The organism is Lentzea sp. NPDC037011, from assembly GCF_055607425.1.
The window spans coordinates 450,973-508,174 of the sequence record NZ_JBVJRT010000006.1 but is presented as its reverse complement, the minus strand read 5'-3'; the positions used below and the strand labels follow the sequence as shown (position 1 = coordinate 508,174).

General features: G+C 70.8%; 54 protein-coding genes and 2 pseudogenes (2 of these 56 running past the window's edge). 41 read left to right on the top strand and 15 right to left on the bottom strand.

The window, feature by feature from the left end; genetic code table 11:
* A protein-coding gene (locus ACZ7CH_RS21560; RefSeq protein WP_458430974.1) for a diguanylate cyclase domain-containing protein crosses the window boundary here: on the bottom strand, positions 1-380 show its beginning. The gene continues 1,108 nt to the left of window position 1, outside the view; 380 of the gene's 1,488 nt are visible here — the first part of the coding sequence; its start codon is at positions 378-380; the stop codon falls past the left edge of the window.
* Positions 381-538: 158 nt separating this feature from the next.
* On the opposite strand from ACZ7CH_RS21560, the gene ruvC reads away from it, so the two are divergent.
* The 7 genes from ruvC to ACZ7CH_RS21525 all read left to right on the top strand — a co-directional run bounded on the left by ruvC (position 539) and on the right by ACZ7CH_RS21525 (position 7,441).
* Complete coding sequence (gene ruvC / locus ACZ7CH_RS21555) at positions 539-1,108, top strand: crossover junction endodeoxyribonuclease RuvC (protein WP_470374679.1); 570 nt, start codon at positions 539-541, stop codon at positions 1,106-1,108.
* 493 nt (positions 1,109-1,601) lie between these two features.
* Positions 1,602-2,186 (top strand): Holliday junction branch migration protein RuvA, encoded by a 585-nt coding sequence (gene ruvA / locus ACZ7CH_RS21550; RefSeq protein WP_470374678.1) that lies wholly within the window; start codon positions 1,602-1,604, stop codon positions 2,184-2,186.
* Positions 2,183-3,196, top strand: coding sequence for a Holliday junction branch migration DNA helicase RuvB (gene ruvB / locus ACZ7CH_RS21545; RefSeq protein ID WP_360392329.1), 1,014 nt, complete (start codon positions 2,183-2,185; stop codon positions 3,194-3,196). The genes ruvA and ruvB overlap by 4 nt, the downstream gene beginning before the upstream one ends.
* Before the next feature lie 93 nt (positions 3,197-3,289).
* A complete protein-coding gene (gene yajC / locus ACZ7CH_RS21540; RefSeq protein WP_458430976.1) occupies positions 3,290-3,673 on the top strand; it encodes a preprotein translocase subunit YajC in 384 nt (127 codons plus the stop codon).
* A gap of 297 nt (positions 3,674-3,970) precedes the next feature.
* A complete protein-coding gene (gene secD, locus ACZ7CH_RS21535; RefSeq protein ID WP_360392326.1) occupies positions 3,971-5,758 on the top strand; it encodes a protein translocase subunit SecD in 1,788 nt (595 codons plus the stop codon).
* Position 5,759: 1 nt separating this feature from the next.
* Positions 5,760-6,926, top strand: coding sequence for a protein translocase subunit SecF (gene secF, locus ACZ7CH_RS21530; RefSeq protein ID WP_458430977.1), 1,167 nt, complete (start codon positions 5,760-5,762; stop codon positions 6,924-6,926).
* Positions 6,923-7,441 carry an adenine phosphoribosyltransferase gene (locus ACZ7CH_RS21525; protein ID WP_360392321.1) on the top strand — a complete coding sequence of 173 codons (519 nt, stop codon included), beginning with the start codon at positions 6,923-6,925 and terminating at the stop codon, positions 7,439-7,441. Before secF ends, ACZ7CH_RS21525 begins: the two co-directional genes overlap by 4 nt.
* 58 nt (positions 7,442-7,499) lie before the next feature.
* On the opposite strand, the gene ACZ7CH_RS21520 is transcribed toward ACZ7CH_RS21525, so the two are convergent.
* Entirely contained in the window at positions 7,500-7,763 is a 264-nt protein-coding gene (locus tag ACZ7CH_RS21520; RefSeq protein WP_470374677.1) for a hypothetical protein, read from the bottom strand.
* A gap of 161 nt (positions 7,764-7,924) precedes the next feature.
* Here ACZ7CH_RS21520 and ACZ7CH_RS21515 point away from each other — a divergent pair, with 161 nt between their 5' ends.
* Both ACZ7CH_RS21515 and ACZ7CH_RS21510 read left to right on the top strand, forming a co-directional pair.
* Positions 7,925-8,389 (top strand): DUF397 domain-containing protein, encoded by a 465-nt coding sequence (locus tag ACZ7CH_RS21515; RefSeq protein ID WP_470374676.1) that lies wholly within the window; start codon positions 7,925-7,927, stop codon positions 8,387-8,389.
* Between the two features lie 122 nt (positions 8,390-8,511).
* The gene (locus tag ACZ7CH_RS21510; RefSeq protein ID WP_458430980.1) at positions 8,512-10,797 is read left to right on the top strand and encodes a RelA/SpoT family protein; all 2,286 of its coding nucleotides are present in this window, start codon (positions 8,512-8,514) and stop codon (positions 10,795-10,797) included.
* A 154-nt stretch (positions 10,798-10,951) separates the two neighbouring features.
* Here the strand turns inward: ACZ7CH_RS21510 and ACZ7CH_RS21505 are convergent, their stop codons facing one another.
* The gene (locus ACZ7CH_RS21505; RefSeq protein ID WP_470370899.1) at positions 10,952-11,806 is read right to left on the bottom strand and encodes a peptidylprolyl isomerase; all 855 of its coding nucleotides are present in this window, start codon (positions 11,804-11,806) and stop codon (positions 10,952-10,954) included.
* Between the two features lie 114 nt (positions 11,807-11,920).
* On the opposite strand from ACZ7CH_RS21505, the gene ACZ7CH_RS21500 reads away from it, so the two are divergent.
* From ACZ7CH_RS21500 to ACZ7CH_RS21490, 3 genes are read left to right on the top strand one after another with little or no spacing between them, the layout of a single operon-like run.
* Positions 11,921-12,616, top strand: coding sequence for an MBL fold metallo-hydrolase (locus ACZ7CH_RS21500; protein ID WP_458430981.1), 696 nt, complete (start codon positions 11,921-11,923; stop codon positions 12,614-12,616).
* A 5-nt stretch (positions 12,617-12,621) separates the two neighbouring features.
* Positions 12,622-13,869 (top strand): histidine--tRNA ligase, encoded by a 1,248-nt coding sequence (hisS, locus tag ACZ7CH_RS21495; RefSeq protein ID WP_470370900.1) that lies wholly within the window; start codon positions 12,622-12,624, stop codon positions 13,867-13,869.
* Positions 13,866-14,495: a hypothetical protein gene (locus tag ACZ7CH_RS21490; RefSeq protein ID WP_458430983.1), complete on the top strand. Its 630-nt coding sequence runs from the start codon at positions 13,866-13,868 to the stop codon at positions 14,493-14,495. The genes hisS and ACZ7CH_RS21490 overlap by 4 nt, the downstream gene beginning before the upstream one ends.
* A gap of 145 nt (positions 14,496-14,640) precedes the next feature.
* On the opposite strand, the gene ACZ7CH_RS21485 is transcribed toward ACZ7CH_RS21490, so the two are convergent.
* Positions 14,641-15,477, bottom strand: coding sequence for a spermidine synthase (locus tag ACZ7CH_RS21485; protein WP_360392303.1), 837 nt, complete (start codon positions 15,475-15,477; stop codon positions 14,641-14,643).
* Positions 15,478-15,522: 45 nt separating this feature from the next.
* Between ACZ7CH_RS21485 and ACZ7CH_RS21480 the strand changes: the two genes are divergently transcribed.
* Positions 15,523-15,876 carry a DUF1304 domain-containing protein gene (locus tag ACZ7CH_RS21480; protein ID WP_360392301.1) on the top strand — a complete coding sequence of 118 codons (354 nt, stop codon included), beginning with the start codon at positions 15,523-15,525 and terminating at the stop codon, positions 15,874-15,876.
* On the opposite strand, the gene ACZ7CH_RS21475 is transcribed toward ACZ7CH_RS21480, so the two are convergent.
* The 3 genes from ACZ7CH_RS21475 to pnuC are packed head-to-tail and all read right to left on the bottom strand — an operon-like array spanning position 15,797 to position 18,805.
* On the bottom strand, positions 15,797-17,149 hold the full coding sequence (locus tag ACZ7CH_RS21475; RefSeq protein ID WP_470374675.1) for a YibE/F family protein: 1,353 nt from the start codon (positions 17,147-17,149) through the stop codon (positions 15,797-15,799). The genes ACZ7CH_RS21480 and ACZ7CH_RS21475 overlap by 80 nt on opposite strands.
* Before the next feature lie 28 nt (positions 17,150-17,177).
* Positions 17,178-18,239 carry an AAA family ATPase gene (locus ACZ7CH_RS21470; protein ID WP_470374674.1) on the bottom strand — a complete coding sequence of 354 codons (1,062 nt, stop codon included), beginning with the start codon at positions 18,237-18,239 and terminating at the stop codon, positions 17,178-17,180.
* Positions 18,236-18,805 (bottom strand): nicotinamide riboside transporter PnuC, encoded by a 570-nt coding sequence (gene pnuC / locus ACZ7CH_RS21465; protein WP_360392293.1) that lies wholly within the window; start codon positions 18,803-18,805, stop codon positions 18,236-18,238. The genes ACZ7CH_RS21470 and pnuC overlap by 4 nt, the downstream gene beginning before the upstream one ends.
* A gap of 26 nt (positions 18,806-18,831) precedes the next feature.
* Between pnuC and ACZ7CH_RS21460 the strand changes: the two genes are divergently transcribed.
* Positions 18,832-20,826 (top strand): intein-containing Rv2578c family radical SAM protein, encoded by a 1,995-nt coding sequence (locus tag ACZ7CH_RS21460; protein ID WP_470374673.1) that lies wholly within the window; start codon positions 18,832-18,834, stop codon positions 20,824-20,826.
* A gap of 183 nt (positions 20,827-21,009) precedes the next feature.
* Here ACZ7CH_RS21460 and ACZ7CH_RS21455 read toward each other — a convergent pair whose 3' ends face one another.
* Positions 21,010-21,357, bottom strand: coding sequence for a nuclear transport factor 2 family protein (locus ACZ7CH_RS21455; RefSeq protein WP_360392288.1), 348 nt, complete (start codon positions 21,355-21,357; stop codon positions 21,010-21,012).
* A 315-nt stretch (positions 21,358-21,672) separates the two neighbouring features.
* Here ACZ7CH_RS21455 and ACZ7CH_RS21450 point away from each other — a divergent pair, with 315 nt between their 5' ends.
* From ACZ7CH_RS21450 to ACZ7CH_RS21415, 8 genes and pseudogenes are all read left to right on the top strand, one after another.
* On the top strand, positions 21,673-22,200 hold the full coding sequence (locus ACZ7CH_RS21450) for a TetR/AcrR family transcriptional regulator (protein ID WP_458434350.1): 528 nt from the start codon (positions 21,673-21,675) through the stop codon (positions 22,198-22,200).
* Positions 22,197-22,931: a TIGR03084 family metal-binding protein gene (locus ACZ7CH_RS21445; RefSeq protein WP_470374672.1), complete on the top strand. Its 735-nt coding sequence runs from the start codon at positions 22,197-22,199 to the stop codon at positions 22,929-22,931. Before ACZ7CH_RS21450 ends, ACZ7CH_RS21445 begins: the two co-directional genes overlap by 4 nt.
* A 235-nt stretch (positions 22,932-23,166) precedes the next feature.
* A pseudogene (locus tag ACZ7CH_RS21440) lies at positions 23,167-24,704 on the top strand (acyclic terpene utilization AtuA family protein).
* On the top strand, positions 24,701-25,813 hold the full coding sequence (locus ACZ7CH_RS21435; RefSeq protein WP_470374671.1) for an acyl-CoA dehydrogenase family protein: 1,113 nt from the start codon (positions 24,701-24,703) through the stop codon (positions 25,811-25,813). Before ACZ7CH_RS21440 ends, ACZ7CH_RS21435 begins: the two are co-directional and overlap by 4 nt.
* On the top strand, positions 25,813-27,363 hold the full coding sequence (locus ACZ7CH_RS21430) for an acyl-CoA carboxylase subunit beta (protein ID WP_360392276.1): 1,551 nt from the start codon (positions 25,813-25,815) through the stop codon (positions 27,361-27,363). Before ACZ7CH_RS21435 ends, ACZ7CH_RS21430 begins: the two co-directional genes overlap by 1 nt.
* Positions 27,364-27,371: 8 nt before the next feature.
* Positions 27,372-29,204, top strand: a complete 1,833-nt coding sequence (locus ACZ7CH_RS21425) for an acetyl/propionyl/methylcrotonyl-CoA carboxylase subunit alpha (RefSeq protein WP_470374670.1) — start codon at positions 27,372-27,374, stop codon at positions 29,202-29,204.
* Positions 29,201-30,340, top strand: a complete 1,140-nt coding sequence (locus ACZ7CH_RS21420; RefSeq protein ID WP_470374669.1) for an acyl-CoA dehydrogenase family protein — start codon at positions 29,201-29,203, stop codon at positions 30,338-30,340. Before ACZ7CH_RS21425 ends, ACZ7CH_RS21420 begins: the two co-directional genes overlap by 4 nt.
* A gap of 14 nt (positions 30,341-30,354) precedes the next feature.
* Positions 30,355-31,182, top strand: coding sequence for an alpha/beta fold hydrolase (locus tag ACZ7CH_RS21415; protein ID WP_470370910.1), 828 nt, complete (start codon positions 30,355-30,357; stop codon positions 31,180-31,182).
* Here ACZ7CH_RS21415 and ACZ7CH_RS21410 read toward each other — a convergent pair.
* The gene (locus ACZ7CH_RS21410) at positions 31,110-32,027 is read right to left on the bottom strand and encodes a hypothetical protein (protein WP_360392265.1); all 918 of its coding nucleotides are present in this window, start codon (positions 32,025-32,027) and stop codon (positions 31,110-31,112) included. The genes ACZ7CH_RS21415 and ACZ7CH_RS21410 overlap by 73 nt on opposite strands.
* Before the next feature lie 289 nt (positions 32,028-32,316).
* Between ACZ7CH_RS21410 and ACZ7CH_RS21405 the strand changes: the two genes are divergently transcribed.
* The 5 genes and pseudogenes from ACZ7CH_RS21405 to ACZ7CH_RS21385 all read left to right on the top strand — a co-directional run.
* A complete protein-coding gene (locus tag ACZ7CH_RS21405) occupies positions 32,317-33,390 on the top strand; it encodes a S8 family peptidase (protein WP_458430993.1) in 1,074 nt (357 codons plus the stop codon).
* Positions 33,391-33,509: 119 nt separating this feature from the next.
* Positions 33,510-34,679, top strand: a complete 1,170-nt coding sequence (locus tag ACZ7CH_RS21400) for a S8 family peptidase (RefSeq protein ID WP_470374668.1) — start codon at positions 33,510-33,512, stop codon at positions 34,677-34,679.
* Between the two features lie 315 nt (positions 34,680-34,994).
* On the top strand, positions 34,995-36,770 hold the full coding sequence (gene aspS, locus ACZ7CH_RS21395) for an aspartate--tRNA ligase (RefSeq protein WP_470374667.1): 1,776 nt from the start codon (positions 34,995-34,997) through the stop codon (positions 36,768-36,770).
* A gap of 301 nt (positions 36,771-37,071) precedes the next feature.
* On the top strand, positions 37,072-38,244 hold the full coding sequence (locus ACZ7CH_RS21390; RefSeq protein ID WP_360392256.1) for a hypothetical protein: 1,173 nt from the start codon (positions 37,072-37,074) through the stop codon (positions 38,242-38,244).
* A gap of 53 nt (positions 38,245-38,297) precedes the next feature.
* Positions 38,298-38,828, top strand: a pseudogene (locus ACZ7CH_RS21385) (SGNH/GDSL hydrolase family protein); the annotation flags it as partial.
* A gap of 180 nt (positions 38,829-39,008) precedes the next feature.
* Here the strand turns inward: ACZ7CH_RS21385 and ACZ7CH_RS21380 are convergent.
* Entirely contained in the window at positions 39,009-40,379 is a 1,371-nt protein-coding gene (locus ACZ7CH_RS21380) for a sensor histidine kinase (RefSeq protein ID WP_470370914.1), read from the bottom strand.
* The gene (locus tag ACZ7CH_RS21375) at positions 40,357-41,082 is read right to left on the bottom strand and encodes a response regulator transcription factor (protein WP_470370915.1); all 726 of its coding nucleotides are present in this window, start codon (positions 41,080-41,082) and stop codon (positions 40,357-40,359) included. Before ACZ7CH_RS21375 ends, ACZ7CH_RS21380 begins: the two co-directional genes overlap by 23 nt.
* Positions 41,083-41,238: 156 nt before the next feature.
* Between ACZ7CH_RS21375 and ACZ7CH_RS21370 the strand changes: the two genes are divergently transcribed.
* The 3 genes from ACZ7CH_RS21370 (at position 41,239) to ACZ7CH_RS21360 (ending at position 43,744) form a co-directional block, all read left to right on the top strand.
* Complete coding sequence (locus ACZ7CH_RS21370) at positions 41,239-42,888, top strand: bifunctional metallophosphatase/5'-nucleotidase (RefSeq protein ID WP_470374666.1); 1,650 nt, start codon at positions 41,239-41,241, stop codon at positions 42,886-42,888.
* 74 nt (positions 42,889-42,962) lie between these two features.
* Positions 42,963-43,424 carry a hypothetical protein gene (locus tag ACZ7CH_RS21365; RefSeq protein ID WP_360392244.1) on the top strand — a complete coding sequence of 154 codons (462 nt, stop codon included), beginning with the start codon at positions 42,963-42,965 and terminating at the stop codon, positions 43,422-43,424.
* Between the two features lie 11 nt (positions 43,425-43,435).
* Positions 43,436-43,744: a sunset domain-containing protein gene (locus ACZ7CH_RS21360; protein ID WP_360392241.1), complete on the top strand. Its 309-nt coding sequence runs from the start codon at positions 43,436-43,438 to the stop codon at positions 43,742-43,744.
* A gap of 26 nt (positions 43,745-43,770) precedes the next feature.
* Here the strand turns inward: ACZ7CH_RS21360 and ACZ7CH_RS21355 are convergent, their stop codons facing one another.
* Positions 43,771-44,250 carry an HAD domain-containing protein gene (locus ACZ7CH_RS21355; RefSeq protein WP_470374665.1) on the bottom strand — a complete coding sequence of 160 codons (480 nt, stop codon included), beginning with the start codon at positions 44,248-44,250 and terminating at the stop codon, positions 43,771-43,773.
* A gap of 33 nt (positions 44,251-44,283) precedes the next feature.
* On the opposite strand from ACZ7CH_RS21355, the gene mug reads away from it, so the two are divergent.
* From mug to ACZ7CH_RS21305, 10 genes are all read left to right on the top strand, one after another.
* Positions 44,284-44,778: a G/U mismatch-specific DNA glycosylase gene (gene mug, locus ACZ7CH_RS21350; RefSeq protein ID WP_458431001.1), complete on the top strand. Its 495-nt coding sequence runs from the start codon at positions 44,284-44,286 to the stop codon at positions 44,776-44,778.
* 193 nt (positions 44,779-44,971) lie between these two features.
* Positions 44,972-47,824 carry an AfsR/SARP family transcriptional regulator gene (locus tag ACZ7CH_RS21345; protein ID WP_470374664.1) on the top strand — a complete coding sequence of 951 codons (2,853 nt, stop codon included), beginning with the start codon at positions 44,972-44,974 and terminating at the stop codon, positions 47,822-47,824.
* Between the two features lie 207 nt (positions 47,825-48,031).
* Positions 48,032-48,505 (top strand): hypothetical protein, encoded by a 474-nt coding sequence (locus tag ACZ7CH_RS21340; RefSeq protein ID WP_360392229.1) that lies wholly within the window; start codon positions 48,032-48,034, stop codon positions 48,503-48,505.
* 49 nt (positions 48,506-48,554) lie between these two features.
* Positions 48,555-49,319, top strand: a complete 765-nt coding sequence (locus tag ACZ7CH_RS21335) for an LLM class flavin-dependent oxidoreductase (RefSeq protein WP_458431003.1) — start codon at positions 48,555-48,557, stop codon at positions 49,317-49,319.
* Between the two features lie 78 nt (positions 49,320-49,397).
* Complete coding sequence (locus ACZ7CH_RS21330) at positions 49,398-49,835, top strand: SRPBCC family protein (RefSeq protein ID WP_458431004.1); 438 nt, start codon at positions 49,398-49,400, stop codon at positions 49,833-49,835.
* A gap of 54 nt (positions 49,836-49,889) precedes the next feature.
* Complete coding sequence (locus ACZ7CH_RS21325; protein WP_470374663.1) at positions 49,890-50,633, top strand: ABC transporter ATP-binding protein; 744 nt, start codon at positions 49,890-49,892, stop codon at positions 50,631-50,633.
* Positions 50,630-51,598, top strand: coding sequence for an ABC transporter permease (locus ACZ7CH_RS21320; protein WP_360392217.1), 969 nt, complete (start codon positions 50,630-50,632; stop codon positions 51,596-51,598). The genes ACZ7CH_RS21325 and ACZ7CH_RS21320 overlap by 4 nt, the downstream gene beginning before the upstream one ends.
* Positions 51,599-51,642: 44 nt before the next feature.
* A complete protein-coding gene (locus tag ACZ7CH_RS21315; protein WP_360392215.1) occupies positions 51,643-52,020 on the top strand; it encodes a GntR family transcriptional regulator in 378 nt (125 codons plus the stop codon).
* 34 nt (positions 52,021-52,054) lie between these two features.
* On the top strand, positions 52,055-52,915 hold the full coding sequence (locus ACZ7CH_RS21310; protein ID WP_470374662.1) for an ABC transporter ATP-binding protein: 861 nt from the start codon (positions 52,055-52,057) through the stop codon (positions 52,913-52,915).
* Between the two features lie 105 nt (positions 52,916-53,020).
* Positions 53,021-53,218, top strand: a complete 198-nt coding sequence (locus ACZ7CH_RS21305; RefSeq protein ID WP_470374661.1) for a GIY-YIG nuclease family protein — start codon at positions 53,021-53,023, stop codon at positions 53,216-53,218.
* Positions 53,219-53,275: 57 nt separating this feature from the next.
* Here the strand turns inward: ACZ7CH_RS21305 and ACZ7CH_RS21300 are convergent, their stop codons facing one another.
* The 3 genes from ACZ7CH_RS21300 to ACZ7CH_RS21290 are packed head-to-tail and all read right to left on the bottom strand — an operon-like array spanning position 53,276 to position 55,916.
* Positions 53,276-54,814 (bottom strand): phytoene desaturase family protein, encoded by a 1,539-nt coding sequence (locus ACZ7CH_RS21300; protein ID WP_470374660.1) that lies wholly within the window; start codon positions 54,812-54,814, stop codon positions 53,276-53,278.
* Positions 54,811-55,674, bottom strand: a complete 864-nt coding sequence (locus ACZ7CH_RS21295; protein WP_360392203.1) for an NAD-dependent epimerase/dehydratase family protein — start codon at positions 55,672-55,674, stop codon at positions 54,811-54,813. Before ACZ7CH_RS21295 ends, ACZ7CH_RS21300 begins: the two co-directional genes overlap by 4 nt.
* Positions 55,671-55,916, bottom strand: coding sequence for a hypothetical protein (locus tag ACZ7CH_RS21290; RefSeq protein WP_360392200.1), 246 nt, complete (start codon positions 55,914-55,916; stop codon positions 55,671-55,673). Before ACZ7CH_RS21290 ends, ACZ7CH_RS21295 begins: the two co-directional genes overlap by 4 nt.
* 203 nt (positions 55,917-56,119) lie before the next feature.
* On the opposite strand from ACZ7CH_RS21290, the gene ACZ7CH_RS21285 reads away from it, so the two are divergent.
* Positions 56,120-57,202 carry the 5' portion of an ABC transporter substrate-binding protein gene (locus ACZ7CH_RS21285; protein WP_470374659.1) on the top strand. 153 nt of this gene lie beyond the right edge of the window, so the window shows 1,083 of its 1,236 coding nt (coding positions 1-1,083); its start codon is at positions 56,120-56,122; the stop codon falls past the right edge of the window.

Sequence of the window (57,202 nt, the reverse complement as noted above, 5' to 3'; positions counted from 1 at the left end):
ACCACGACCGTGCGGCTGCGGTAGTTCGGCAGCAGGTCATCGGCCCGTCGCGCGGCATGTGCCCGTGTGATCACCGCGGCCAGGCACAACACCGGCACCATCGTGAACCCCAACGGCGCGATAGTGGACGTCGGCAGCTGCACACCCAGGATCTGCTGCCCCCAGATCCACGCCGACAACCCCACCGTGAGACTGGTCATCGCCGCCGTCATCCAACGGTTTCCCGCACGCGCGTAGGCCAGCAACGCCGCCACGGCGAACATGAGCTGCACGACCTTGTCGATCGCGACACCGATGTCGCGCGGCGCGGTCAGCGCGGCGAGGACGGTGACCGCCATGAAGGTGCCGACGCACCCCGCGACGAGCCAGAACCGCTTCACCGGCAACCCCCGTGATCAGAAACCTGACCACCGTAGTAACGCGGCGTGCGCTTGTCGAACCGTGTCGGTGCACGTCCCCCCGCGGCGCACCGGATATGGTTCGAACGAGTGTTCGTCAAAGTGTTTCGTCCGGGTCGGTCGGCGGGAGTGGGGCTGTCGTGCGGGTGTTCGGGGTCGACCCCGGTCTGACCAGGTGCGGCCTCGGCGTCGTGGACGGCGGACCCGGCCGGGCCGTGCGTGCCGTGGCCGTCGACGTCCTGCGCACTCCCGTGGACGCCCCTCTGGCCGTGCGCCTCCACGAGCTGTACACCGGCGTGTGCGAATGGATGGACCGCCACGACCCCAACGTCGTCGCCATCGAACGCGTCTTCGCCCAGCACAACGTCAGCACCGCCATGGGCGTCGCGCAGGCGTCGGGCGTCATCGCCCTGGCCGCGGCCCAGCGGAACCTGCCCGTCGAGTTCCACACGCCGTCAGAGGTGAAGGCGGCCGTGACCGGCTCCGGCCGCGCCGACAAGGCCCAGGTCACGCTCATGATCACCAAACTGCTCGGCCTGAAGGTCGCCCCCAAACCCGCCGACGCCGCCGACGCGCTCGCCATCGCCATCTGCCACCACTGGCGCGCGCCGATGCGCTCGCGCATGGAGGAGGCACAGGCGAAAGCCGCCGAACTGGCCCGCGTGCACAAGGCCCGGCTGGCCGAAGCCGCCCGCCGGGGCGGTTCGTGACCCCGCGCACCGCACGTCGAACCCCGCTCTTCCGCCCGTTCGAGACGCACGCGGGCTCCTTCCGTGCACTCACATCGCACGCGGGGACCTTCCGTGCACTGCGAGCGCACGCGGGGAGCTTTCGTGCACTCCCGTCGTATGCGCGGCGCTTTCGTGCGCTCCGCTGTCACGCGGGAGTTTTACGTTCCCCTCGGGGGCACGCGGGAGTCCCGCGTTCCCTGTCGGAGCACACGGGAGTCCGGCGCTTGTCTCTCGCGCACGCGGGGAGCTTTCGTGCGTTGTGGGTGCACGCGGGGAGCTTTCGTGCGGTTGTGCCGAGTGCGGCGCGGCGGCGCGCATCGGGGCCGGTTGACCGGCCCGGCATGGCGAGGCGGATCATGATGGCTTCAGCGCGCACCGAAACTGTCGGTGCCGGCTGGAAGAATGAAAGCAAGGGGTCCCCCTTGCGAGGGGACGCCTGCGCGAGCGTGCAGGCCGCGATCGGAGGACACAGGTGATCTCGTCACTGCGCGGCCAGGTGCAGCACGTCGGCCTCGACCACGCCGTCGTCGAGGTGGGCGGCGTCGGGTTCGCCGTCCAGGCCACCCCCACGACGCTCGCCACGCTGCGCCGCGGTGAGGAGGCGAGCCTCGCGACGACCCTCGTGGTCCGCGAGGACAGCCTCACCCTGTTCGGGTTCGCCGACGTCGAGGCCCGCGAGCTGTTCACGCTGCTGCAGACGGTCAGCGGCATCGGGCCGCGGCTCGCGCTCGCCACGCTGGCGGTGCTGGAGCCGGACAAGCTGCGCCACGCGATCGCCGAGGGCAACATCACGGTCCTGACCCAGGTGCCCGGCATCGGCAAGAAGGGCGCCGAGCGGCTCATCATCGAGCTGCGCGACAAGGTCGGCCAGCTGCCCAGCGCCGCCGCGCCCGCTCAGCACAACCAGACCCGCGACCACGTCGTCGAGGCGCTGCTCGGGCTCGGCTTCCCGGCCAAGTCGGCGGAGGCGACCGTCGACAAGGTCCTCGCCGACAACCCCGACCAGTCCACCAGCGCAGTCCTGCGCCGCGCGCTCTCCACGCTGGGGCGCAAGTGACCGACGACGAGCTCAGCCCCTACGCCGTCCCCGCCGAGCGCGACCTCGAGACGAGCCTGCGGCCCAGCGACCTCAGCGAGTTCGTCGGCCAGCACCGGGTCCGCGAGCAGCTCGAACTGGTCCTGCACGGCGCCATGCGCCGCGGCACCGCACCCGACCACGTGCTGCTCAGCGGACCCCCCGGGCTCGGCAAGACCAGCCTCGCCATGATCATCGCCAAGGAGCTGGGCAGCCAGATCCGCATCACCAGCGGCCCCGCGCTCGAACGGGCCGGCGACCTCGCCGCCATGCTCAGCAACCTCGTCGAGGGCGACGTCCTGTTCATCGACGAGATCCACCGCATGGCCCGCCCCGCCGAGGAGATGCTCTACCTCGCGATGGAGGACTTCCGCGTCGACGTGGTCGTCGGCAAGGGGCCCGGCGCCACCAGCATCCCGCTCGACATCGCCCCGTTCACGCTGGTCGGGGCCACCACCCGGTCCGGGGCGCTGACCGGGCCGCTGCGCGACCGGTTCGGCTTCACCGCCCACATGGAGTTCTACCACCCCGACGACCTCGACCAGATCGTGAAGCGCAGCGCCAAGATCCTCGGCGTCGACCTGCACGACGACGGCGCCAGGGAGATCGCCGGCCGCTCCAGGGGCACGCCCCGCATCGCCAACCGGCTGCTGCGCCGCGTCCGCGACTTCGCCGAGGTCAGGGCGGACGGCCGGGTCACGGAGGAGATCGCCAAGCAGGCCCTGGAAGTCTACGACGTCGACCACCTCGGCCTCGACCGGCTCGACCGGGCCGTGCTGAACGCGCTGGTCAGGAGCTTCGGCGGGGGACCGGTCGGTGTGTCCACGCTCGCGGTCGCCGTGGGGGAGGAGCCGACCACGGTGGAAGAGGTGTGCGAACCGTATTTGGTGCGGGCTGGCATGCTGGCCCGGACACCGCGCGGACGAGTGGCGACGCCCGCCGCGTGGCAACACCTGGGGCTGGAGCCGCCCGCCGGAGATCAACTGTGGTGACCTGGCACAATCGGTGAGAGCACCTGGACATATCGGACGTGCGAGAAGGCATGTCCACCTGATCGGAGAATGATGGGCAACCTTTCGTCTTTGATGTTCCCGTTGCTGCTGGTGCTGCTGGCCGTGCCGCTGTTCCTCAGCGCGCGCAAGCAGAAGCGCGCGATGGCCGAGCAGCAGAAGCTGCAGAACGAGCTCCAGCCGGGCGACAAGGTCATGACGACGTCGGGTCTCTACGGCACCGTCGCCGACTCGAGCCACGACACCACCATCGACATCGAGATCTCCGAGGGTGTCGTCACCCGGTGGCTGCGCGCCGCGATCCGCGAGAAGGTCGTCGACGTCGAGGAGACCGCAGTCGTCGACACGGCGGACGACGAGCAGGTCATCGAGCCGGCCACCACGGCGACCACCGCGCCGACCACGACCCCGGCCGCCGCTCAGGTCGCCGAGCCGCTCGACCACAACGCCAAGAAGTAGTTCGGGCGTTCAGACGCGCAACGCCCGTGCCCGGTCGCCGAGACCGCGCACGGGCGCGGCGGTCAGTCGTGTCCCCAGGACGAATTCGGGCGCAGGCGCTCAGCGGGAATAACCCCCAGCTTGCCCCCCGGTCCGCAATTGTGTCAGTCTCCGCTCAGCGGCGTCAACGAAGCACTGGTGACGGTGCTGGCAAGTGTGAACGGCGCAAACCGGTGCCGGGGAGTGACGCGCAGCTCACAACCCGCAGGGTAATCTGCGCCTCCGCTGAGACATGTCAACTGAGGAGACGGACGGACCGTGGCACCTCCGGCCGGGCAAATTCGCCCCGCGAAGTATCTGGCGAGTTTCGCCGTCGTCGTCGTCGCGCTTTACGCCCTTGTGTTCTTCACGGGCAACGGCTCCGCCAAACCGAAGCTCGGCATCGACCTGCAGGGCGGCACGATCGTCACGCTGACAGCGCGTCAGGAAGACGGCGCGCAGCCCAGCGAGGAAGCGCTGAACCGCGCGCGTGACCTCATCGAGGTGCGCGTCAACGGTCTGGGCGTCTCCGGCGCCGAGGTCGTCCGCGACGGCAACAACCTGACGATCACCGTGCCCGGCGCGGACAGCGAGGGCGCGAAGGGCCTGGGCCAGACCGCCCGCCTCGCGTTCCGCAAGGTCGTCGGCCAGCCGATCCCGGCGGGCACCGCGATGCCGTCCGAGACGTCCGCTCCGCCGTCGGGCAGCAACGCCCCGGCCACCAGCACGCCCGCGCCCCCGAGCGCGTCAGCGGGCCAGCCGTCGTCGAGCAACGCGCCGCAGGGCCGTCCCGCTCCGAACCTGGCAGCGCAGCCGTCGAGCGCGCCGCCGTCGGCTGGCACCCCGCCGTCCTCGTCGGCTCCCGGCAGCTCGCAGCCGTCCGTGCCGGGCAACGTGGACCCGAAGATCGCCAAGGAGATCCAGGAGGCCAAGGCGCTGCGCCAGAGCAGCGACCAGCAGACCCTCCAGCAGGCCGCGCTCCTGCTCGACTGCTCCAAGGCCGACCCGCTGCGCGGCAACGACGACCTGGACAAGCCGCTCGTCACCTGTGACGAGGCCGGCGAGTTCAAGTACATCCTCGCGCCGGTGCACCCGGCCGCCGGCGACACCACGGTCAAGCCGGACGACTACACCACGTACTCGCGCCTGTCCGGCGAGGACATCAGCAACGCCGCCGCGAACGCGAACCCGAACGGCACCGGCTACGTCGTCAACCTCGACTTCAAGAGCGAGGGCGGCGACAAGTGGTCGAAGTTCACCGCCGCGAACGTGCAGCAGGCCGTCGCCGTCGTCCTCGACGGTGAGGTCATGTCCGCGCCGACCATCCAGGCGGCCATCTCCGGCGGTTCGACCGAGATCAGCGGCAAGTTCACGCTGAAGCAGGCGCAGTCGCTCGCCGACACCCTGAAGTACGGCGCGCTGCCGCTGTCGTTCGACTCCTCCGAGGCGCAGACGATCTCGCCGACGCTCGGCCTGCAGTCGCTCAAGGCCGGTCTCATCGCGGGCGGCATCGGCCTCGCGCTGGTCTTCGTCTACTGCATGTTCTACTACCGCCTCCTGGGCATCCTGACGATCCTGTCGCTGGCGCTGTCCGGTGTGATCGTCTACGGCGTGCTGGTGCTGCTCGGCCGCTGGATCGGGTTCACCCTCGACCTCGCCGGCATCGCCGGGTTCATCGTCGCCATCGGCATCACCGCGGACTCGTTCATCGTCTTCTTCGAACGCCTGAAGGACGAGGTGCGCGAGGGCCGGTCGTTCCGCTCGGCCGTCCCGCGCGCCTGGGTCCGCTCCCGCCGCACGATCCTGTCGGCCGACGCGGTCAGCTTCATCGCCGCCGCCGTGCTGTACGTGATCGCCGTCGGCCAGGTGAAGGGCTTCGCGTTCACCCTGGGCATGTCGACGGTCCTCGACCTCGTGGTCGTGTTCCTCGTGACGCACCCGCTGGTCGCGATCGCCTCGAAGTCCAAGTTCCTGTCCAACCCGAGCCTGTCCGGCCTGGGCGGTGCCGCCCGCGAGGGCGCGTCGCACCGCGCCGGGTCCGGCAAGACCGCCGTGAAGGAGGCCTGACATGAGCAACGTGTTCACGCGCCTCTACGTCGGCAACGGCGCTTTCGACATCGTCGGCAAGCGCGTCCGCTGGTACATCACGTCGGCCATCATCCTGCTGGTCTGCATCGGCTCGATGGTGTTCAACGGCTTCAACCTGGGCATCGACTTCCTCGGCGGCACCAAGATCTCGATGCCGTCGATCTCCCAGTCCGGCCAGACGATCACGACGACCACCGTCGAGGACGTGTTCGCGAAGGCACTGCCGGGCAAGAAGCCGAACGCCGTGCAGGCCGTCGGCACCGGCGACAGCGCGACCATCCAGGTCAAGTCGCCCGCGCTGAACGTGCAGGAGGTCTCGGCGCTCAAGTCGGCGCTGGCCACCGACACCAGCCCGCGCGGCGGCCCGTCGGCGATCTCCGACAGCGCCGTCTCCGCGTCCTGGGGCGGTGAGATCAGCGGCAAGGCGCTGTGGGCGCTGTTCTGGTTCTTCGTGGTGGTGACGCTGTTCCTGGCGTTCTACTTCGAATGGCGGATGGCGGTCGCGGCGCTCGTCGCGGTGTTCCACGACGTCGTCATCACCGCGGGCGTGTACTCGCTGATCGGCTTCGAGGTGACGCCGGCGACGATCGTCGGTCTGCTCACGATCCTCGGCTTCTCCCTGTACGACACGGTCGTCGTGTTCGACAAGGTCAAGGAGAACACCCGCGGCCTGCTGGGCCTGACCCGCCGCACCTACGCCGAGGCAGCGAACCTGGCGCTCAACCAGACGCTGATGCGTTCGATCAACACCTCGCTGATCGCGCTGCTGCCGGTCATCGGCCTGCTGGTCGTCGGCGTCGGCATCCTGGGCGTCGGCACCCTGCAGGACCTCGCGCTGGTGCAGCTCGTCGGCATGTTCATCGGCGCCCTGTCGTCGATCTTCATCGCCACCCCGGTCCTCGTGGACCTGAAGCTGCGCGACCCGAAGTACGTGGCGCAGGCCAAGCGCGTGACCGCTCGTCGCGCCAAGGCCGCGTCGGTCGGTGTGGCGCCCGACGCCGAGGGCATCGAGTCGGCCGACGAGGAGTCCCTCGCCGCCGACCTGCGCAAGGAAGAGGCGATGGCCGCCGCCGCGTCGGTTCCGCACCGCACCGCCAAGGTCGCCGACACCCGTCGCGGCCGCCCGACCGGAAAGCGCCAGCGTTGAAGCTAGATCGTGCACTGGGACTGCTGCGTGAGGTCCCGGACTTCCCCCGGCCGGGGGTCGTCTTCCGGGACTTCACGCCCGTCCTCGCCGACCCGGACGCCCTGCGCGCCGTGGTCGACGCCCTGCAGGACAAGATCGACGACAGCACTCAGGTGATCGCCGCCATCGAGTCGCGCGGCTTCCTCCTGGGCGCCGCGCTCGGGTACGGCTGGCGCTACGGCGTCGTGCCGCTGCGCAAGCCCGGCAAGCTCCCCGCCGTCGCCGACCGCGTGTCGTACGCGCTGGAGTACGGCGAAGCGTCGCTGGAACTGCCCGCGGACGCCATCCAGCCCGGTCAGCGCGTGGTGGTCGTGGACGACGTCCTCGCCACCGGAGGCACCGCGGAGGCCGCCTGCACGCTCGTGGAGCGCGCCGGCGGCATCGTGACGGGTGTGTCGGTGGTCCTGGAGATCCCGGCCCTGGGTGGCCGCTCCAGGCTGGCGGGCCGCGAAGTGAGCGCCCTGCTCGCCGTCTGAGCTCTCGTGCCGAGGGCCCGGTGACCGTCGGTCACCGGGCCCTTTCACGTTGCGCGGATCAGGCGAGCGGCTTGCCCGGCCCCGGCGGCGACACGAACCACGCCCCGGTCGTGACCAGCACCAGCGCCACCAGCGCGGCCGGCGCCGTCACCACCGCGTACTCCCACACCGCGTGCCTGCGCGTCGACCGCCGCAGCAACGACCAGCTCGCCACCGTCGCCAGCACCCACGCCGTGCCCGTGCCGAGCAGGGCGCGCTGGTCGAAGTGGCCGACCTCCTGCAGGGCCCCGTACGCCATGGCGAGCAACCAGACGACGTTCATCGCACCGCACCACAGGAAAGTCCTCACCGGACCATTTTCACCCTTACGAGCAAGTCCGTGGATGGCCTGCAATCCGTACTTTCCCCAGACATGGCTGCGCTTACCTCCACCGCTTGCAGCAGAGACCTCGGTGACGAGCTGCGCCGGCTGCGCGAGCACTCATGGAGGACCAGTACCTGCAGGCGCTCTTCAACACGCACGTGCTGCGGATCATGCCGATCTCGGCGGGCGTGACCCTGACGATGCGGTCGGCGCGCACGCTGTTCAGCTTCGCCAAGGCAGACCCCGTGGTCTACACCGAGAACGAGGTTGCGATGGTGTTCTCGCAGAACCCTGCCGTCGTGAGAGAGGGCAAGAGGTTCTTCGCGTGGCTGAGACGCACGCTTTGGATGCGGAACAATCGCGGAACATGCTGGCGAAGTACGTCAGCGGACCGAGAAGGGACCCGCATGACTCAGGGACGGGCTTGGCGTAAGAGCACCTACAGCGGCCCCAAGGAAGGTTCGGCGTGCGTTGAGGTGTCGCTGAGCGGTGATGCCCGCGTACGCGACTCGAAGAACGCGAACGGTGACCGGCTCGTGTTCACGATCCACGCCTGGCGCGCCTTCCTGGCCCGCGTCGCCTGATCGGCCCAGCGGAAGTTTCCCGAGCGTTCACCGTGTGAGCTGTGCCGCTCAGCGCGCCACCGGAAGTTCTGTCAGCGCGAACGCGTTATCCTCGGTACTCGCGAGACCCGAGGAGCGTGGGGTTGAGTCAAGACACCGAACCCGCTGCGACGGTTGTTCAACCGTCGGCTACCCGGCGTGTGCGCGCCCGCCTGGCGCGGCGCATCACCGCCCAACGTGCGGCCCCGGTGAAGCAGGTCCTCGAACCTCTCGCCGCCGTGCACCGTGACCTCCATCCCAAGGCCGACCTGGCGCTTCTGCAGCACGCGTACGACGTCGCCGAGGAGAAGCACCGCCCGCAGCGCCGCAAGTCCGGCGACCCGTACATCACGCACCCGCTCGCCGTGGCGACGATCCTCGCCGAGCTGGGCATGGACACCACGACGCTGGTGGCCGCGCTGCTGCACGACACGGTGGAAGACACCGACTACTCGCTCAACCAGCTGAAAGAGGACTTCGGCGAGGAGGTCGCCCGGCTGGTCGACGGCGTCACGAAGCTCGACAAGGTCAAGCTGGGGGCCGCGGCCGAGGCGGAGACGATCCGCAAGATGGTGATCGCGATGGCGAAGGACCCGCGGGTCCTGGTCATCAAGCTCGCCGACCGGCTGCACAACATGCGCACCATGCGGTTCCTGCCGCCGGAGAAGCAGGCCCGCAAGGCCCGCGAGACCCTCGAGGTGCTCGCGCCGCTGGCCCACCGGCTGGGCATGGCGACCGTGAAGTGGGAGCTGGAGGACCTCGCGTTCGCGATCCTGCAGCCGAAGAAGTACGACGAGATCGTGCGGCTGGTCGCCAAGCGCGCGCCGAGTCGCGACACGTACCTGCGGACCGTCGTCGCGGAGCTCAACGGGCAGCTCGACACGGCGCGGATCGTCGCGAAGGTCGAGGGCCGGCCCAAGCACTACTACTCGATCAACCAGAAGATGATCGTCCGCGGCCGCGACTTCGACGACATCCACGACCTGGTGGGCGTGCGCATCCTCGTCGACGAGGTGCGCGACTGCTACGCCGCCATGGGTGTCGTGCACGCCGCGTGGCAGCCGATGCCCGGCCGGTTCAAGGACTACATCGCGCAGCCGCGGTTCGGCGTCTACCAGTCGCTGCACACGACCGTCATCGGTCCCGACGGCAAGCCCCTCGAAGTGCAGATCCGCACGCACGAGATGCACCAGCGCGCCGAGTACGGCATCGCGGCGCACTGGCGGTACAAGGAGACCAAGGGCACGCACAACGGCAAGTCCGTCGAGATCGACGAGATGGCCTGGATGCGCCAGCTCCTCGACTGGCAGCGGGAGGCCGCCGACCCCGGCGAGTTCCTCGAAGGGCTGCGCTGGGACCTCGCCGCCCGCGAGATCTTCGTGTTCACCCCCAAGGGGGACGTGCAGACGCTGCCGGTCGGGTCCTGCCCGGTCGACTTCGCCTACGCCGTCCACACCGAGGTGGGCCACCGCTGCATCGGCGCCCGCGTGAACGGCCGCCTCGTCGCACTGGAGCGCAAGCTCGAGAACGGCGAGGTCGTCGAGATCTTCACGTCCAAGGCCGAGGGTGCGGGCCCGTCGCGCGACTGGCTGAGCTTCGTGGCCTCCCCGCGGGCCAAGGCGAAGATCAAGCAGTGGTTCGCCAAGGAGCGCAAGGAAGAGGCGATCGAGCAGGGCAAGGAGGCGATCACCAAGGAGGTGCGCCGCGTCGGTCTGCCGATCCAGCGGCTCGTCTCCGTCGACTCCATGCAGGCCCTGGCCAAGGAGCTGCACTACCCGGACATGAGCGCGCTGTACGCGGCGGTGGGGGAGGGCCACACCTCGGCCCGCCACGTCGTGCAACGGCTCGTCGCGCAGCTCGGCGGTGTCGAGCACGCCGAGGAGGAGCTCGCCGACCGCGCCACCCCGTCCACGGTCACCCGCCGCCGCCCCACCGGCGACGCCGGTGTGATCGTCAAGGACGCGGGCGACGTGTGGGTGAAGCTCGCCCGCTGCTGCACCCCGGTGCCCGGCGACGACATCCTCGGGTTCGTCACGCGCGGCGGTGGCGTGTCCGTGCACCGGACCGACTGCACGAACGCCGACGAGCTGCTGAAGTCGCCGGAACGGCTGCTGGACGTCGAGTGGGCCCCGTCGGCCTCGTCGGTGTTCCTGGTGGCCATCCAGGTCGAGGCGCTCGACCGGCACCGGTTGCTCTCCGACGTCACGAAGGTGCTCGCGGACGAGCGGGTGAACATCCTGTCGGCGTCGGTCACCACGTCACGCGACCGGGTGGCCGTCAGCCGGTTCTCGTTCGAGATGGGCGACCCGAAGCACCTCGGGCACGTCCTGAAGGCCGTCCGCAGCGTGGAGGGCGTCTACGACGTCTACCGCGTCACGTCGGCGTCCTGATCCTGACCACCGGGAGCCCGTGAAATCGGGCGTCAGCGAAACGACAGCGACACCTGAGATCGTTGCACCACGGGGAAGACGCAGAAGCCCCCGGCCGAATCGGCCGGGGGCTTCTGCGTGTGAAGAGTTAGCGCGCGAAATGCACCTGAGCGGACTAGTTCGCGACCGTCGCCGACTTGATGTCGACCGGCGTCTTCGGCTTGCCGTCGCCCTGGCCGGGGGTCTGCGAGATCGCACCGGTCTTCGCGACCTCGTCGATCTTCTTCAGCGACTCCTCGTCGACCGTGCCGAAGATCGTGTACTTCGCCTGCAGGTTCGAACCGTCGCCGTAGACGATGAAGAACTGCGAACCGTTGGTGTCCGGGCCCGCGTTCGCCATGGCCAGCACGCCGCGGCCGTAGGTCATCTCCGGGTAGACCTCGTCCTTGAACGTGTACCCGGGGCCGCCCGTGCCGGTACCGGCCGGGTCACCGCACTGCAGCACCTGGATGCCGGTCACCACGAGCCGGTGGCAGGTGGTGTTGTCGAAGTACTTCTGCTTCGCCAGGGTCACGAAGTTGTTCACCGTGCACGGCGCCATCGACCGGTCCAGGTTGAACTTCAGGTCGCCGATCGACGTGCCCAGCGTGACGCCGACGGTGCCGGTGGCGGGCTGCTCGCCGTTCGCCGGGATCGTGTTCTCCTTGGCCGCCGGCTCGGTGCCCTTGGTGTACTCGCAGCTCACCTTCTCCGGCAGCGGGGTGGGGCGCTTCGGGACGGCGTGCAGCGCGGTGGGGATGTTCTCCGCCTTGTCCACCGACTCCTGCTGCGGGGTCTCCGACGCCTCCGCGTCACCGTTGCCGAAGTCGTGCGTGGAGAGGAACCACACGCCGGCTCCGACGAGCGCAACAACGACGACCGTCGAGATGACGGCGATGATGCGACGCTTCTTGGCCCGCTCCTGGCGGTACACCATCTGACGCTCAAGCTTGCGCTTGGCGTTCGCGCGTCGCTGCTCGTTGGTGGGCACGTGCTCCCTCCCCAGGGACTCATGCGAATAGGGCGGTCGGCTCGGGAGTCTAGGGCCTGGGCATATGACCTTTGTGTAGTGGTTACGCTGTCGGGGACTAGGGAGGTCATTCTCGTGCTCGTGATCGGGTTCCCGACCGGTGCGCTCCAGGCGAACTGCTACGTCCTGGCGACCGGTGAGGGTGAGCCCTGCGTGATCATCGATCCCGGTCAGGACGCGGTCGAGCCGATCGAGCAGGCACTGCGCGAGCACCGGCTCGCACCGGTCGCCGTGCTGCTCACGCACGGTCACTTCGACCACACGTTCTCCGTGACGCCGGTCTGCGACGGCAACGACGTCCCGGCCTACATCCACCCGGACGACGTCGCCATGCTCTCCGACCCGCTGAAGGGCATCAGCCGCGAGTCGGCCGCGTTCTTCGGCGGCAACCTGGAGATGCGCGAACCCTCCGAGGTGCGCACCCTCGACGACGGAGCCGAGCTCGACCTGGCCGGGCTGAAGATCACCGTCGACCACACCCCTGGCCATACCGGCGGGTCGGTGATGTTCCGGTCCGGCGCGCAGGAGGGCGGTCGCCTCGTGATCTCGGGTGACACGCTCTTCGCCGGCTCCATCGGACGCACCGACCTGCCTGGCGGCGACCACTCCCGCATGCTGTCGTCCCTGCAGGACAAGGTCCTGACCTTGCCCGACGACACGGTGGTGCTGCCCGGCCACGGACCGACGACGACCATTGGCCGCGAGCGCGCGACGAACCCCTACCTGGTTCAGCTGCGAGACGCTCCGGCCGCCCCGCACCGAGGACTCTGAGACACGTGTTTTCCGCTCCCAAAGGCGTTCCCGACTACATCCCGCCGACGTCCGCCGCGTTCACGCACGTCCGGTCGACGCTCACCCGCGCGGCCGAGCTCGCGGGCTACGGCTACGTCGAGCTGCCCGTCTTCGAGGACACCGCGCTGTTCGCGCGCGGCGTCGGCGAGTCGACCGACGTGGTCACGAAGGAGATGTACACCTTCACCGACCGCGGCGACCGCTCCATCACGCTGCGCCCCGAGGGCACCGCGGGCGTGATGCGGGCCGTGATCGAGCACAGCCTCGACCGCGGCCCGCTGCCGGTGAAGCTCTACTACGCGGGCCAGTTCTTCCGCGCCGAAGCTCCGCAGGCAGGCCGGTACCGGCAGTTCCACCAGGTCGGCATCGAGGCGGTCGGCGTGGACGACCCGGCGCTCGACGCCGAGGTCATCGCCGTCGGCGACGCGGGCTTCCGCGCGCTCGGCCTCACCGGCTACCGGCTGGAGCTGACGTCGCTGGGCGACGCGCACTGCCGCCCGGCGTACCGCGAGCTGCTGCAGCGGTTCCTGGCGACGCTGCCGCTGGACGAACCGACCCGTCAGCGGGCCGAGCTGAACCCGCTGCGCGTGCTCGACGACAAGCGGCCGGAGGTGCGCGCCCTGGTCGCCGAGGCACCGCTGATGGTGGACCACCTGTGCGACGCGTGCCGTGAGCACTACGAGCTCGTGAAGGGCTACCTGACCGAGCTGGGCGTGAAGTTCGTCGAGAACCCGCGCATGGTCCGCGGCCTCGACTACTACACGAAGACGACGTTCGAGTTCGTGCACGACGGGCTGGGCGCGCAGTCGGGCATCGGCGGCGGTGGCCGCTACGACGGCCTGATGGCGCAGCTCGGTGGTCAGGAGCTCTCCGGTGTCGGCTTCGGCCTGGGCGTCGACCGGGCGCTGCTGGCGGCGCAGGCCGAGGGCGTGCTGCCGGAGCTCAGCCGCGTCGACGTGATCGGCGTTCCGCTGGGCGAGCCCGCGCGGGCCCGCCTGGTCGCGGTCGCCGGTGAGCTGCGCGCGGCCGGCATCCGCACGGACCTCGTCTACGGCGGCAAGTCGATGAAGGCGGGATTCAAGGCCGCCGACAGGTCCGGTGCGCGGCTCGCGCTCGTGCTGGGCGAACGCGACCTGGAGGCGGGCACCATCGGCGTGAAGACGCTGGCGACGGGCGAGCAGGTGTCCGTGGCGCTGACCGACGTGGTCGAGGCGGTGCGGACCGCCCTGTGAGCGCCGACGACAAGCTCTCCCTGGACCTGCTCGACAAGGTGACCGTCCGCAAACGCGCCCGCATGGTCGCGATCGGCGGTTTCATGGTGGCGCTGGCCTTCGGCGCGATCGTCGGTTTCATCGGCGGTCGCTGGGCCGGCGTGATCACGTTCCTGGTCGTGTCGCTGCCGGTCGTGCTGCTGGCCATGTCCGAGGCCCGCCGCACGGTGTGGCTGGAGGGCAGCTCGGTGCACGTCCGTGCGTTCGGCACCCGCACCGTCGACCTGAACACCGCCGACGGGCTGGACCTGCTGGTCACCGACCTGCGCGGCGCTCGCACCGTCGGCCTGTTCGTGCGCGGCGGCAAGAAGGCGATCAACGTCGCCCTGTCGATGTACTCCGGTGTCGGCGGCCGTGAGCTGGGCATCTACCAGCTGCGGCGGCTCGCGGACACGCTGGCGGGCCGCGGCGACACCCCGGGGCTGGTGTTCTCGGAGCTGCTGGTCGCCCAGCTGCGCGCTGAAGCCCGTGGGGTGGCCCCGGCCGACCGGCCGCTGTACCGGCTCGGGTCGCTCGCCCCGGCGGGGCGGATGGCGCAGAAGCTGCACCCGGACGCCGTGTCGAAGTTCGTGACCTCGCTCGACTAGCCCCTCCGCCTTGTTCTTCGCACGCGGGGCCCTTTCGTTCGCTTCTGGTGCACGAAAGCTCCCCGCGTGCGTTGAAGTGAGGCTGGTGGGGCTCCTGTGGGTGAACGGTTGCTCGGCGGACCGCTTCACGGCAGGGCTGGAAGGGTCAGGTGCCCCAGAGGCCGGACGGCGGCGCTGGTGACAGCGTCGCCGTCGCGTCTGTCGTCACGGGTGCGCCGCCGATGAACTTCGTCAGCCCCGTCCCGTGCTCCACCCGGCCCTGGAACGGGTCGCTCGCCGTCGCACGGGTCAGCTGCTGCATCGGCAGACCGGTGTGCGACGCGAAGATCACGAAGTTCCCGAACCGCCGGCCCCGGAACACACCCGGTTCGGCGAGCACGCAGACATGTTCGAACACCGCGCGCACGGTCGCGCACTGCGCCCGTGCGAACTGCAGGCCATTGCCGTCACCGATGTTCGCCGCGTAGACGCCGTCATCGGCCAGCGCCGCCGACGCCTGCCGCACGTACTCGACCGACGTCAGGTGCGCCGGTGTGCGCGCCCCCGCGAAGCAGTCCGACACGATCAGGTCGAACGAACCGGGCCGGGACCGGGCCAGCACCGCCCGCGCGTCCCCAGTGGTGATCTTCACCCGCGGCGGTGGCGGCAGCTCGCGGCGGATGAACGCGATCAGGCCCGCGTCGATCTCCGCGACCTGCTGGGTCGAGCGCGGCACCGTCGCCGCGACGTAGCGGGCGAGCGTGAGGGCGCCACCACCGAGGTGCAGCACGCGGGCGGGTGCGATGAGGTCGACCACGTGGCCCAGCCGGCGGACGTACTCGAACTCCAGGTACGTCGGGTCGTCGAGGTCCACATGGGACTGCGGAGTTCCGTTGACGCGCAACGTCCACGAGCTCCGGCTCCCCACCTCGGGCACCAGTTCGGCCACTCCGGAGTCGATCGACTCGGTGATCGCTTCTGCCTCGGGCCGCTGTCTTCCCACTGCTCTATCCTCTCACCGGGCATGCCGCTCCAGAGGAGGACGTAAGTGCAGGTTATCGCGAACATCTTGATGGCCCTCGTGGCGCTGATCCACATCTACATCGTGGTGCTGGAGATGTTCCTCTGGACAACACCGCGCGGCCGCAAGGCCTTCGGTCTCACGCCGGAGTTCGCCGAGGCGTCGAAGTCGCTCGCGGCGAACCAGGGCCTCTACAACGGCTTCCTGGCCGCCGGTCTCATCTACGCGCTCGTCCGGCAAGACTTCGGCGCGTCCGTGCTGTTCACCGTGTTCGTGATCGTCGCCGGCGTCTACGGCACGTTCACGGCGAGCCGGAAGATCTTCTTCGTGCAGGTGGTACCGGGCGTTCTGACGCTGCTCTTCGTGCTGCTCGCCCACTAGGGCGCACCCACGGCCCCTTGTCGGGGTCGTAGCCGTAGAGGTCGCCCTCGATCCGGGCGCGCGCGGGCCGCACCGCTCGTTCCGGAGCCGGTTCCGTCGCGGGCTTCGCGCGCTTCACAGGCTCGGGTTCGGGTTCCGGCTCGGGTTCGGGGTCCGGGGCCGCGGCGGGGGCGACCTCCTGGCGCACCGCGACGAGCGCGGCCAGCGCCGTCGTCACCGGCACCGCCGCGACCAGGCCGATGCTGCCGACGAGCGTCCGCACGATCTCCTGGGCGATCTGCTGCGCCGTGAGGATCTCGCCCATCGACCGCCCGGCCAGCGAGATCGCGAGCAGCAACGGCAGCGCCGCGCCCGCGTAGGCCATGACGAGCGTGTTCACGACCGACGACATGTGGTCGCGCCCGATCCGCGACCCGGCGGCGAACAGCTCGCGCCAGGTCAGCCGGTCGTTGGCGCGCCGCAGCTCCCACACCGCGCTGGTCTGCGTCACGGTCACGTCGTCGAGCACGCCCAGCGCGCCGATGATCGTGCCCGCGAGCAGCAGCCCGCGCGTGTCGATGTCGGTGCCCAGCACCGTGACGAGGTTGATCGTGTCCTCGTCGAGGCCGGTCAGCTGCGCCGCCCACGAGAACACCGCGCCCAGCACGCCGATCAGCACCAGGCTCACGAGCGTGCCGAGGACCGCCGTGGACGTTCTCGCGGAGACGCCGTGCGACAGGTACAGCACCACGAACATGATCAGCCCGGCGCCGACGACCGCCACCATCAGCGGGTTCTCGCCTGCCAGGATCGCCGGCAGCACGAACAGCACCAGCACCACAAAGCTCAGCAGCAGCGCACCGAGCGCCGCGAGCCCCTTCCACCGGCCCAGCAGCAGCACGGCGGCCGCGAACAGCACCGCCAGCAGCACGAGCGACCAGCCGCGCTGGAAGTCGACGATCTGGTACGACTCCGCCGCCTGCGGCTGACTGCCCGAATAGGACAGCACCACCTCGTCGCCGGTCTGGTAGCGCGGCGCACCCGCCCCGCGCAGGTTCGGGATCGTGACGCTCTGCCCGCTCGCGTCCCCGTCGGACATCCGCACGGTCACCGCGGTGCAGTTCTCCCCGCACACGCCGTCCTGCACGCCCGTGACGACCGCGTCCACCGGCTTCTGGTGCAGGCCGATCTGCGCGCCGGTGCGCTGTTCGTGCCCGAACGGGTAGAGCAGCAGGGCGCCGACCGCGGTCGCCAGCACCAACGGCACCAGCAGCCACGTCAGCAACGTCCGCACGCGCCGCGAGGCCGGTTCCGCCGAGTGACTATGCCCGTGACCGTGACCCACGCGTGACATCCTGCCGCATCAGCCGTTCGACCACCGTGACGGCCGTGGCGAACCGGTCCTCGGTCACCTTCAGCCACTCGACGCCGCACTGCGCCAGCTCGCGTTCGAACACGCCCGTCATCCACTCCCGCAGGTGCTCGCCGTCGCGCCAGCCGTCCTGTTCGAACGGAACACCGACGTGGTCGGTCAGCAGGTACAGGTGCGGCCGGGTGCCCTGGTGGACCTCCGGCCGGAAACCGAGGTAGCGCTCTCCCCAGACGGTCGCGGCGAACGCGTCGTTGTCCGCGATCACCAGCGGCGCCGTCTCGGCCCGGATGCGGCGTTCCTGCTCGCGCGCCACGTCGTCGAAGTCGCCCAGCGTCCACACCAGATCGTCCACAGTGGCCGCAGGGTTGAACGCCCGTGCGGCGCTGAGCTTGTGCTCGGTGTGCTCGCGGCCGTACTCGGGCACCCAGGGCGCCCCGAAGTGCTCGGCCAGCTGCCTCGACAGGGTGGTCGTGCCGGTGCTCTCCGCGCCCAGGACGACGACGCGGCGGGCCAGGCCGCGCTGGGTGGCGGGGGAGAGGTGGTGCCAGTTGCCGAGCGGGTCCGCGCGCACCGCGGTGCCCGACACGGCGTGCGTGGTGCGGTCGAGGTCCACCAGGACGTGCTCGGCACCGAGCCGGCGCGCCAGCTCCTCGCCGTACTTCTCGCTGGAGAACACGACGTCGACCGGAGCCCCGCCGGGTTCCCCGTCGGCGATGGCGCGTCTGGCCAGCACCGCCTTGGTGAGCTCGACGTGCAGCGACCAGACGTGGTCGTCGTCGAAGTCCATGGGGTGGTCGTCCAGGTCGCCGACAACGCGTACACCGTCGGTATACCGGTGGTGTTCGGTCATCCACTCGACCCGGTGTGCGAGCGGTATGGCCTCTGTGGACGCCGCGAGCACCGTGACCGTGGTGCGCTCGCTGCGGGCCGCCGCCGTCTCGACCAGGTGGTGGTGGCCGTTGTGCGGTGGGTAGAACTTGCCCAGCACGAGGGCGTGGCGGAACTCCTTCACGCGGGCACCTCGCTCTTCAGGTCCTTCGACCAGCTCCGCAACCCCAGCACGCACAGCACCATGAACCCCACGTACAACACCGCCGTCAGGTACAGCTCCTTGTACGCGTACAGCGGCACGTAGACGACGTCGGCCGCGATCCACAGCCACCAGCTCTCGACCTTCTTGCGCGCCTGCCCCCAGGTGGCGAGCAACGACAGGACGGTCGTGACGGCGTCCCAGAACGGCACCGTCGACTGCGTGAAACTGATGAGAACCCAGTGCAGCAGAGCGGTTCCTGCGACTCCTGTGACTGCGAGGGCGATCCACTGGTTCATGGTCGTGCGGCTGACTTCCAACGTGCTGTGCCGCTCCCCGCCGCGCACCCACGCCCACCACCCGTAGACCGCCAGCGCCATGAAGACGACCTGCAGCCCGGAGTCCGCGTAGAGCCCGCTTCCCCAGAACAGCACCAAGAACGCGATGTTGTTGGCGATCCCGATGGGCCAGTTCCACGGGTTCTGGCGGGCGACCAGCCACACGCACAGTGCTCCGGTGACGAAGCCTGCAACCTCAATGGGTGACACGTGCTCTCCTTGACCGCTGTTCGAACATGTGTTCGAATCGAGGTGTGCGATGGGACGGGCAGAAACTCGAGGCAGAGCCGCAACAGGCACTACCGGGGCTACCGGGACTGGTGCGCAGCGTACGAACTCCTGAGTTCGCGGACGTGGTGTTCCACGAGGTCCGCGCCAAATCCGTGCTGAACGGGGTACCGGGTTCGTCGTTGCCCTTCTCGTGGACCGTCAACCCGTACCGGGGGTGTTCGCACGCTTGCACCTACTGCATGGCCGGTGACACGCCGATCCTCATGGCGGACGGGCGCACCAGGCCGTTGTCCGAGCTGCGCGAGGGCGACCAGATCTACGGCACCGAGCTCGTCGGCAACTACCGGCGCTACAAGCTCACGACCGTGCTGGCGCACTGGGAGACCGAGAAGGTCGCGTACCGCCTGACGCTGGAGGACGGCACGTCGGTCGTCGCCTCGGGCGACCACCGGTTCCTGACCGACCGCGGCTGGAAGCACGTGACCGGCGAGACCGCCGGCACCGGGCGCCGCCCGCACCTCACCACCGGCAACAAGCTCATGGGCACGGGGGCCTTCGTCGAGCAGCCCACCGTGACCGACGACTACCGCCGCGGCTACCTGCGCGGCATGGTCGAGGACGAGCACGAGTTCCGCATCCCCCTGGCCGACATCGAGGCCATGGACCGCACCCGCGAGTACCTCGACTACTTCGGTGTGCGAGAAGGGAGGGGATTTCTGCACCAGGTGCGCGAACTAGCGCACTGGCAGATAGCGCCGAACCCCGACTGGCTCAAGGGATTCCTCGCGGGTGCGTTCGACTACCTCGGCACCTGCTCGCGCAGCATCTTGCGCATGTCCACCCGCAACGCCACCGTCGTCGAGGCGATCTGCCTGGCGCTCAAGCACTTCCACTTCGACTTCGCGATCGAGGAGCTGCGCCGCCGCCGCGGCGTGCGGGTCGTGCGCCTGCGCGGCGGCCTGCGCGAGAACCTGCGGTTCTTCCACCTCGTCGACCCGGCGATCACCCGCAAGCGCGACATCGACGGCGTCGCGATCAAGTCGCAGCAACCACTCGGCGTCGTGGCCGTCGAGGAGCTCGGCGAGATGCCGCTCTACGACGTCACCACCGGCACCGGTGACTTCATCGCCAACGGCGTCGTGTCGCACAACTGCTTCGCCCGCAAGACGCACTCCTACCTCGACCTCGACAGCGGCACCGACTTCGACAGCCAGCTGGTCGTGAAGGTCAACGCCCCCGAGGTGCTGTCCCGGCAGCTGCGGTCCCCGAAGTGGAAGCAGGAGCACGTCGCACTGGGCACCAACACCGACCCGTACCAGCGCGCGGAGGGCCGGTACGCCTTGATGCCAGGGATCATCGAGGCGCTGACCGCGTCCCGCACGCCCTTCTCGATCCTGACGAAGGGCACCCTCCTGGCCCGCGACCTCCCCCTGCTGGTCGCGGCATCGGAGGTGGTGCCGGTCGGCATCGGCGTGTCGCTCGCGTTGCTGGACCGCGACCTGCACCGGTCCCTCGAACCCGGCACGCCGACGCCGGCCGCGCGCCTCGACCTCGTGCGCAAGGTGCGGGAGGCCGGGCTGCCGTGCGGTGTGTTCGTGGCCCCGGTGCTGCCGGAGCTGACGGACTCGGTGGAACAGCTGGACTTCCTGCTGGAGCAGATCGCCGACGCCGGCGCCACCGGCGTGACCGTGCTGCCGCTGCACCTGCGTCCGGGCGCTCGCGAGTGGTTCGCGGCCTGGTTGCGGCGCGAACACCCGGACCTGATCGAGACGTACCGGCACCTGTACGGCAACGGGTCCTATGTGGACCGCGGCTACCGCAGGCGGCTGACCGCGCGCGTGACGCCGTTGATCGAGAAGCACGGCCTGGCGCCCCGCGGTCGTGCCGCGGACGCCGTCACCGGGGTGCCCGGTGACGACGACGGCGTGTGGCCCGACGGCAGTCTGCCGGTGGGCGTGCCGGCGCCGCGCGTGGACCAGGACCAGCTCACCCTGCTCTGATCCTGTTTTGACCTCTGTTTGACAGCTTTGTGGACGCACCCTCTTCCCCAGGGTGGTCCTCTCCTCGCTCCGGCTCAGGCCGGCTTGACCGTTCGGACGCCCCAGGTTCCCGCAGGTGCACTGCGTGGCGGGCGCCGATGTCGCCCGCCACGCCGTTCCCCCGACCGTCGCTCCGGGCGGTGGCTAGGCCCAGCCGCCCTGGACCATGGTCTGGAACTTCCACTCGTCGCCGACCTTCACCAGCAGGTCGCCGTACCGCACCACGGCCCCGTTGATCGTGCCGTCGGTGATCACGAACACCAGGTTGTCGTTGATGAAGTGCGGCGTCCTGGTCGACTCCATCTGCACCTCACCGCCCCCGACCTGCGCGCCCATCTCCTGGATGAACCGCTCGCGGTCCCACGTCACCGCGGACCCGTCGGTGACCGTGTTGATGGGGAACAGGGCCATGTCGGCCATCTTCTCGACCTCACCCGCGACGGCGAGCGCGTCCCACCGCGTGAACCAGTCCTGCACCTCTTCGTACGACATACCGTACATTGTACGGACTGTTTCCGCGCTCGTCGAACGCCTCTCATTTCCGCTGCTCATGCCTGGTCTCGTCACTCCGACGGGTGAAGCTTGTCCGGATTCACGCCTGCGCCCGTCTTCTTCATGTCCGGATCCGCTCCCCGCCCTCCCCCGCAAGGAGGAAACGCGGGTGGGGGCGGCAGATGTGGAGGAGAGGAGGTGAGGTGAGGACATTTACAAGCAGGCTTGACTGTTTGTTTGTGGCCCGGAACACTCGGACCCGTGGAGACGAGGCAGCGGCAAGCCGACCGCACCCGCGAGACCAAGCGGAAGCTGATGGAGGCCACCGTCGAGTGCCTGGTCGAGCACGGCTGGTCCGGCACCACGACCACGGTGGTCGCCGAACGCGCCGGCGTGTCCCGCGGCGCCCAGCTGCACCACTTCCGCACCCGCGGCGAGCTGGTGGCGGCGGCGGTCGAGCACGTGGGCGCGGAAAGCGTCGAGGCGCTGAAGAGCCGGGCGGCCGTCGCCGAGAAGAGCACGCACGCGGTGGTGGAGCTGATCGCGGACTTCCACGCGAGCGACCTGTTCACCGCGGCCCTCGAACTGTGGGTGGCCGCGCGAACGGACCCCGAGCTGCGCGAGCAGGTGCTCCAGCTGCAGGCGCGGCTGGGCCGCGAGGTCTACGGCCTGGCACTGGAACTGCTCGACGCCGACGACACCAAGCCGGGCGTGAAGGACGCCGTGCAGGCAACCCTGGACCTGGTCCGCGGCCTGGCACTGGCGAACCAGCTCGGCGACGACACCAAACGGCGTGCCCACGTCGTGCGGTACTGGGCGAGGATGCTGGAGGAGCAGCTGTGATCACGGAACTGCTGGCCGACCTCGACGCCGAGTCGCGTGAGCTCGACGAGCTCGTGACGAGGCACGCGGACTGGACCACGCCGACACCGGCCGAGGGCTGGACCGTCGGCCACCAGATCGGCCATCTCATGTGGACGGACAAGGCCGCGGTCCTCGCGATCACGGACCCGGAGGCGTTCCAGGCGCAACCCCTGACCCCGGACATCGTCGACCGCACCGCGGCCGAGGCGGCGGCCCTGCCGGACCTGCTGGACCTGTGGCGCGACAGCCGCCGCGCACTGCGGGAGCACCTCGCCGCAGCCGGCGGCAAGATCGTGTGGTTCGGCCCGCCGATGAGCCCCGCCTCGATGGCGACCGCGCGGATCATGGAGACCTGGGCGCACGGCCAGGACGTGTTCGACGGCCTGGGCGTCACCCGCGAACCGACCGCGCGCATCCGGCACGTCTGCCACATCGGCGTGCGCACCATGGGCTTCGCCTTCCTGCTCAACGGCAAGGCCACCCCCGAGCAGGAGGTGCGCGTCGAGCTCGAAGGGCCGGGCGGCGAGGTGTGGACGTGGGGCCCGCAGGACGCGGAGAACCGGGTCACGGGGCCGGCGCTGGACTTCGCGTTCCTGGTGACGCAGCGGCGCAACCGCGAGCAGCTGAAGATCGAGGCCGTCGGGCCGGTGGCGCAGGAGTGGGTGCCGATCGCGCAGGCGTTCGCCGGGCCGCCCGGAGGCGGGCGGTGAGCGCTGGGACGCGAGCGGGGATGGAGAACGCGGGCAGGTTGGCGGGTTCTGCGAACGCGGACAGGCGCGGGGCTGCGGGGCGTGTGGACGTGTGCGGGTCGGTGAGACCGGCGGGCGCGCACGGGCGCAGGTCGCACGATCTCGGCAACGCGAGCGGGCTCAGCAACGCGAGCGGGTGCGGCAACACAAGGCGGCGCGGCAACGCACAAAGTCAAGCCCCCCAGGCGGCCACCCGGTGATCCGCATCGGCAACGCCTCCGGTTTCTACGGTGACCGCCTGTCCGCGGTCCGCGAACAGCTGGAAGGCGGTCACCTCGACGTCCTCACCGGCGACTACCTCGCCGAGCTCACCATGCTGATCCTCGGCCGCGACCGCGTGAAGAACGCGGAGCTGGGCTACGCCAAGACGTTCCTGCGGCAGATGGAGGACTGCCTGGCGCTCGCCCTCGACCGGGGCGTCAAGGTCGTCACCAACGCCGGCGGCCTGAACCCCGAGGGCTTGGCGCGCAAGCTCAAGAACCTCGCACCGGACACCAGGGTCGGGTACGTCACCGGCGACGACCTCAAGGACCGGTTCCCGGAGGCGTTGACCGCCAACGCCTACCTGGGTGCCTGGGAGGTCGCCGACTGCTTGACGCAGGGTGCGCAGGTCGTGGTCACCGGCCGGGTCACGGACGCGAGCCTCGTCGTGGGGCCGGCCGCGGCGCACTTCGGGTGGGGGCGCGGCGACTGGGACCGGCTCGCCGGCGCCACCGTCGCCGGGCACGTGCTGGAGTGCGGCACGCAGGCCACCGGCGGCAACTACTCGTTCTTCACCGAGATCGACGCGACGCACCCCGGCTTTCCCATCGCCGAGGTGCGCGAGGACGGCAGCAGCCTGATCACCAAGCACGACGGCACGGGCGGTGCGGTCACCGTGGACACCGTCACGGCCCAGCTGCTCTACGAGATCGGCGCGCCGCAGTACCTCGGGCCGGACGTCACCACGCACTTCGACACCGTCCGGCTCCAGGAAACCCCGCGCGGTGTCGAGATCAGCGGCACCAGGGGCAGCCCTCCGCCGGACACGCTCAAGGTGTGCCTCAACACGCTCGGCGGGTTCCGCAACGGCACCACGTTCGTCCTCACCGGACTCGACGTCGAGCAGAAGGCGGAGCTGGTCAGGGAACAGCTGCACCGGCGGATCGGCGAGCAGGACCTCACCTGGACGCTGGCCAGGACCGACCGGCCCGACGCCGCCACCGAGGAGCAGGCCAGCGCGCTCCTGCACGTCGTGGTCAAGACCGCGGACCCGAAGCGGGCCAAGGCGTTCAGCCGGGCGGCGGTCGAGCTCGCGCTGGGCAGCTACCCCGGCTTCCACGTCACGGCGCCGCCGAGTGACGGCACGCCGTTCGGCGTCTACCGGGCCGCGTACGTGCACCGTGGTGAGGTCAGCCCGAAGGCGGTGGTCCTGTGAAGCGGCCACTGGGCACCATCGCCGGCGCCCGCAGCGGAGACAAGGGCGGCGACGCCAACATCGGTGTGTGGGTGCGCACGGAAGCGCAGTACGCGTGGCTGGCGGAGACGCTCACCGCGGACCGGCTCAAGGAGCTGCTGCCCGAGGCCGGTGCGGTCACGCGGTACGAGCTGGCGAACCTCAAGGCGCTCAACTTCGTGCTGCACGGCCTGCTCGGCGAGGGCGTGGCCAGCGGCACCCGGTTCGACCCGCAGGCCAAGGCCCTGGGCGAGTGGTTGCGCAGCAGGGAAGTCGAGATCCCGGAGGAGCTCCTGTGATCACGAAGGACCTGTACGAGCGGAAGGAGCTCAGGGAGCTCGTCCGCGACTTCACGCGCAAGGAGGTCGTGCCGCACCTCGACCGGTGGGAGCGCGACGGCGAGGTCCCGCGCGAGCTGCACCGCAAGGCGGCGGAGCTCGGCCTGCTCGGCATCGGGTTCGAGCACGGCGACCTGCTCGACTCGGTCGTGCTCACCGAGGAGATCATCCAGAACGGCGGCTCGTCGGGGTTGATGGCGGCGTTGTTCACGCTCGGCATCGCGATCCCGCACATCTGGCAGTCGCGCGACGAAGACCTGATCGAACGGTTCGCGCGGCCCGCCATCCGCGGCGAGAAGATCGGCAGCCTCGCCGTCACCGAACCCGGCGCCGGGTCGGACGTCGCCGCGATCACGACCCGCGCGGTCAGGGACGGTGACCACTACGTCGTCAACGGCGCCAAGACGTTCATCACCTCCGGGTGCCGCGCGGACTTCGTCACGACCGCCGTGCGCACCGGCGGCGAGGGCTACCAGGGCATCTCGCTGCTCGTGGTCGAGGACGGGTTCACCCGCCGCAGGCTCGACAAGATGGGCTGGCACTGCAGCGACACCGCCGAGCTGCACTTCGACGACGTGCGGGTACCGGTGGCGAACCTGGTCGGCGAGGAGAACCAGGGGTTCGCGCTGATCATGCAGCAGTTCCAGGTCGAACGCGTCACCATGGCGGTCGAGGCCTACGCCACGGCCCAGCGCGCCCTCGACCTCACCGTCGAATGGGTGCGCAACCGCACGACGTTCGGCAAACCGCTCATCAAGAACCAGGTGGTGCGGCACAAGCTCGCCCACATGGCGCAGGAGGTCGAGCTGGCGCGGACCTACACGCGCGAGGTCGCGGCCAGGATCGACCGCGGCGAGGACTGCGTCACCGAGGTCTGCTTCGCGAAGAACGCCGCCGTCGACGCGTGCGCCAAGGTCGTCGACGAGGCCGTGCAGCTGCACGGCGGCATGGGCTACATGCGGGAGTCCGAAGTGGAGCGCCACTACCGGGACGCCCGCATCCTCGGCATCGGGGGAGGTGCGAGCGAGGTGATGACCGAGCTCGCGGCACGACGATTGGGGTTCGCCTGATGGGCAACAGGGAGGCGCTGCTCGCGAAGATCGCGCAGCTGGACGCCGAGCACGCCAAAGCGCTCGCCGGAGGTGGGCCGAAGTACGTCGAACGGCACCACCGGCGCGGCAAGCTCCTCGCACGCGAACGCGTCGAGCTGCTCCTCGACGAGGACAGCCCGTTCCTGGAGCTGTCACCGCTCGCGGCCTGGGGCACCGACTTCCCCGTCGGCGCGTCCGTGGTCACCGGCATCGGCCGGGTCGAGGGCGTCGAGTGCGTGGTCGTCGCCAACGACCCGACCGTGCGCGGCGGGTCCAGCAACCCGTACACGCTGCGCAAGAGCCTGCGGGCCAACGACATCGCACTGCAGAACCGGCTGCCGGTGGTCAGCCTCGTCGAGTCCGGCGGTGCCGACCTGCCGACGCAGAGCGAGATCTTCATCCCCGGCGGCCGGGCGTTCCGCGACCTCACCCGGCTGAGCGCGGCCGGAGTTCCCACGATCACCGCGGTCTTCGGCAACGCCACGGCCGGCGGCGCGTACGTGCCGGGCCTGTCCGACTACGTGATCATGGTCAAGGACCGCTCCAAGGTGTTCCTCGGCGGCCCGCCGCTGGTCAAGATGGCCACCGGGGAGGACGCGGACGACGAGTCGCTCGGCGGCGCCACCATGCACGGCACCACGTCCGGGCTCGCCGACTTCGTGGCCGAGGACGAGGTCGACGCGATCCGCCTCGCCCGCCGCGTCGTCGCCCGCCTCAACTGGCGCAAGCAGGGACCGGAACCGGCCGCCGTCGTCGAACCCCTGTACGACGCCGACAGCATCCTCGACCTCGTCTCCGAGGACCAGCGCGTCCCGTTCGACCCGCGCGAGGTCATCGCCCGGCTCGTCGACGGCTCGCAGTTCGACGAGTTCAAACCGCTGTACGGCACCAGCCTCGTCACCGGCTGGGCGCGCGTGCACGGCTACCCGGTCGGCATCCTCGCCAACGCCCGCGGCGTGCTCTTCAGCGAGGAGTCGCAGAAAGCCACCCAGTTCATCCAGCTCGCCAACCAGAGCGACACGCCGCTGGTCTTCCTGCAGAACACCACGGGCTACATGGTCGGCGCCCAGTACGAGCAGGGCGGCATCGTCAAGCACGGCTCGATGATGATCAACGCGGTGTCCAACAGCCGGGTCCCGCACCTCACCATCACCATGGGCGCCAGCTACGGCGCGGGCAACTACGGCATGTGCGGCCGCGCCTACGACCCGCGGTTCCTGTTCACCTGGCCCAACGCCAAGTCCGCCGTCATGGGCCCCGCCCAGCTCGCCGGCGTGCTGTCGATCGTGGGACGGCAGGCCGCGATCGCGAAGGGCCAGGAGTACGACGAGGAGCACGACGCCGCCATGCGCACCATGGTGGAAGCGCAGATCGAGGAGCAGTCCCTCGCACCGTTCCTGTCCGGCAAGCTCTACGACGACGGCGTGATCGACCCGCGCGACACCAGGACCGTGCTCGGCATCTGCCTCTCCGCTGTCCACAGCGGACCGATCAGGGGCGCCGACGGCTTCGGCGTCTTCCGGATGTGATGACCCCAGTGATCAAGACGCTCCTCATCGCCAACCGCGGCGAGATCGCCCGCCGCATCATCCGGACCTGCCGCGCCCACGGCATCCGCACCGTCGCGGTGTTCTCCGACCCCGACGCCGGCGCACCGCACGTGCGGGAGGCCGACCTCGCGGTCAACCTGCCCGGCGCGGCACCCGCCGACACCTACCTGCGGGCCGGCCTGCTCGTCGAAGCCGCGCTGAAGGCGGGCGCCGACGCCGTCCACCCCGGCTACGGCTTCCTCAGCGAGAACGCCGGCTTCGCACGCGAGGTCCAGCGGGCCGGTCTCACCTGGGTGGGCCCGGCACCGGACGCCATCGAGGCCATGGGCTCGAAGGTCGCCGCGAAGAAGCGCATGGCGGCCGCGGGCGTGCCCACGCTGCCCGAGCTCGACCCGGACACCGTCACCGAGTTCCCGGTGCTCATCAAGGCCTCGGCCGGTGGCGGCGGGCGCGGCATGCGGGTCGTGCGCGCGAGAGCGGAGTTCGCGGACGCGCTCGCCAGTGCGCGCCGCGAGGCCGAGTCGGCGTTCGGTGACCCCACCGTGTTCTGCGAACCGCTGCTCGAACACGCGCGCCACGTCGAGGTGCAGGTCCTCGCCGACACCCACGGCACCGTGTGGGCGCTCGGCGAACGCGAGTGCTCCATCCAGCGCCGCCACCAGAAGATCGTCGAGGAGTCCCCGAGCCCCGCGGTCGGCGACGACGTCCGCGAACGCCTGTTCGCCGCCGCCGTGGCCGCCGCCGAGTCGATCGGCTACGTCGGCGCGGGCACCGTCGAGTTCATGCTGAAGGGCACCGACTTCCACTTCCTGGAGGTCAACACCCGGTTGCAGGTCGAGCACCCCGTCACCGAGCTGGTGCACGGCGTCGACCTGGTCGAGTGGCAGCTGCGCATCGCCGAGGGCGACCGGCTGCCCGAGCAGGCACCACCGCCGCGGGGGCACGCCATCGAGGTCCGCCTCTACGCCGAGGACCCCGCGCACGACTGGCGCCCCGCCAGCGGCACGCTGCACCGCTTCACCGTGCCCGGCGACGTCCGGCTCGACAGCGGCGTCGAGGACGGGTCGGTCGTCTCCGTGCACTACGACCCCATGCTGGCCAAGGTGATCGCGCACGCACCGACCCGCGCGGCCGCCGCCCGCAAGCTCGCGGCGGCGCTGGAGAACGCGCAGGTCCACGGCCTGGTCACGAACCGCGCGCTGCTCGTGGACGTCCTGCGGCACGACGCGTTCCTCGACGGCGACACGCACACCGGGTTCCTCACCGAGCACGACCTCACCAGAACCGTCGACCCGCACCCGTTCGCGCTCGCGGCGGCACTGGCGGGCGCGGCCACCCGCCGGATCGGCGCGCTGCCGCTGGGCTGGCGCAACGTTCGCTCGCAGCAGCCGAAGGCGAGGTTCCTCTTCGGCGACGAGCAGATCGAGGTCGAGTACGACCCGGCGCAGGCCACCGCGGACACCGTCACCCTCGACCTCGACGGCGTGCGCGTCCCGTTCCACGTCGCCCGGTACGGCGACACCGTCGAGGTCGACTCGCCGCGCGGGTCGGTGTCGCTGCGGGTCGTGCCGCGCTTCCCCGAACCCGAGACCGGGGTGGCCCCCGGTGCGACGGTCGCGCCGATGCCCGGCACGGTCGTCCGGGTGTCGGTGCGCCAGGGCGACCATGTGATCGCGGGGCAGGAGCTCCTGGTGCTGGAAGCCATGAAGATGGAACACCGGGTGCTCGCCGGCACCGCGGGCACCGTCACCGAACTCCTCGTCGAACGGGCGCAGCAGGTCAACGCCGGAGACGTCCTGGCCGTAGTGGAGGAACAGTGAGCTTCGTCGAGTCGCAGGAGCGGACCGCGCTGCGCAGGGCGGTCGCCGAGCTGGGCGGCAAGTACGGCACCGAGTACTTCGTCGCCAAGGCCCGCGCGGGGGAGAAGACCACCGAGCTGTGGCAGGAGGCAGGCAAGCTCGGCTACCTCGGCGTGGCCGTGCCCGAGGAGTACGGCGGCGGTGGCGGTGGCATCGGCGACCTCGCCGCGGTGTGCGAGGAGCTGGCCGCCGCCGGGTGCCCGTTGCTGCTCATGGTGGTCTCGCCGGCGATCTGCGCCACGGTGATCGCCCGGTTCGGCACCGATGAGCAGAAGGCCAAGTGGCTGCCCGGTTTCGCCGACGGCATGCTCAAGATGGCGTTCGCCATCACCGAGCCCGACGCCGGGTCGAACGCGCACAAGCTGAAGACGAACGTCCGCCGCGACGGCGACGAGTGGGTCCTCAACGGCAGCAAGACCTACATCTCCGGCATCGACGAGGTCGACGCCGTTCTCGTGGTCTCCATCCAGGCCACCGGACCGGTGCTCGTGGTGGTGCCGGTGACCGCGGAGGGCTTCACCCACCACGAGATCGAGATGGACCTGCTGTCACCGGAGAAGCAGTTCACCCTCTTCTTCGACGACGTCCGGCTGCCCGCGGACGCCGTCGTCGGCGCACCGGACCAGGGCCTGCTCCAGGTCTTCGCCGGACTCAACCCCGAACGGATCATGGGCGCGAGCATGGCCACCGGCTCGGCCCGGCTCGCCATGCGCAAAGCCGTCACCTACGCCCGCCAGCGCCAGGTGTGGGAGACGCCGATCGGCGCGCACCAGGGCCTCTCCCACCCGCTCGCGAAGATCCACATCGAGATCGAGCTGGCCCGGCTCATGACCCAGAAGGCCGCCGCGCTCTACGACAGCGGCCACGACCGGGAGGCCGGTGAGGCCGCGAACATGGCCAAGTACGCGGCGGGCGAGGCCGTGGCGGCAGCAGTGGACCAGGCGATCCAGACCCACGGTGGCAACGGCCTGACCGCCGAGTTCGGCCTCGCGTCGATGCTCGGCATGTCACGGCTCTCGCGGATCGCGCCGGTGTCGCGGGAGATGGTCCTCAACTTCGTCGCGCAGAACTCGCTCAAGCTCCCGCGCTCCTACTGACAGACTGCGCCGTCATGGGGACCTTCACGACTTCAGACGGCATCACGCTCGCGTACCACCCGGCAGGCGGCACCGACCCGCTGGTCTGCCTGCCGGGTGGGCCGATGCAGCACTCCTCCTACCTCGGCGACCTCGGCGGGCTGCCGAACACGCTCGTCCTCGACCTGCGCGGCACCGGCGACTCGCAGGCCGCGCCCCCGCAGACCTACCGCGCCGACCGCCAGGTCGACGACGTGGAGGCGCTGCGCCGCCACCTCGGCCTCGACCGGCTCCGCCTGCTCGGCCACTCCGCGGGCGGCACCCTCGCGGTCCTCTACGCGCAGCGCTACCCGCGGCACGTCAAGCAGCTCGTCCTCGTCGCACCCAGCCCGCGGGTCGTCGGGCTCGACGTCACCGACGCCGACCGCCGCGAGGTCGCCGAGCAGCGCAGCGCGGAACCCTGGTTCGCCGAGGCGTTCGCCGCGTTCGAGGACATCTGGGCCGGCCGGCCGACGGCCGAGAACTTCGCGAAGATCGCGCCGTTCCACTACGGCCGCTGGGACGAAGAGGCACGCGCGCTCGACGCCCACCCGAGCAACGACGAGGGGGCCGCGCAGTTCTACGCCGAGGGCGCCCTCGACCCCGAGCAGACCCGCAAGGCGCTCGCAACCCTCGACGTGCCAACACTCCTCATCGCCGGCGAGTACGACGTCGCGCTGCCACCGAAGTGTGCGCGCGCGTACGCGGACCTGTTCCCCAACGCCGAGCTGGTCGTGCAGCCCGGCGCCGGTCACTTCCCGTTCGCCGACGACCCCGCGGCGTTCTCCTCGGCCGTCACCGGCGCGGTCCAGCGCATCCCGTAGAGACCGGGCCCGAAGTCGAGCGCGGCGGCGTGCGCGTAGCCCCAGGCGTCCACCGGGGCCGGGCGCACGCCGCCGGACAGTTCCACGCCCGCCGGACCCGACGCGAACTGTTCGCACACGGCAGGTGTCGCACCGACCGGGAATTTGATCTCCAGCACGTAGTCGTGCACCCGTTCGGCGAACCGCCGGAAATGCGTGTGCTCGGCCGTCGGACGTGGATAGACCAATTCGTACTCGATCGCGATGGACTCGTCGGCGCACAGCGGTTCGGGGAACAACAGCTCCGCGACGAGCACGCCGCTCGTGCGTTCCCGCGCGGTTCGCCCGACCCGGCACGACCGGATCGCGGTCAGCGCCGGCTGCGCCGAACCCGTCTCCTGGCACAGCACCCACCGGTCCACGCCGGCCTTCGTCGCCTGCATGACCTGCCGGGACCGCACCCCGCGCACCCCGCCGCACGGCGCGACGTCGACCCGGTCCTGCTGCGCGGTCAGCACCAGCCCCGACCCGTCCCAGGCCGCCCGCGGCGACACCTCCCGCCTGCGCGAACGACCCCGCGGCCGGGGCGGGCCCAGCAGCCGTGAGAGCGCTGTCCTGGGCAGCCCCAGCACGTCCTCCAGGTGCGCCAGCGCCCTCAGCGACTCCGGTCGCTCCGGCCGGCGGCGCCCCGACTGCCAGTAGCTCAGCGCCGTCACGCTGATCGGCGCGCCGCGCACCCGCAACCGGTGCTGCAGGCGTTCGAGGCTGAGTCCCCGCACCTGGATCGCGACCCTCAGCGCGTCCGCGAACGGACCCGTCACCAACAGGTCGGCGAGCTCCTCGCGCGGTGGGTAGATCGTGAGCATCACCCCTCCGTTCCCGGAGTCAAGCACGAGAGGTTATCGGCAGCAAAGGGCGCGCGGTACAGCCGATCGGCGGTTTTGCGGCCGGTGGAAACTCGGCAAGTTCAGATCTCGGGCCTATTTCGCCGCCAATGGTCCCGGTCGGGTTCCGCACACCCCTGCGACGGACACGACGACCAGCTGAGTGCCGGTCCGGCACGTGCTGCCCCGGCCCGTTCCCGAGCCGGGGCCCGTTCCCCGTTCCCCGTTCTCCGCCCAGAAGAGAATCCCTGCTCCGAAAGGAAAACCGACTGTGAGAGCCCTGCTGGCAGTCGCCGCACTCACCGCCTCGGTCGTGGTCGTCCCGGCGGCCGCGGCCACCTCCTCCTACATCGTGGTGCTGAAGGACGGCGCCGTGTCCTCGTTCGCGGGCGAGGTGCAGCACCGGTACACCAGCGTCTTCACCGGGTACAGCGCCCGGCTGACCGCGCGCCAGCTGCGCGCGGTGCAGGCCGACCCGAACGTGTCCCACGTGGAGCGCGACGGACTGGTGCACGCCAACAGCGTCCAGCTCAACCCGCCGTGGGGCCTGGACCGCATCGACCAGCGGGCCCTGCCGCTCGACCAGCGCTACGAGTACACCAGCACCGGTGCGGGCGTGAACATCTACGTGATCGACACCGGCCTGCGGGTGACGCACACCGACTTCGGCGGGCGGGCGCGCAACGGCTGGGACACCGTCGACAACGACGCGGTCGCCCAGGACGACAACGGTCACGGCACGCACGTCGCCGGCATCGCCGCGGGCACGAAGCACGGCGTGGCCAAGCGCGCCACCGTGTGGGGCGTGCGGGTGCTCAACGGGTCGGGCTCCGGCACGATCTCCGGTGTGATCGCGGGCGTGGACTGGGTGACCCGCAACGCCGTGAAGCCGGCGGTGGCGAACATGTCGTTGGGCGGGAGCGCTTCCACGGCGCTCGACGACGCGGTGCGGCGTGCGATCGCGTCCGGTGTCTCGTTCACGGTCGCGGCCGGCGGCAGCAACACCGACCCGGCCAACTCCTCGCCGCAGCGCGTGTCCCAGGCGATCTGCGTGGGCGCGCTGACGCAGAACGACACCAGGTCCTCCTCGTCGAACTACGGTCCGCTCGTCGACATCTGGGCGGCGGGTGTGAGCGTCCCGTCGGCGTGGAACTCCAGTGACACGGCGACGAACACCCTCTCCGGCTCGTCGATGGCGGCACCGCACGCGGCCGGTGTGGCGGCGCGGTACCTGGAGCTCAACCGCGCGGCGACGCCCGCGCAGGTGGAGAGCGCGCTGGTTACCACGGGCACCCCGGGAACGCCACCCGTCACTCGTATCCTTTACTGGCCGCCGACGCTGTGAAGCGTGAATTGTTGGGCGGCACAAGGCCGTCTTAATCCATAGGACACCCTTGGCAGGGACCGGATCTCTCCCTAGCGTCGAAAGCGCTTCGTTCCCCTGCAAAGAACGGAATGCACATCATGACGCGAAAGATCCGGTTCCTGGCCGGTGCCGGCGCGGCGACGCTCGCCATGTCGGTCCTCATGGTTCCCAACGCCTCCGCCGCCGAGGGCGAGGTCCTCTCCCTCAACGCCCCCGAGAAGATCGCGGGCAGCTTCATCGTGAAGTTCAAGGAGGGCAAGGGCAACTCGCACGCGCTGGCGTCGCGGTTCGGTGCCAAGGTCGAGCGCGACTACACGAGCTTCGGCGGCTTCAACGTGAAGCTGACCGAGAAGCAGGCCAAGCGCCTGGCCGCCGACCCGACGGTCGAGTTCGTCGAGGCCGACCAGGTCATCCACACGCAGGCGACGCAGACGAACCCGCCGTCGTGGGGCTTGGACCGCATCGACCAGCGCAACCTGCCGCTGGACTCGTCCTACAGCTACACCTCGACCGGATCGGGCGTCACCGCGTACGTCATCGACACCGGCGTGCGCATCAGCCACTCCACCTTCGGCGGCCGCGCCTCGAACGGCCGTGACTTCGTCGAGAACGACAACGTCGCGCAGGACGGCAACGGCCACGGCACGCACGTCGCCGGCACCATCGCGGGCTCGCAGTACGGCGTCGCGAAGAACGCGAGGATCGTCGCCGTCCGCGTGCTCGACAACAACGGCTCCGGCACCCTCGCCGGTGTCGCCGCGGGCATCGACTGGGTCGGCGCCAACGCCGTCAAGCCCGCCGTGGCGAACATGTCGCTCGGTGGCGGTGCCAACGCCACCCTCGACGCCGCCACGCGCAACGCCATCGCCAAGGGCGTGACCTTCGCGGTCGCGGCCGGCAACTCCAACGCCAACGCGTCCGGCTTCTCCCCGGCCCGCGTGAGCGAGGCGATCACCGTCGGCGCCACCGAGCGCAACGACGCCCGCGCGTCGTACTCGAACTACGGTTCGCTGCTCGACATCTTCGCGCCGGGCTCGGCCATCACCTCGGCCTGGAACACCTCCGACAGCGCCACCAACACCATCTCGGGCACCTCGATGGCCACCCCGCACGTCGCGGGCGCCGCTGCCAGGTACCTGTCCACCAACCCGTCGGCCACGCCCGCCCAGGTCGCCTCGTACCTGATCGCGCAGTCGACGCCGTCCAAGGTGACCAACCCGGGTTCGGGCTCGCCGAACCGCCTGCTGTACCTCGCGCCGAGCGCGTGAACCGGGTCCGGCCGGTGAGCCGGACCGCGTGAACTGAGCTGTGAGGGAAGGGCCGCGACACAGGTCGCGGCCCTTTTCGGCTGCACAGGAGGGTTTTTCCCGGCCGCGGCCGAGTCACCCGCTCACCCCCTGCTGCTGATGCCGGTGGAGCGACGGCGTCAGCGCGTGCAGCAGGGCGGGCGCGGCCGGAACGCGGCCGGCGAAGATCAGCGCCGCGGGCGGACGGGCGCAGGCGCACGACCTGCGTGAAAATCTGTCGGTGCGGCCAGCTAGCCTTGACGGAAAAGCTGACTTCGTCTACAAGGAGCCACCACCGTGTTGCGCACGCACGAGGCCGGATCACTCCGGGCCGAGCACGCCGGGCAGTCCGTCACCCTCACCGGGTGGGTCGCTCGCCGGCGGGACCACGGCGGTGTCATCTTCATCGACCTCCGCGACGCCAGCGGGGTCGCCCAGGTCGTGTTCCGCGAGGGCGAGATGGCCGAGCGCGCGCACCGGCTGCGCAGCGAGTACGTCATCAAGGTCACCGGCGACGTGAGCAAGCGGCCCGACGGCAGCGAGAACCCCGAGCTGCCCACCGGTGCCATCGAGGTCTACGTGAGCGACCTCGAGGTCCTCAACGAGGCCGCGCCGCTGCCGTTCCAGGTCGAGAGCGACGTGGAGCCGGGCGAGGAGGCCCGCCTCAAGCACCGCTACCTCGACCTGCGCCGGTCCACCCCGGCCAAGGCCATCCGGCTGCGCAGCGAGGTCAGCCGCATCGCCCGCGAGGTGCTGCACGGCGAGAAGTTCGTCGAGGTCGAGACGCCGACCCTGACCCGCAGCACGCCCGAGGGCGCGCGCGACTTCCTGGTGCCCGCGCGGCTGCGGCCGGGCAGCTGGTACGCGCTGCCGCAGTCGCCGCAGCTGTTCAAGCAGCTGCTCATGGTCGGCGGCCTGGAGCGCTACTACCAGATCGCCCGCTGCTACCGGGACGAGGACTTCCGCGCCGACCGGCAGCCGGAGTTCACCCAGCTCGACATCGAGATGAGCTTCGTCGAGCAGGACGACGTCATCGCGCTCACCGAGAAGCTGCTGGCCGCGATCTGGAAGGAGACCAAGGACGTCGAGCTGCCGCTGCCGTTCCGCCGGATCTCCTACGCCGAAGCCATGGCGAAGTACGGCTCGGACAAGCCCGACCTGCGCTTCGAGCTGGAGCTGACCGAGCTCACCGAGTACTTCAAGGACACGACGTTCCGAGTGTTCCAGGCGCCGTACGTGGGTGCCGTGGTCATGCCCGGCGGTGCCTCGCAGCCGCGCCGCACGCTCGACGGCTGGCAGGAGTTCGCCAAGCAGCGCGGCCACAAGGGGCTCGCGTACGTGCTGGTCGGCGAGGACGGCACGCTGGGAGGGCCGGTCGCGAAGAACCTGACCGACACCGAGCGCGACGGCCTGGCCAAGGCCGTGGGCGCCAACCCCGGCGACTGCATCTTCTTCGCCGCCGGTGAGGCCCGCGACGCCCGCGCCCTGCTCGGTGCCGCGCGTGTCGAGATCGCCACCCGCGTCGGCCTGATCGACGAGAACGCCTGGGCGTTCGCCTGGGTCGTCGACTTCCCGATGTTCGAGGCCGTCGACAAGCTGGAGGCCGGCGACGTCGCGGTCGGCGGCGGCAAGTGGACCGCCCTGCACCACGCGTTCACCTCGCCGACCCCGGAGTGGATCGACAACTTCGAGACCGACCCGGGCAACGCGCTGGCCTACGCCTACGACGTGATCCTCAACGGCAACGAGCTCGGTGGCGGCTCGATCCGTATCCACCGCGCCGACGTGCAGCAGCGCGCGTTCAACGTGATGGGCATCGGTGCCGAGGAGGCGCAGGAGAAGTTCGGCTTCCTGCTCGACGCGTTCAAGTACGGCGCCCCGCCCCACGGCGGCATCGCGCTCGGCTGGGACCGCCTCTGCATGCTGCTCGCGGGCGTCGACTCGATCCGCGAGGTCATCGCGTTCCCGAAGTCCGGCGGCGGTTTCGACCCGCTGACCGCGGCTCCGGCGCCGATCACCGCGCAGCAGCGCAAGGAAGCCGGCGTGGACGCGAAGCCCGACCAGAAGAGCTGAGCGGGATCGATTCCGCAGGAAGATCGTCCGGGAGGGCAACCTCCCGGACGATCACGCGCGTTTCCCACAACATGGGACCGGATCGCCTGAACGAGCGGCTACTTGATCGGTATTGACGCGACCGGCTCGAACGATCGGGTTGATCTGCCCGTACCGGGCAACGGAAGGTGTTTGCACACGTCCAGGGCTCGGAGGGGTGTTGTGGGAACGTGGGGACCGCGGTGAACCGGTGGTGGTGACCGCAACGGGGCCTGATCGGCGTCAGCCGGGCGCACGGGCATGGGGAGTAGGGTCGGAGGGGATGAGCGTGGAGATCACCGCGGGCCCTCCCGACACGACTTCACCGGAGATCGTCGAAGCCGTCGAGGCCGCCGAGCGGGTACTGACCAGGCGCTTGGGCGCACAGGTGCGCCTTGCGGACCCCGAGGCACTCGGGGGGACCGGCCGTTCCGTCGTCATCCGGGTCAGAGTGGCCTCCTCGCCGTTCTCGATGCCGCGCACGCTGGTGGTGAAGCGCTACCCGCCCGCCGCCGGTGACCGCGACCCGTGGGCGCACGAGGCCGTCAGCCACCAGCTGCTCACCGCGCTGCCAGCGGAGGAGCGCGCCACACCGGAGCTGTTCGCCCACGACGGCACGTCCCGGCTGGTCGTCCTGGAGGACCTGGGCCGGGCGCCGCGGCTGTCCGAGAAGCTGCACGGCAAGGACGCGCGGGTCGCCGAACGCGGCCTGTTGTCCTGGGCGCACGCCATGGGGCGGCTGCACGCCACGACGGCGGGCAGGGACGCGGACTTCGACGCGTTGATGCGCCGGGCCGGTGCGCAGTGTTGCCAGGACCCGATCGCGGTCGACGTGCACGCGGCGATCGCCGGGTTACCGGGGCTGCTGGAGACCGAGCTGGCCGTGGAGACCTCCGCGCACGCCGTCGAGTTCGCGGTCGCGGCGGCGAAGGCGTTCAGCACGTCGCGGCGCAGGGCGTTCAGCCCGTCCACGTCGTGCCCGGACAACCACCTGGTCACCTCGCGCGGCGTGCGGTTCGTCGACTTCGAGGGCGGCTGCGTCCGCGACATCGTCTTCGACGCCGCCAGCCTGCGGGTGCCGTTCCCGTCCTGCTGGTGCGGGTGGGGGCTGCCGCCGGGCATGTCCGAGGCCATGGTCGCCGCCTGGCGGGCCGAGGTGGGCTCGGTGTGGCCGGAGATGGACGACGACGCGGTGCTCTTACCCCGGCTGCTGCAGGCCCAGCTGCTGTGGGTGTGGCTCGCGACGTGGCGTGCGCTGTCCAAGCCCATGCCGAACGTCGTGAACGCCCCGCCGCGCAGCGTCGTGCTGGCGGGCCGGTGGGTGCGGCTGCGGGCCGACGCGCTGGTCCTCGGCGAGCAGACCGTCGCCTCGCACGCCGACGCCGTCATCGGGGCGCTGGCCGAGCGCTACGGGTCCGAGGTGCTCGAACTCCCGCTTTACCCGGCATTTCGCTGAACGGTTCCCGCACGGTCATCCCGGGCTCACCGGGCCGGTCGATCCTGGGGCACGTGCTGGTGCTTCTCGGTGACTCGACAGCGGTCGGGATCGGCGACCTCGTACCCGGCGGCTGGCGCGGCTTCGGCCCCCTGCTGTCGGCGGCCTACGAGCACAACGGCTACCGCAACCTCGCCGTCTCCGGTGCGCGGATCGCGGACGTGCGGCACCTGCAGCTGCCGCAGGCGCTGCGGCTCGCGCCGAAGGCCGCCGTCGTCATCGCCGGCGTCAACGACACGCTGCGCTCGGACTTCTCCGCCCGGCAGGCGCACTCCGACCTCGACCACGTCTGCCGCGAGCTGACCGCCGCCGGCTGTTCCGTGGTGACCGTGCGGTTCCACGACCAGGGCCGCGTGTTCACGCTGCCCGGCCGGCTGCGGCGGGTGCTGCGCGGCCGCATCGACGAGCTCAACCGGGTCGTCGACGTCGTCGTCGCCCGGCACGGCGTCCGCTGCGTCGACCTGCACGCGCTGCCCGGCGCGTACGAGCCGGCCACCTGGGCGGTCGACCGGCTGCACCCCTCCGAGCTGGGGCACCGCATGCTCGCGAAGGCCTTCGCGCACGAGCTGCGCGCCTGCGGTCACGCGTTCGGTGAGATCAGCCTCGACTGCTCCGGCGGGCGCGAGCTGACCGTCTGGCACCACGTGGCGTGGCTGCTGCTCAAGGGCGTCCCGTGGGTGTTCCGGCGCGGCGCCGACCTGCTGCCGCTGCTGTGGAACGAGACCTCAGCCGCGCAGCGCGACGGTGAACGTGGTCTGCCCTGGGACGCTCTGCACGGACACCTCGCCGTCATGGGCGCCGACGACGGCGGCCACGATGGACAGCCCCAGCCCCGTGCTGCCGGCGGCGCGTGAGCGGGAGCTGTCGCCGCGCGCGAACCGCTCGAACACCTCCAGCCCCTCGGGGATGCCCGGCCCGTCGTCGGTGACGGTCAGCTCCACCTGTCCGTTGTGGACGGACAGGCCGGTCGTGACCGTCGTGCCGGGCGGGGTGTGCGTGCGCGCGTTGGACAACAGGTTGCCGAGCACCTGGTGCAACCGCTGCACGTCGCCGATGACCGTCACCGGTTCGTCGGGCACGGCGATCTTCCAGCTGTGGTCCGCGGAGGAGATGCGGGCGTCACCGACCACGTCCAGCACGAGCCGGGTGAGGTCGACCTCCGCGCGTTCCAGCGGCCGGCCGTCGTCGAGGCGGGCCAGCAGCAGCATGTCCTCCACCAGCGACGTCATCCGCACCGCCTCGGACTCCACCCGGCTCATCGCGTGCGCGACCCGCGGGCTGAGCTCCTCGCCGGAGCGCCGGGTCAGCTCGGCGTACCCGCGGATCGCGGCCAGCGGCGTGCGCAGCTCGTGCGAAGCGTCCGCGACGAACCTGCGCACGCGCGTCTCGCTGTCGTGGCGGGCTTTCAGCGCGGCACCGACGTGGCCGAGCATCCGGTTGAACGCGAGCCCGACCTTGCCGACCTCGGTGTCCGGGTCGGTCTCCGGCACGCGTTCGGCGAGCGCGACCTCACCGGAGTGCAGCGGCAGCTCGGCGACACGGGCCGCGGTGGCGGCGACCCGGTCCAGCGGCACGAGCGCGCGCCGGACGATCCGCTGGCCGGCCAGCGCCGCCGCGGCCACCCCGGCCGCCGTCAACGCCACCAGCAGCCACACCATCCGCCACACGACGTCGTCCACCGGACCCGACGGCAGGCCCTTGATCTGCGCCGGTCCGACGTTGACGCGGAACGTGCCCTTGTCGCCCATGTCCACGGTGTGGTCGCCGGGACCCAGTCCGGTCAGCTGCCGCCGCTCGTGGTCCGTCATGGGCAGCGTGCGCGTGCCGGGCAGCTCGATCGTGCCCTCCACGCCGCCTTCGGTGACGCGCGCGTTGATGCCCCGGGCCCGCTGGCCGACCGCCGGTTGCACCATCTCCCGGACCTGGCGGTCGAGGTCGTGCGTGAGGAACCCGTGCAGTGCCGGCACCGCGACCGCGCCCGTGCCGACCGACAGCGCCAGCAGCACCGCGACCTGGCCGGCGATCAGCTTGCCCCGCAGCGTCTTCGGCCACGGCGCGCGCGGGCGGCCGTCGCTACGCCGCGGGCTTGAGGACATAGCCCGCGCCCCGCACGGTGTGGATCATCGGCGCCCGTCCGGCGTCGATCTTCTTGCGCAGGTAGGAGATGTACAGCTCGACGATGTTCGCCTGGCCGCCGAAGTCGTAGCTCCACACCCGGTCGAGGATCTGCGCCTTGCTGAGCACCCGCCGCGGGTTGCTCATCAGGTACCGCAACAGCTCGAACTCGGTCGCCGTCAACGAGACGTGCTCACCCGCCCGCGTCACCTCGCGCGTGTCCTCGTTCAACACCAGATCGCCGACAACGAGCCGTGCGCCCGCGTCCTCCTCCGTGACACCGGTGCGCCGCATGAGTGCACGCAACCGAAGCACGACCTCTTCGAGGGAGAACGGCTTCGTCACGTAGTCGTCGCCACCGGCCGTGAGCCCCGCGATGCGGTCCTCCACGGCGTCCCGCGCGGTCAGGAACAGCACCGGCAGGGCCGGCTGCTCGGCCCGCATCCGCCGCAGCACCTCGTACCCGTCGAAGTCGGGCAGCATCACGTCCAGCACCACCGCGTCCGGCCGGAACTCCCGTGCCGTGCGGACCGCCGTCGTGCCGTCGAGCGCCGTGCGCACGTCCCACTTCTCCATGCGCAGCGCCATCGTCATCAGCTCGGCCAGTGTGGACTCGTCGTCCACCACGAGCACCCGCACGGGCTGCCCGTCCGGCCGGCGGAGCTCGGCTTCCATCGCGCGCATGGCTCCCATCGTGACCGGTCATCCTGTGTACCGCCTGTGAGACCGTCCACCGTTCGGGCGATCAGCAGTTACGTCAATTGTGAGCAGCTATGTTCGGTCGGGGGACCCGACGACCGCCCGGAGGTGAGCGTCCTGCGCACGTTCACGCTGACGGTGATGGGGACGACCGATCTGCACGGCAACCTCTTCAACTGGGACTACTACCGCGACCGGGAGTACGACGACTTCGCGCACGACGACGTCGGGCTCGCGAAGATCTCGACGCTGGTGGCCGGCGTGCGCGCCGAGGTGGGCCGGCACCGCACGTTGTTGCTGGACGCGGGCGACACGATCCAGGGCACGCCGCTGGCCTACTACTACGCCAAGGTCGAGCCGATCACCCGCACGCACGTGCACCCGATGGCGGCCGCGATGAACGCCATCGGCTACACGGCCGCGGTGCTGGGCAACCACGAGTTCAACTACGGCCTCGACGTGCTGCGGATGTTCGAACGGCAGCTGGACTTCCCGCTGCTCGGGGCGAACGCGGTCGACGTCGCGACCGGGCTGCCCGCCTTCCCGCCGTACGTGGTGAAGACGGTGTGGCGCACCGGTGGCCCGCCGTTGCGGGTGGGCGTCCTCGGGCTCACCAACCCCGGCATCGCGGTGTGGGACAAGGTGCACGTCGAGGGCGTGCTGACGTTCCCGGGGCTGGTGGAGCAGGCGCTGCGCTGGGTGCCGGAGGTGCGGCGCCAGTCCGACCTGGTGGTGCTGGTGGCGCACTCGGGCGCGGACCTGTCGTCGTCGCTGGGCGACCAGGTGCCGTTCCCGGAGAACTGCGCGGAGCTGGTCGCGGAGACCGTGCCGGGCATCGACGCGATCCTGGTGGGACACGCGCACGTCGAGATCCCGCAGCGGTTCGTGAGGAACAGGGTGACCGGGCGGCGGGTGCTGCTGACCGAGCCGCTGTACTGGGGCAAGCGGTTGTCGGTGCTGGAGTTCGACCTGGAGCACGACGGCGGCTGGCACCTGACCGGGTCGCGGTCCTCCGTGCTGGTGTCGGCGTCGGTGCCGGAGGACCCGCGGATCGTGCGGCTGCTGCGGCACGACCACGAGAAGGTCGTGCACCACGTCAACGGGCGGATCGGCACCTGCCGTGCCGCGATGTCGGCGGCGCGGTCGCGGTTCGAGGACACGCCCGCACTGCGGTTCATCAACCACGTGCAGGCGCTGGAGCTCAAGAAGTCCACGTCGCTGCCGGTGCTGTCGCTGTGCGCGCCGTTCAACCGCGGCGCGGCGATCCCGGCCGGCGAGGTGTCCATCCGCGACGTCGCCGGGCTGTACATCTTCGACAACACGCTCGTGGGCGTGCGGCTGACCGGCGCGCAGCTGCGCGACTTCCTGGAGGAGTCGGCGCGCTACTTCCGCCAGGTCACCGCCGCGGGGCCGTTCACGCCCGAGGAGGTGTCGGCCGACGTGCCCGACTACAACTTCGACATCGCCCACGGCCTGGACGCCCCGCTGACCTACGACGTCGACATCGCCCGACCGGCCGGTTCGCGCATCACGAACCTGTCCTACGGCGGGGTGCCGGTGGCCGGTGACGAGGAGTTCGCGGTCGCGGTGAACAACTACCGGCAGGCGGGCGGCGGCGACTTCCCGCACATCGCGACCGCCCCGGTGCTGCTCGACCGGCGGCAGGAGATCCGGCAGCTGCTGATCGACTGGGTGAAGGCCGCGGGCGTGCTCGACCCCGCCGACTTCACCCGCACCGACTGGCGGCTCGTGGCCGGCGGCCACCCCGTCGTGATTTCCACGACCGGGTGAATTCTCCGGCGCGGTCCTGGGCCTTTCACCGCAGGCGGTGGCAACCGGACGGCCGGATGGGATAGGCCAGACGCGTGCAGTTGCCGCAGCGCGTCGCCATCGGCGCCATCGCCGTGCCGCTGCTGCTCGCCTCCGTGGGCGTCGCGGTGCACGCCGGGCAGGCCCCCGCGGCCGTGCCCGGCCAGCTCGTGCTCGCCGTGCGCTCGGCCGAGGTCGTGCTGGCCGGCGCCGCCACCCCGGCCGAACGCCAGGAGGTGGCCGACGCCGTGCGCTCGGTCGCCGAGAAGCACCGCGTCACCGACCTGATCACCCCGTCCACGACCGTGCGGCTGCCGGTCGCCGCGGACGAGGTCGCCTCGGTGCTGCGCGCGGTGCTCGGCGCGGACGTCACCGACTTCACCGCCGTCGTCCACACCGGACACCTCGTCGCCTCGGCACGCGTACCCGACCACACGCGTGCGGGCGCGCTCAGCGACGCCCTGCGCGCCGCGGCCCCCGGCCTGCGGGTCGACGAGGACTTCACGACTACGGGCTAGGAGCCTTCGCGTTGTTCGGGTTCTTCCTCCAGATGTTCCTGCTGTGCGCGGGCGCCTTCCTCGCGGGCGTGCTGCTCACTTGGCTGACCATGCGCTCCCGTGCGGCCGCGCAGCCGGAGACCCGCCTCTCGATCATGGAGGACCCGGTGCCGCCGGCGCCCGCGATCAAGGCGAACTCGCGCACGATGATGTTCCACACGCCCGAGTCGCCCTACTACAAGCGGATGAAGGGCGACGTGGTCTTCCACTCCGCCGAGGACGCGCTGCGGGCCGGGTACACGATGTGGACGCCACGGCCGCGCGTGCCGGCGACGACCTGACCAGGGCTTGCCGCTGGGGGCGGCGGTCAAGCCGCGGCGCGCAACCAGGCGTCGAGGGCCAGGTAGTCGGCATCGGTCAGGCCGTGGCGCGGGTCGACGCGGTGCAGGAGGCCTCGCTCGTGGTGCTCGGCGACCCAGAGGCGGTCCTTCCCGGTGATCTCGTCGTCGACCCAGGCGAACGGCCTGGTGCCTGCCAGCGCGACCAGGCCGCGGGTCTTCCAGTGCAGGCCGTCGCGGAAGTCGTGGTCCTCGGTCTCCTGGTCCTCCTGCCAGGTCGCGACGGGCAGTTCAGGCAGGCCCAGGAGGGGCGCGAGGAGGTCGTTGGCGTCGTCCATCCAGGTCGTGGCCCAGACGAGCTCGCACGGCAGCGCGGCGAGCCAGGGGCCGTGCATCGGGTCGAGGCGGGCGAGCAGCGGGTTCTCGTGGGCCGGGCCGGTGTGCCTGGTGCCGGCGAACGGGAGCAGCGGGCCGTCGACGTCGAGGAAGAGCAACGGGAGCCGGGCCATGCCGGCCACGGTAGTGCTCGTAGGCTGGTCAGCGTGATCGGTGACGTGCTCAAGCCCGGCCTCGACGTCCTCTTCTGCGGCATCAACCCCGGCCTGGTCTCGGAGGCGACCGGGCACCACTTCGCCCGGCCGGGAAACCGGTTCTGGCCCGCGTTGCATTTGTCCGGGTTCACGCCGCGGCTGTTCGCGCCGACCGAGCAGGAGGGGCTGCTCGAACTCGGGCTCGGCATCACGAACGTCGTCGCACGCCCGTCGGCCAAAGCCGATGAATTAACAATTGACGAGATGAAAGCCGGCGCGGTCGTGCTGACCGAAAAGGTTCGCACCTATTCACCGAAGGTTCTCGCGGTGCTCGGTGTGACCGTGTACCGCAGTGCGTTCGGGCGGAAGAAAGCGCAGGTCGGGCCGCAGGACGAGACCGTGGGCGGTGCGCGGGTGTGGTTGCTGCCCAATCCGAGCGGGTTGAACGCGCACTGGCAGCTGCCCGCCCTCGCCGAGGAGTTCGCCCGGCTGAAAGCGAGCGTGTAGCGCCGGAACGGCAGTTCATATTCGGAACCACTCGCAGTGGCGTGGACGGGGACAACCGTGGTCTGGTTGCATCGACTTCTGCGTCCATTCGAGTGGCCTTCGCCAGCAGGTGGAACCGGGTGCTCGAACGTGGCGTCAGAATTTGACCTTGACGCGCAGAACTCGGTGAATCTTCAACACTGGTGGGGGCGCAGTGGAAGTCAGGATTCTCGGGCCGGTCGAGCCGCCGGTACCACCCAAGCCCGCGCAGATCCTGGCCGTGCTGGCGGTCGAGTGCGGGAAGGTCGTGCCCGTCGACCGGCTGATCGACCTCATCTGGGGTGAGGACCCGCCGCCGCAGGCCCGCAAGTCGCTGCAGGTGCACATCTCCAGCCTGCGCAGGGCCGGGTTGCCGGTGGAGCACCGGGCCGCCGGGTACGTGCTGGCCGCCGAACCGGGGCACGTCGACCTGCACGCCTTCCGCCGGCTCGTCGCGAGCGCGCAGGAGACCGCGGAGCTCAGGGTCAAGGCCGAGCTGCTCGCCAGGGCGCTGGAGCTGTGGCGCGGCACGCCGGTCGTGTTCGCGCAGACCCTCGACGTGCAGCGGCTCGCGGCGGCCGAGGCGTGGGCGGACGCCGAGCTGGCGCTGGGGCGGCACGCCGGGCTGATCGACGCGCTGGGCGTGTTCGTGGCCGAGTACCCGCTGGCGGAACGGTTGCGCGGGCAGCTCATGACCGCGCTCGCGCGGGGTGGGCGGCGGGCGGACGCGATGCGGGTGTTCCGCGAGACGCGCCGGGTGCTCGTGGACGAGCTGGGCGTCGAGCCGGGGGAGCAGCTGCAGCAGCTGTACCGGGACGTGCTGGAGGGCGCGCGGGACACGCGCCGCAACTACCTGCCGCGCGACGCCGGGGACTTCACCGGGCGGGCCGCGGAGCTGGACCGGCTGCTCGGTGGCGACGGCGGCGTGTGGTGGATCGAGGGACCGGCGGGCGTGGGCAAGACGGCGCTCGCCGTGCACGCGGCGCACCGGCTGGCCGAGCGGTACCCGGACGGGCAGCTGTTCGTGGACCTGCACTCGCCGTCGGGGGCGCTGGACGCGTTGCTGCGGGCGATGGACGTGCCCAGCGAGCGGGTCCCGGAGAGCCCGGAGGAACGCGCGGCGCTGTGGCGGGCCCAGGTCGGCGGGCGGCGGGTCGTGATCGTGCTGGACGGCGTCACGAGCGTGTCGCAGGTCCGGCCGCTGCTGCCGGGCAGCCCCGGTTGCCTCACCCTGATCACCAGCCGCAGCCGGCTCTGCGGGCTGGAGGGCGTGCACCGGGTCCCGCTCGACGTGCTGGGCGACGACGAGGCGGTCACGCTGCTGGCGCGCATCCTCGGCGACGACCGGGTCGCCGCCGAACCGGAGCAGGCCACCGAGGTCGCGCGGCTGTGCGGATACCTGCCGCTGGCCGTGCGCATCACCGGCGCGCGTCTGGCCGGGCGCGCGCACTGGCCCGTGTCGAAGCTCGTGCGGCGGCTGGCCGATGAACGCAGCAGGCTCGACGAGCTCGTGGCCGACGACCTGGCCGTGCGGTCGAGCCTGGAGCTCACCTACCGGTCGCTGGGCGAGGACGTGCGCCGCGCGTACCGGGTGGTCGGGTTCCTCGGGCTGCCCGAGGTGCCGAGCTACCTGTGGGTGCACCTGCTCGACGAGGACGTGCTCGACCAGCTCGTCGACGCCCGGCTGCTCGACGTCACCGGCAACGCCCGCTACCGCATGCACGAGCTGGTGCGGCTGCACGCCAGGGAGCTCGCCGAGGCAGAGGACCCGCAGCGGGAGCGCGAGGACCTGGTGCGCAGGGCCGTGATCGCCGCACTGTCCACCGTGGACGGTCTGACCGAGCACCTCTTCCTCGCCGTTCCCCGCATGCAGGACTCGCTGGGCGTGGTCACCGCGGCGGCGCGGCCCGCGGACAAGGACGCCTGGTTCGCACGCGAGGAGTCCGTGCTGACCAGGCTGGTGGAACGCGCGGCGGAGCTGGGGCTCGCCACCACCGCCTCGCAGCTGGCCGAGGTGCTGGTGTTCGCGTGGTTCGGGCTGCGCAACCGCTACGAGGCCTGGGAACGAACACACACGGCCGCACTGGAGGCGGTGTGGCGCGCCGGTGACGTGCGGCTGGAAGCGGTCCTGAGGTGCAGCCTCGGGCAGATGCACTACAAGCGGGACAACCTGGTCGAGGCGCGCTCGTGGTTCGGCACGGCGCAGACGTTGTTCGTGGGCCTGAACGACCAGCACGGTGAAGCCGTCGCGATGAACGGCATCGGCATGGTGTGCCGCGACCTCGGCGAGTACCCGTGCGCGCTCGAAGCCCTCGGCCGCGCACGGGAGCTGCTGGCGGGCAACGACACCGAGGGCGTCGCGCACGCGTTGTACGGAATCGGCTCGGTGCACCGGGAGCTGGGCGACGACGAGCAGGCGCTCGACACGCTGCACGAGGCGGAAGCCGCCTACCGCAAGGCGAACAGCCGCCGCGGGGAGGCGCTCGCGGCCCGCGGCATCGGACTGGTGCACCGGGCGCGCGGCGAGCTGGACCTCGCCGAGGAGCACGTCGTGCGCGCCCACGAGATGGTCGCGGGCACCGGTGACGAGCTGCTCGGCTGCTACACCGCCCAGGCGTGGGCGAAGGTGCTGCTGCGCAAGGGCGACTTCGACCCGGCGCGGGAGCTGCTGGGCACCGCGCTGGACGGCTGCCGCGACGTCGGCGACCGGTTCGGCGAGGCGCTGGTCCGCCGCACGCTGGGGGAGTGGCGGCTCGCCCGCGGCGACCACGCCGGTGCGCGGCTGGTGCTGACCGAGGCGCTCACCGCGTGGACCGACATGGGTCTGCGGCTGTGGCGCGCGAGGACGTTGCGGGACCTCGGCGCGGCCCACGCCCGCCTGGGGGACGCGGTGGGCGCGGACCGCTGCTGGCGCGAGGCCGCGACCCTGTTCGCGCGACTGGGCACCCGTGAGTCGGGGGAGGTGCTCCAGTGGCGTGCGCGGTGGCCGGCGCAGCGGCCGCCGCTGGGGTTCCTCGCGATCAGCTGATCTCCACGGCGACGACACGAAGCCGGAGCAGTCCGTCCGGTACTCCTCGTTCCCATGGCCGGTGCTCCGGTCCTGCTCGGTGGTGACGACCCGATTCGATCCCGCACCGCCAAAAAACGGCCAAAGAACGGCCGAACACCGCGTTAGGCCTTCCTTTACCGCCCCTGCCTAGCTTTCGCGCCACCATAGGGCTGAAGGAGAGACAGCATGTTCGCACGCACGATCGCCGCTGTGGCCGCGATGCTCGCGGCCCTGGTGATGGGCGCGTCCGTCGCATCGGCGGCCCCGGCCAAGTACACGCACTCGCAGGCGACCGCACAGCTGAGCGCGGCCGGCATCACCTGGTCCTCCAGCGGCGGCTGCAGCGACCGGAACAGGTCGAACTGCACGTCGTTCGAGCAGGTGAACCAGACGACCATCGCGGGAGCCAAGACGTTCAAGAGCGCGACGGGCTGCGCGCTGAACATCACCGGCGGCACCGAGACCGGGCACGCGTCGGGCACCTACTCGCACTGGAACGGCTACAAGCTCGACTACTCGCTGTCGAGCTGCGTCACCAACTACATCAAGTCCCGGTTCTCGTCCATCGGCGGCAACAAGTGGCAGTCGAGCTCGGGCAACGTCTACTACCTCGAGTCGAACCACTGGGACGTGACGTACTACAACTGCGGCGGGTGCTGACCCGCGCCGTTGTTGCCGATCGGGCCGCGGGGCCGGTAGTAGTTGTCGGGTGATCACACTCGGCGCCGTCTACCGGCCCCAGTTGCCGCCCGAACGCCTGCGACCCGTCGTCCTCGCCGCGGAGGAGTCCGGGTTGGACTCGCTGTGGCTGTGGGAGGACTGCTTCCTGGAGAGCGGGATCGCCGCCGCCTCCGCCGCGCTGGCGTGGACGGAACGGCTGAAGGTCGGCGTGGGGCTGCTGCCGGTGCCGCTGCGCAACGTCGCGCTGACCGCGATGGAGACCGCGACGCTGGAGCGGATGTTCCCCGGCCGCGTCACGATCGGCGTCGGGCACGGTGTGCAGGACTGGATGGGCCAGGTCGGCGCGCGGGTGTCGTCGCCGCTGACGTTGCTGCGCGAGTACACCGGTGCGCTGCGGGCGTTGCTGGCGGGCGAGCGGGTCACCACGTCCGGCCGGTACGTGTCGCTGACGGACGTGGCGCTGGACTGGCCGCCCGCCGCACCGGTGCCGGTCTACGTCGGCGGCCTCGGGCCGAAGACCCTGGAGCTGGCCGCGCAGATCGGCGACGGCACCATCCTCGACTCGTCGGCGGACCTGGAGCGGGTGCGGTCGGTCCGGTCCTCCCGCGAGCACCCGGTGGTCGTCTACGTGGAGACCGGCTCGCGCGACCGCGGGCACGTGAGCGAGCTGGTGGCGTCGATGGCCGAGGCGGGCGCGTCGAGCGTGGTGCTGCAGCAGCCGGCGGCCTGCGAGGACCCGGAGGGGTTCGTGCGGTTCGTGGCGTCCGTCGCCGCCTCTCGCCCGACGGGGTGAGCCGGAGGTGGCCGCGTGCTCGGTCGCAAGAACCGCCACGCGGCGCATCGCTTCCTGATTACGGGGTACCTCTCCTGCGTGGCTGAGGTATCACTGGACATTGAGGCTCCCATCGACACGGTGTGGGCGTTGCTCGCCGACGGCTGGTCGTACGCGGCCTGGGTGGTCGGCGCGTCGCACATCCGCGACGTCGACAGCGGCTGGCCGTCGCCCGGTACGCGCATCCACCACAGCGTCGGGCCGTGGCCGCTGACCATCGAGGACACCACCGAGGTCGTCACCTGCGAACCGAAGCGCCTGCTGGAGCTGGACGCGCGGCTGTGGCCCGCCGGTGCGGCCCGCATCACGTTCACGCTGGTGGCGCGCTCGGAGACGGTGACGGAGGTGCGGATGGCGGAGAAGGTCGTGCGCGGGCCGTCGGCGCTCATGCCGTCGTTCGCGCAGGACGCGCTGCTGACCCCGCGCAACCGGGAGACCCTGCAGCGGCTCGGGGCGCTCGCGAAGGGCAAGAGCTGACCCCTTCAACACCCTTTCACTAGTTACCTAGCTAAAGGGTGCTAGCGTGGCGGCATGCGAGAAGGTCAGCACCCGCCGGTCGTGGCGGAGCAACTGGGGAAGAAGTACCCGAGGGGCTGGGCGTTGCGGGACTGCACGCTCACCGTCCCCGCCGGGCGCGTCGTCGCGCTCGTCGGACCGAACGGCGCGGGCAAGAGCACGCTGATGGGCCTGCTCACCGGGCTGCTGCGGCCGACGGAGGGCCGGATCGCCGTCTTCGGCGACGTGCCCACCGGCCGCGGCATGCACCCGGCCGTCGCGTTCCTGACCCAGGCCAAGCCGCTGTACCCGCAGTTCACGGTGACCGAGACGCTGCGCTACGGCCGCACCGCCAACCCCGCGTGGGACCAGGGCTACGCCGAGGAGCTGGTCGAGAACGCGCAGGTGCCGTTCACGGCGAAGATCGGCACCCTGTCGGGCGGGCAGCGCACGCGGGTGGCGCTGGCGCTCGCGCTGGGCAAGCGGCCGCGGCTGCTGGTGCTCGACGAACCGCTCGCCGACCTCGACCCGCTGGCGCGCGAGGCGGTGCTGGCGACGCTCGTGCACGAGTGCCGCCGGCAGGGGATCACCGTCGTGCTGTCGTCGCACGTGCTGGCGGAGCTGGAGGACGTGTGCGACCACCTCGTGCTGCTGACCGGCGGGCGGGTGCGGCTCGCCGGTGACGTCGACGAGCTGCTGCGCGCCCACGCCGGACGGCCGGGGCTGGAACGGCTGAGCCGGTTGGCGCTCGCCTACATGCGCGAGGAGGTGGCGGCATGACCTGGGTCGTGTGGCGCCAGCAGCGGCCCGTGTTCGTCACGTTCGCCGCGGGGCTGCTCATCGGCGCGGTGGTCGTCCTGCTGCTGCGCTCGGCGACGCTCGCCGACCTCACCGCGCGCAACCTCCTGGACTGCGTGGACAAGGGCCTGGAGGCCTGCCGCGGCAACGCCGCGACCGAGTTCCAGACGACCTGGTACGACCGGATGCACCTGGCGCAGGGAGCGGTGGTGGCGTTGCCCGCGCTGATCGGCGTGTTCGTCGGCGCACCGCTGTTCGCGCGCGAGTTCGAGCAGGGCACGCACGCGCTCGCGTTCACGCAGTCGGTGAGCCGCACCCGATGGGTGGCGACCAAGTTCCTCGTCGCGGCACTGCCCGCGCTGGCCTTCGTGGTGGCGTTCCAGGTCCTGGTGCACAGCTGGCTGGACGTCGCGGGGCAGCTGGGACCGTTCTCGACCGGGCCGTACTACTTCACGAACTTCGAGTCCGACGGCGTCTCCCCGCTCGCGTACGCGGTGTTCGCCTACGCGCTGGGCATGTTCGCGGGCGCGGCGTCCCGCCGGACGCTGGTCGCGATGACGTTGACGCTCGGCGTCTTCGTCGTGGTGCGGTTCGTGCTCACCGGGCTGCGCGAGTTCATGATCGCGCCGACCCGGATCGTGTCGGACGACCCGACGAACCCGGTGGTCGCCGAACGCGGCCCGCTGTACGTCGACGGCGGCTACCTCGACGCGTCCGGTGCGGTCGTGGTGGACGCGTCGTCGAAGCTGAACTGCGCCTCGCCCGACCCGGACGAGAGGGTGGACCTGCTGGCCTGCTACCGGCGCAACGGCATCGAGAAGGGGTACGCCGACGTCATCCCGGTCGACCAGGTGACCACCCTGCACCTGCTGGAGGCGTCGGTCTTCGCGGGGCTCGCGGCGGTGTTCGTGCTCGGCGCGGTGTGGGCCGTCCGCAGGCAGACGTGACGGACGGCGATCAGGAGGCCGGGTGGGCACCTATGCTGAGCGGCGTGATCGAGTTTCGCATCGATCGGCACTCCGGGGTGTCCACCTATCTCCAGATCGCCGCACAGGTCAAGCAGGCCATGCGCATGGGGGTGCTGGGCCCCGGTGACAAGCTGCCGACGGCACGGGAGGTGGTGGAGGCCACCAGGGTGAACCCCAACACCGTGCTGAAGGCGTACCGCGAGCTTGAGCACGAGGGCCTCGTCGAGGGCCGCAGGGGGATGGGCACCTTCGTCACGGCCTCGCTCGCCACCGACGCGGCGAAGGCCGGTGCGCCGCTGCGGCAGGACCTGGAGCTGTGGATGGACCGCGCGGTGGGCGAGGGCCTGTCCGGCGACGAGGTCGACGCGCTCTACACGGACGTGCGTTCGACGCGCTTCTAGTGTCCACTCAGGACGTTCTACTTGGGAGAGCGGGATGAACTCAGCTGCGGTGTGCGCCGAGGACGTGGCGAAGCACTTCGGCCGCACGAAGGCGCTCGACGGCTGCACGTTCACCGTGCCGGAGGGCAGCGTCACCGGGCTGGTCGGACCGAACGGCGCGGGCAAGAGCACGTTGCTGTCGCTGCTCGCCGGGCTCACCAAGCCCACCCACGGCACCGTGCGCGTCCATGGCACCGAGGTGCGCGGCCGGATGCACCCCGACGTGTCGCTGCTGACCCAGCGCCGTCCCCTCTACGACCGGTTCACCGTGCACGAGATGATGCGCGCGGGCGCGGCGATGAACGACCGCTGGTCGGCGGACCGCGCGTTCGAGGTGCTGGACCTGCTGGCGGGCGTGGACAAGGACGCGCGCGTGGGCACGTTGTCCGCCGGCGCGCGCACGCAGGTCGCGATCGCCATGGCACTCGGCAGGCTGCCGAAGGTGCTGCTGCTCGACGAACCGTTGTCCGACCTCGACCCGTTGGCACGCGACGAGACCGTGCGCATCGTCATGACCGAGGTCGCCGAACGCGGCACGACGGTGATCCTGTCGTCGCACCTGCTCGGCGACCTCCGCGACGTGTGCGACCACCTGCTGCTGCTCGACGAGGGCCGGATGCAGCTCGCGGGCGACATCGAGGAGGTGCTGGCCGGGCACCGGGTCCTCGTCGGTCCCGCCGGCCTCGACCTGCCCGCCGCCGGTGTCGTCGACTCGTCGCGCACACCGCGCCTGACCACCGCGCTGGTGCGCGGCGACAGCGCGCCGGACGGGTGGGAGGCGGACGTACCCGGCCTGGAGGAGTTGGTGATGGGGTACCTGCGGGCCTCACGGGCCCGCAGGTCCGCCCGTCAGTAGATCGTCCGTTCGGGTGAGTTCGCACAGTCGGTCCAACAAGCCGACGGCGCCTCGCGATGACGTCGGTACCAGTCGTACGCGCAGGTGCGGCAAGAGGTCGACCGCATGCGCGCTGAACTGGCAGGACTGCACCAGGAGTTGACCGATCGCAGGGTCAACCGCGTGAACATGCGCCGGGAGTTCTTCTACGCCACTCCGGAGGAAGTGCGTGAACTGCTCAAGAAGCATTCCGGGCAGATGCTGGAGTACGTGCTCGAACCGGAGGCGACCGAATACCGGCAAAGCCTGGCGGTCCAGGCGTAGCGCCGAGGCAACCGGAAATGCGGGCCACCCGGAAGCCCGGACCACCAGGTCGGCCCGTCAGTAGATCGCCCTGTGCAGTCCCTGCACCAGCATCCGGTACAGCTCACCCGCCGCACCGTGCCGCGCCAGCGCCGCCCGTGCCGCGTTCGCCCCGGCCGCGCCGTGCACGCCGCCGCCCGGCCACGCCGACGAGCCCGTCAGGTAGAGGCGGTCGAACGGGGTGTCCGCGCGGCCCAGGCCCGGCACCGGCCGGAACACCAGCTGCTGGTGGATGGCCGCCGTGCCGCCGTTGACGGTGCCGATGTCCTGCGGGCCCAGCACCGACCGCGCGATGATGCGGTCGCGGAAGCCGGGTGCGCGTTCCTCGATGACCTGCTCGACGCGGTCGGCGCGGCGTTTCAGCCGGTCCGGTGTCCAGGTGCCGCCCAGCGGGACGTGGGTGTACGCCCACGCCGCCTCGGTGCCCGCGGGGGAGCGGGTCGGGTCGGTCGTCGTCATCTGGCCGATGATCGAGAACGGGGTGCGCGGCACCTTGCCGCACGCGAGCTCGTGCGCGAAGCCGGCCAGGCCGTTGACGTCGCCTCCGATGTGGACGGTCCCGGCCTGCGCGGCCTCCTGGTTGGTCCACGGGATCGGGCCGGACAACGCCCAGTCGATCTTGATCGTGTCGCCGTCCCACTGGAACCTCTTCAGGTCCTCGGCGAGCCGGCCGGGCAACGCGTCCGCGCCGATCAGGTCCAGGTACAGCCGCGGTGCGGGAACGTCGGCGAGAACTGCTTTCCGTGCGCGCACGGCCGTTCCGTCTTCGAGACGCACACCCACGGCCACACCGCGCGCGTGCAGCACCTCGGTCACCCGCGCATTGGTCTCGATGCGCCCGCCGAACCTCCGCACGAGCGCCGCGCTCAGCTCACCCGCGCCGCCGCGGGGCACCGGGTTGCCGACCTCCTGCCCGAGCATGGCGAGCAGCCAGCCGAAGCCCGCGCCACCGGCTTGGTCCGGGCCGAGGTCGGTGTGCATGGCGTTGCCCGCCAGCAACACCCGCGCGCCCTCGCCCTCGAACAGCTCCTCGCCCAGCCGCCGCACCGGCAGCGTGAGCATCCGCACGAGTCGCAGCGCGTCACCGATCCCGGCGGTGCGCAGCAGCGACGCACCCCCTCGCACCGGGGGGAACGGGCGCAGCAGCGACTCGATCACGGGGCCGCGCACCTTGCGCCACTGCTCGTAGGCCGCCTGCCACGCGTCGGCGTCGCCGTGGGCGAACGAGCCCACCGACTTCGCCGTCGTCTCGACGTCCCGCGACAGCAGTGCGACCCGGTCGTCGGGCAGCACGTGCGCGAGGACGGCCGGTGCGTGCTCCCACCGCACGTCCAGGTCCAGCGCGGCGATGATCGGCGAGCCCAGCCCGAGCGGGTAGAACGCGCTGTAGACGTCGTTGGTGAAGCCCGGCGCCGTGGTCTCGGCCGACGTGACGGCACCACCGGGGGTGCCGCGCTGTTCCAGCACCAGCACGTCCCAGCCCGCGTCCGCCAGCAGTGCCGCGGCGACCAGCCCGTTCGGTCCGGAGCCGATGACGACCGCGTCGACCTCGTTCACGCACGCCTCCCCATTGCCGTGACCACCTCGCGCAGCACGTCGCGCGCATCGTGTTGTGGCCACCATCCCAGATCCTCCTGCGCGCGGGTGCAGCGCACGAGCGGAGCCCGGTCCGCCATCCGGACCCACTCCGGCGTCAGCGGCTGCAACCCCAGCCGTGCCGTCGCGCCCGCCAGCCGTTCCACCACCGGGTAGGGCAGCGGCACCCGGCCCGGCCCGACCAGGTCGGCGATCATCGGCGCGGTCAGCACCGGTTCGGCGGCGAGGTTGAACGCGCCGTGCGCCTGCTGCTCGATGATCTCGACGATCGCGCGCGCCACGTCGTCGGAGTGCACGAGCTGCAACCGCAGGCCGTCCCACAACGGCAACGGCAGCAGCGGCAACAGCTTCGGTGACACCAATGGGCCCAGCAGCCACCGTCGCAGCTGCTGCGCCGCCGACGCCTGCCCGATTCCACACGGCCTGATGACCGTGCACGGCAACGGATAGCGCCGGACCATCTCTTCGAGCTTGACCTTGTGGGCGCTGTAGGTGCTGCCCGGGATTCCGGTCAGCGTCCACGACTCGTCGACCCGGCCCCAGCGCGGTGCCGGTGCGTACGCGGCGACTGACGACGCGCAGACGAGGTGCTTGACGTTCTCCTTGACGCACGCGGCGAGCACGTGTTCCGTGCCGTCGACGTTGGTCTCCTTGTGCGTGGGCTTCACCGCCCACGCGAGGTGCACGACGACGTCCGCGCCGCTGATGGCGTCGCGCAACGCCGAAAGCGTCCGCACGTCGACGCCCACGTCCTCGAAGTCGAGGTGGCGGCGCAGCGCCGTGCCGACGTTGCCGGAACCGCCGGTGACGACGACCCTCACCTGAACACCGCGACGCGGGGCCGGGACCGGGTCGCCTCGGCCGCGCGCACCGTGCGCGCCAGCTGTTCGAGCTGCTCCATCTCGTACGCCTTGCGCAGGTGCCGTTCCCGCCAGTCGTCCTCGGTCCGCGACTGCACGACCGGTTCGCCGCCCGGCCAGACCATCGCGTTCTCGTCCCCGGCGGGCGCCTGCGCGACCAGCGTTCCGAGGTCCCCGCTCTGCGTGATCACGTCGTCAGCCATGAGGGACGGGTACCCGCAACTCCGCCGGTGAAGCGCGTCTCATTTCGTTCGGGGCCGAAGGTCTAGCACAGCGCGTGGTCGGACGGCAGTCACCTGAACCCTGCGCATCTGTGTTCCGTACCACTTAGAGAAGCGATATGAGACAACGAAATCAATACTGAGCTACCGCTCAGTACGTTCTGGCCCCTGACAAGGACTCCTGCATGCCCTTCCGCCGCGCACTGCCCACCGCCGTCGCGCTCGCCGTCCTCGCGGCCGGCTGTGGCGCTTCGAGCGATGAGAAAGCCCAGGTCAAGACCGGGCCGGGAGTCACGGACGACACGATCTCGCTCGGCATCCTGTCGGACATGACGGGGCCGTTCAAAGCGTCCGCGCTGACCAGGATCAAGGGCTACGAGCTCTACCTGGACCAGGTGAACCAGCGCGGCGGGATCTGCGGGCGCCGCATCGAGCTCAAGCAGCGGGACCACGCCTACGACGTGCAGAAGGCGCTCGACAGCTACTTCGAGCTCGAACCGCAGGTCCTCGGCCTGCTGGAACTCGCGGGCACCCCGATGACCGCCGCCATCGAGCCGGACATCATGCAGACCCGCACCCTGACCGCGCCGGCCTCGTGGTCGGCGCAGCTGCTCGGCAACCCGCACATGATGATCGTCGGCACCACCTACGACCTCGACGTGATCAACGGCCTCGACCACTACAAGCGCCGCGGTGTCATCAAGGACGGCGACACCATCGGCCACGTGTACGTGCAGGGCAGCTACGGCGATAACGCGGTGGAAGGCAGCGAGTTCGCCGGTAAGCAGTGGAGCATGCCGGTCGCCAAGCAGGCGATCACCGAGACCACCGCCGACCTGAGCACCCAGGTCGCCGCGCTGAAGGCCGCGGGCGCCAAGGCCGTCGTCCTGAGCACCACCCCCGCCCAGACCGCCGCCGCCGTGGGCGTGGCCGCCGCGCTGAAGTGGGACGTGCCGTTCATGGTCAACGTCGTCGGCTTCGACCCGGCGATCCTCAAGTCGCCCGTCGCGACCGCCGTGCAGAAGCAGGTGTCGGTCGTGACGTCCGTGGCGCCGTTCACCGGCACCGCCCAGGGCCCGCGCGAGGTCGCGGCCGCGTTCACCCGGCGCTTCCCGGACGACGAGCCCGCGATCTACGTCGACCACGGCTACACCGTCGCGATGGTGTTCCTCGCGGTGGTCGAGAAGGCGTGCGCGAACGGTGACCTCACCCGTGACGGGCTGCTCAAGGCGTTCCACGACACCAACGGCCTGGACACCAAGGGGCTG

What these genes read in the sequence shown, in the direction of transcription:
- yajC (WP_458430976.1), top strand. Translation starts at nt 3,290, where the DNA reads ATGTTCCCGTTGCTGCTGGTGCTGCTGGCCGTGCCGCTGTTCCTCAGC.
- secF (WP_458430977.1), top strand. Translation starts at nt 5,760, where the DNA reads ATGAGCAACGTGTTCACGCGCCTCTACGTCGGCAACGGCGCTTTCGAC.
- ACZ7CH_RS21520 (WP_470374677.1), bottom strand. Translation starts at nt 7,763, where the DNA reads ATGAACGTCGTCTGGTTGCTCGCCATGGCGTACGGGGCCCTGCAGGAG.
- ACZ7CH_RS21515 (WP_470374676.1), top strand. Translation starts at nt 7,925, where the DNA reads ATGGAGGACCAGTACCTGCAGGCGCTCTTCAACACGCACGTGCTGCGG.
- ACZ7CH_RS21460 (WP_470374673.1), top strand. Translation starts at nt 18,832, where the DNA reads ATGTGTTCGAATCGAGGTGTGCGATGGGACGGGCAGAAACTCGAGGCA.
- ACZ7CH_RS21455 (WP_360392288.1), bottom strand. Translation starts at nt 21,357, where the DNA reads ATGTCGTACGAAGAGGTGCAGGACTGGTTCACGCGGTGGGACGCGCTC.
- ACZ7CH_RS21450 (WP_458434350.1), top strand. Translation starts at nt 21,673, where the DNA reads ATGGAGGCCACCGTCGAGTGCCTGGTCGAGCACGGCTGGTCCGGCACC.
- ACZ7CH_RS21430 (WP_360392276.1), top strand. Translation starts at nt 25,813, where the DNA reads ATGGGCAACAGGGAGGCGCTGCTCGCGAAGATCGCGCAGCTGGACGCC.
- ACZ7CH_RS21415 (WP_470370910.1), top strand. Translation starts at nt 30,355, where the DNA reads ATGGGGACCTTCACGACTTCAGACGGCATCACGCTCGCGTACCACCCG.
- ACZ7CH_RS21410 (WP_360392265.1), bottom strand. Translation starts at nt 32,027, where the DNA reads ATGCTCACGATCTACCCACCGCGCGAGGAGCTCGCCGACCTGTTGGTG.
- ACZ7CH_RS21400 (WP_470374668.1), top strand. Translation starts at nt 33,510, where the DNA reads ATGACGCGAAAGATCCGGTTCCTGGCCGGTGCCGGCGCGGCGACGCTC.
- ACZ7CH_RS21390 (WP_360392256.1), top strand. Translation starts at nt 37,072, where the DNA reads ATGAGCGTGGAGATCACCGCGGGCCCTCCCGACACGACTTCACCGGAG.
- ACZ7CH_RS21380 (WP_470370914.1), bottom strand. Translation starts at nt 40,379, where the DNA reads ATGTCCTCAAGCCCGCGGCGTAGCGACGGCCGCCCGCGCGCGCCGTGG.
- ACZ7CH_RS21375 (WP_470370915.1), bottom strand. Translation starts at nt 41,082, where the DNA reads ATGCGCGCGATGGAAGCCGAGCTCCGCCGGCCGGACGGGCAGCCCGTG.
- ACZ7CH_RS21370 (WP_470374666.1), top strand. Translation starts at nt 41,239, where the DNA reads ATGGGGACGACCGATCTGCACGGCAACCTCTTCAACTGGGACTACTAC.
- ACZ7CH_RS21355 (WP_470374665.1), bottom strand. Translation starts at nt 44,250, where the DNA reads ATGGCCCGGCTCCCGTTGCTCTTCCTCGACGTCGACGGCCCGCTGCTC.
- ACZ7CH_RS21340 (WP_360392229.1), top strand. Translation starts at nt 48,032, where the DNA reads ATGTTCGCACGCACGATCGCCGCTGTGGCCGCGATGCTCGCGGCCCTG.
- ACZ7CH_RS21325 (WP_470374663.1), top strand. Translation starts at nt 49,890, where the DNA reads ATGCGAGAAGGTCAGCACCCGCCGGTCGTGGCGGAGCAACTGGGGAAG.
- ACZ7CH_RS21320 (WP_360392217.1), top strand. Translation starts at nt 50,630, where the DNA reads ATGACCTGGGTCGTGTGGCGCCAGCAGCGGCCCGTGTTCGTCACGTTC.
- ACZ7CH_RS21310 (WP_470374662.1), top strand. Translation starts at nt 52,055, where the DNA reads ATGAACTCAGCTGCGGTGTGCGCCGAGGACGTGGCGAAGCACTTCGGC.
- ACZ7CH_RS21305 (WP_470374661.1), top strand. Translation starts at nt 53,021, where the DNA reads ATGCGCGCTGAACTGGCAGGACTGCACCAGGAGTTGACCGATCGCAGG.
- ACZ7CH_RS21290 (WP_360392200.1), bottom strand. Translation starts at nt 55,916, where the DNA reads ATGGCTGACGACGTGATCACGCAGAGCGGGGACCTCGGAACGCTGGTC.